This window comes from Alcanivorax sp. UBA3183 (genome assembly GCF_002364155.1).
GTDB lineage: Bacteria > Pseudomonadota > Gammaproteobacteria > Pseudomonadales > Alcanivoracaceae > Alcanivorax > Alcanivorax jadensis.
The window spans coordinates 38,579-96,249 of sequence record NZ_DEXN01000013.1; the positions used below are offsets into that span (position 1 = coordinate 38,579).

The following is a 57,671-nucleotide window of genomic DNA, read 5'->3' on the forward strand; positions in this document are numbered from 1 at the left end:
GTAGCTCGTAGCTCGTAGCTATTTAGATGGTCATGCCACCGTCTACCACAACGCATTCCCCGGTCACATAACTGGACGCATCGGAGACCAGATACAGCACGGTGCCCGCCATCTCTTTCGGATCGGCATGGCGGCGCATGGGGATCTGGCTGATGGCGGAATCATAGATGTCCTCGTTGGTAAACAGGGCACCGGCAAACTTGGTCTTGGTCAGGCCCGGCAGCAACGCATTCACCCGCACATTGAACTGAGCGCATTCCTGAGCGAAGGATTTGGTCATGCTGATCACCGCCGCCTTGGAGATGGAATAGATACCCTGCATGTCGCCCGGAGTGAGGCCATTCACGGATGCCGTATTCACGATGGCGCCTCCACCGTGCTCGCGCATCAGCTTGGCGCCCTCTACGGACATGTAGAAGTAACCACGCAGGTTCACATCCACAGTCTTGTCGAAAGCGTCCACCGGGGTATCCAGAATATGCCCGAAGAAGGGATTGGCCGCGGCGTTGTTGACCAGAATATCCAGCTTGCCGTGCACATCACGGATATGGGAAAAGATCGCCTGGATCTGCGCCATCTCTCCGATATGACAGGGAAAGGCTTCGGCACTACCACCGTCTGCCTTGATCGCATCCGCCACCGCCTGACAGCCATCGATCTTGCGGCTGGAGACAATCACGTGGGCGCCCTGCTCCGCCAGCAGTCTGGCAATCTCTTCACCAATTCCCCGGCTGGCGCCGGTGACCAGGGCAATCTTGCCCTCAAGGTTAAACAGCTTGGTACTCATTACTACTCTCCCGAAAAAAGCAAAAAACAATACGGTGGGAGCCATGCTTGCAGGGCGAACCGGAGCGACTGCCAATTCGCCATGCAAGCATGGCTCCTACAATGGGGCTTACGCCCCTTCTTTGATGATCTGTACGGCCATGGATGCCAACGGGTCGACCAGCGCACCGACTTGAAACGCCTCTTTGCTGGACGCGTTCCCATCCACAGCACGTTTCGCCACACCCTGACAGATGGCAGCAAGACGGAAGAAACTGAAGGCCAGATAGAATTCCCAGTTGTCGATGCGGTCGATGCCGCGACGCTGGCAGTACTGATCGACATATTCTTTTTCAGTGGGGATCCCCAGAGCCTTACGATCCACACCCTGCAGGCCCGCCATCTTGGCGCCCCGCTGTGGCATGCGCATGCCCATACACTGGTAGGCCAGGTCCGCCAGCGGGTGCCCCAGGGTGGACAGCTCCCAGTCCAGCACCGCGATGACCTTCGGCTCGCTGGGGTGCCACATCATGTTGTCCAGCCGGTAGTCGCCATGAACCAGCGATACCTGGCCGTCGTCTTCCGGCTGGTTGGCCTGCAACCAGGCGATCAACTCATCCATGGCAGGGATGTCCTGCAACTTGGAGGCTTCGTACTGCTGAGTCCAGCGGCCCAGTTGCCGCTCGAAGTAGTTGCCGGGCTTGCCGTAATCCGCCAGGCCCACCTCGTCCAGATCCACGCTGTGCAGGGCCGCCAGCACACGATTCATCTCTTCGTACATGGCGGCGCGGGTGGCGTTGCCTGCCTCGCCCTCGCCGGCTTCCGGCAAAGAGGCGCCCCACAGAATGCGTCCTTCACAGAACTCCATGACGTAGAACATGGAACCGATCACGTCCCTGTCTTCGCACAGATGCAGTACCCGTGGCACCGGTACATCCGTATCTTTCAGCGCCGCCATGACGCGGAACTCGCGATCCACCGCATGGGCAGACTTGAGCAGCTTGCCCGGCGGCTGCCGGCGCAACACATAGGCACCGGACGGTGTAGTGATCTTGAAGGTGGGGTTGGACTGACCGCCTTCGAACTTGTCAGCCTCGATGGGCCCCTTGAAGCCATCGATTTGCTGTTCAAGGTATTCGGCCAGTTTCTGTGTATCCAGCGTATCCACCTGGGACATGGAGCTCTCCTGTTATTCTGTTTGCTGCGCAATAGGCAAAGCCCGGAGTGCAATAAACACCCCGGGCAAACACCGCTTCTCAGGCGAAGTATTTGGCCAGGTTGCGGCCCAGCTGCATCATGTGCACCTGATCCGGTCCATCCGCCAGCCGCAAGGTGCGGGCATAGCTGAAGAAGTTGACCAGCGGAGTATCCTGGCTCAGCCCCGCCGCCCCGTGGACCTGAATCGCCCGATCAATCACATTTAACGCCATATTGGGTGCAACCACCTTGATCATAGCGATCAAATCCTTGGCGACTTTGTTACCTTCGCGGTCCATGGTGTCTGCCGCCTTCAAGGTCATCAGCCGTGCCTGCTCGATTTCACAGTAGGAACGAGCCAGATCTTCACGCACTGAGCCCTGCTTGCTCATGGGCTGGCCGAACACCACACGCTCATTGACACGCTTGGCCATCAGTTCGAAGGATTCCTGGGCGGCACCGATCAGGCGCATGCAGTGGTGGATGCGGCCCGGGCCCAAGCGGCCCTGAGCAATCTCGAAGCCACGCCCTTCACCCAGGATCATGTTTTCCTTGGGCACCCGTACGTTGTCAAAGACCACTTCCGCATGGCCTTCCGGCGCGTCGTTGTAACCAAACACCTGCATCGGGCGCACGATATTGACCCCGGGGGTGTTGGTGGGCACCAGAATCTGGGACTGCTGCGCATGGCGATTCGGATTGTCCGGATCGGTCTTGCCCATCACGATCATGATCTCGCAGGTCTTGCGCATGGCTCCGCTGATATAAAACTTGCGGCCATTGATCACGTAGTCGTCGCCGTCACGCTCAATGCGGGTTTCGATATTGGTGGCATCGGACGACGCCACTTCCGGCTCGGTCATGGCAAAGGCACTGCGGATACGGCCTTCCAGCAGCGGTTGCAGCCAGTCTTTCTTCTGCTGCTCATTGCCGTACTTGGCCAGCACTTCCATATTGCCGGTATCCGGCGCGGCGCAATTAAAGGCTTCCGAGGCAATACGGCTACGGCCCATTTCCTCGGCCAGCGGCGCGTATTCCAGATTGCTAAGACCGGCACTGTAATCCCCGTATTCCTTGGGCAGGAACAGATTCCACAGCCCCTTGGCCCGGGCTTTCTCTTTCAGCTCTTCCATTACCGGCGGGGTTTCCCAGGGGCTTTTTTCCAGCTGTTCGTGATAAAGCCCTTCCACCGGGCGAATCTCGGTATTGATGAAATGACGTACCTGGTTGATCAGGTCCTGCACTTTTTCTGTGTATTGAAAATCCATGTAGCTCTCCCTTGTTTGCTTATTCGTTACAGTCTTTGTGCTGCGTTAAAAGTAAGTAATGGCTTCAAAGCGATCCGGACGATCCAGGTGCGGCACATTGTTAAAACTGGCCATGCGCACCACCTTGTTATTAAAAAAGCCGTGGGTCACGCTGCTGTTGCGAATTTGCAGATTCAGTTCCACCACGGTGTCATCGGCGGCGTTGAGGGCATGCTTGAGAAACATGGCCATGGCGCCACCGGAGCTGACGATCAGAACGCGGTCCTTGTCGCTGTACTCTTTCTGGATATGGTTGCGGGCCGCCAGCACCCGGTCAGAAAAGGACTGCCAGGTTTCCGGTAGATCACCGGTGAGCTCGTCCAGACGCCAGTGCTTCATGGCCGTTTTCAGCGCCTTGTAGAATGCCGCCACTGGCGCCCCTTCACCGGGGGCCTGTTCCGGATACTGGCTCAGGTAGGCATCAACGATAGACTGGAAATCGAACTCATTAAGCCCGGCGTGAATATCTTCCGGCAACGCCACGCCCAGCCCTTCACAGATTCCGGCACCGGTTTCCCGATGGCGCACCAGATCCCCGGAGAGCAGCGCATCGAAGCCCATGTCCCGTTCGGCGAAATACTCCCCCAGCCAGCGAGCCTGCTGGTGGCCGAGTTCCGAAAGGCGGTCATAGTTGTCGGTGCCGAACGATGCCTGTCCGTGGCGGACGAGGTAGAACTGGGCCATGTGAAATCCTTACAGCTGGCAAGAGATCGGTTAGCAATGATCCCAGCCTAGTGCAGCACCTTGAGTTAGTGAAATTGATATTTTGAATCCGGCAGAATGAATATGCTGCATGGCGATTTGGCTGTTATTCGGAATAGTGTTCCGATACCTTCGATTCCTGCCCTCTAACAGCCGGAGCCCCCTCATGACAGATCTGACCCTCACCAATGGCTTTGTTCAGGCCAGTGAAAACGGTGCCGTCCTGCATCTGACGCTGGACCGGGCTGACAAGCTCAATGCCATGACCGCCAGCATGTACCAGGACCTGACCCGTGCCGTAAACCATCTGGCAGAAAGGGACGATCTGCATGTGTTACTGCTGACCGGCAACGGCCGTGCCTGGTGCGCCGGCAACGATATCGGCGATTTCCTCAACGCGGACCCGGCCAGCCGGGATAGCGGCAAGCTCAGCCCCGCCATGGTGCTGGTGCATGCCCTGATGGCCCTGGACAAGCCAGTGGTGATTGGCGTGCAGGGCAACGCCACCGGCATCGGCACTACCCTGCTGCTCCATGCGGACCTGGTGGTGGCCGCCGACGATGCCCGCTTCCAGACCGCGTTCATTAACCTGGGGCTAGTGCCGGAAGCGGGTTCCAGCCTGCTGCTCCCCGCTTTGATAGGTCGCCAGAATGCCAACCGCCTACTACTGGCCGGCGATACCCTGACAGCGGAGGAAGCGGAGCGCTGCGGCCTGGTCGCCTACCGGGTCACTCCTGACGAACTGGAGCCCACCGCCCAGGCTCTGGCCCAGCGACTGGCAGAAAAATCTCCAACAGCCATGGCCATGACCAAGCAACTGCTGCGCCAGAGCGACGCAGCCATTAAGAGCCAGATCGAAAAAGAAAGTGTGCTGTTTGCCGAGCGGATGTTCAGCGAGGACACAAGGGAGCGGTTTTCTAAATTCCTAAAAGGAAGTTGATAATTGACAGTTGAAAGTTGACAGCGAAACCCCAGGCAAGAATTTCTCTATATGAAAAACGCCGAAGGCAACGACATGGTTATAGGCGCGGCTCCGGCGTTAAAAACGCGATCAAATTTTCCCGTGTAGCTGTCAACTGACAACTATCAACTGTTAACTATTTTTCATCACTCCACGCAGTGCCACCAGCACCACCTCATCCACCACACCCTGCCGCTGTGCCGGCGTTTCCGAGTCGCGGGGCTGGTACCAGTTGATTACCGAGTTCATGGCGCCGAAGACGGGCTTGATGGACATCTTCGGTCGTGCTGCACGCATGGTTCCATTGGCGATGCCCTCTTCCAGCACGGTCAGGAACAGGCCCTCGCAGCGCTTGCGACGCTCCTGCAAGCGCTCGAGCTGGGCACGCTGGGCCTCGGTGGTGCTGCTGCGCAGCAACATCTGCACCGCTTCCGAAACGGTACGCTGGTAAGGCTGAGTACGGATCAGGGTGCGCACATAGCAGCGGGCCATTTCCGTAAAACGTTCCGGAGCAGGAAGATCGGAACCGACCACCGGTTCCAGCTCTTCAAAAAGCGCGTCCATGGCCCGGTGATGGATCTCGAAGAAAAGCTGCGCCTTGGAATCGAAGTAGTGATACACCATCCCCTTGGTCGCAGAAAGACGCCGGGCAATGTCATCAATACTGGTGGCATTGAAACCCCTCTCCATAAAACAGAGGGCCGCCGCATCGAGAATCGCATCACGGGGATCGGTAAGCAGGGCTTCACTTTGTTCTGGCATGGTGCTCCTCAATCACGGTGCAGACCAATTTTATCGGAAAATAGTGACATACCCGGGGCCCCTCACCATTGACCCTCCCGCACAGCAGTGACGGAATTCTCGCCCTTCATGGCGCTTTTCACCCTTTACGGCCAGTTACGCCACTCCCATACTGTTATTTTTGAAATAATATTCTGAAAATATGGCGCGTTCGCGCCACTATTAGGGAGAGCCCCATGAGCAGAGCGCAGATTACGATTGAGGAACTGCAGACAAAAACCGGTGAAGCTGTGGGCGTGTCCCAATGGCGCACCGTGGACCAGCAGCGCATCGACGGCTTTGCTGAGTTGACCGAAGATCCCCAATGGATCCACACGGACCCGGCACGGGCCGCAAAGGAAAGCCCTTTCGGCGCCACCATCGCCCACGGCTTCCTGTCCCTGTCGCTGCTGTCCGCCATGGCCATGGACGTGCTGCCTACTATCAAGGGCCAGGTAATGGGCATCAACTACGGCTTCGACAAGGTGCGCTTCATGAACCCGGTGCGCGAGGGTAGCAAGGTGCGCGGCAAATTCACCCTGCTGGAAGTGAAGCAGCGCTCCGATAAAGAATGGCAACTGCGCCATGGTGTGGAAGTGGAAATCGAAGGGCAGGATAAACCCGCTCTGATCGCCGAATGGCTGAGCCTGGCGATTGTACCAGCTTGATTTAACAGGCCGCTGTAGGAACGTAGCGCAGCGGAGTAACGACCGTAGGTCGGCCCGTAGGGTAAGCGAAGCGCATAACGTCGCTCGCGGCGCGATAACCGAACCCAGAATCAAAAGCCTTTTCACCACAGAGCACACCGAGCACACCGAGAAAACCTGTCTTTTCCTCAGTGATCTCTGTGCCCTCTGTGGTAAGTCCGCCTTTCAGGTTTTGGGTTTATGCACTTCGTTCCGGTTCGCGCCGAGAGCGACGCTCCTACAAAAGGGTATTTGATGAAGATTATTGGGAGAGAGAAGCATGACAATCCGTTTTGATAACCAGGTAGCCATCGTCACCGGCGCCGGTAACGGCCTGGGAAAATGCCATGCGCTAGAGCTGGCGCGTCTGGGCGCCAAGGTCGTGGTCAATGACTTCGGCGGTGCTCGCGATGGCAGTGGTGGTTCCAGCGAAGCTGCCGAGCAGGTAGTGGCTGAAATCCAGGCCGCCGGTGGTGAAGCGATTGCCAACGGCGCCGATGTGTCCAGCCCGGAACAGGTGGACGCCATGGTGAAACAGGCCTTGGACACCTGGGGCCGCATTGATGTGCTGATCAACAACGCCGGCATCCTGCGCGACAAGAGCTTTGTGAAAATGACCCAGGACGACTGGGACAAGGTGGTCGCCGTTCACCTGACCGGCTCCGAAATTTGCACCAGGGCGGTATGGCCAATCATGCGCGAACAGGGCTACGGCCGTATCGTCATGACCACGTCCACATCCGGCCTGTACGGCAACTTCGGCCAGGCCAACTACGGGGCCGCCAAGATGGCCGTGGCCGGGCTGATGAATACCCTTTGTATTGAAGGGGAAAAATACGACATCAAGGTCAACTGCATTGCCCCCACTGCCGCCACGCGCATGACTGAAGACCTGATGCCCCCGGAAGTGCTGGCCATGCTGGAGCCAAAGGAAATCACCCCGGCAGTCTTGTTCCTGTGCAGTAACAAGGCGCCGACCCACCGCATCGTATTGGCAGGCGCCGGCTGCTACGCCATGGTTCGCCTGATGGAAAGCGAAGGCGTCTACCTGAATGAAGACGAGCGAAATGTGGATGGCGTCGCCGCCCACTTCGCACAGATTGGCAACATGGACAACGCCCGGGAAATTCTCGCCGGCGGCGACCATGTCACCAAGATTCTCACCAAGGCTGCCCAGGCCAAAGGCATCAAGCTGGGTTAAACGCAGCAGCTGATCAACCGGCTGCAGGCAAACTCCTGCAGCGAGACATCGACCGAATATCAATCTGGAGAGGCATCATGAGAGAAGCCGTCATCGTTTCCACCGCCCGCACCCCTATTGGCAAAGCCTACCGGGGCGCCTTCAACGACACTCAGGCCCAGGCGCTGGGTGGCCATGCCATCAAACACGCCGTGGAGCGCGCCGGCATCGACCCGGAGACTATTCAGGACGTGATCATGGGCGCCGCTCTGCAGCAGGGTAGCACCAGCGGCAACGTGGCCCGCCAGTGCGCCCTGCGTGCCGGCCTGCCCACCAGCGTGTCCGGCATGTCCATGGACCGTCAGTGCGCCTCCGGCCTGATGGCCATTGCCACTGCCGCCAAGGAAATCATTGTCGATAACATGGACGTGGCCGTGGCCGGCGGCCTGGAGTCCATTTCCCTGGTCCAGAACGACAAGATGAACACTTTCCGCGCCGCCGATCCGTGGCTGAAACAGCATCGCCCGGACATCTACATGTCCATGCTGGAAACCGCCGAAATCGTCGCTGACCGCTACAACGTATCTCGCGATGCTCAGGACGAATACGCCTACCAGTCCCAGATGCGCACCGCCACTGCCCAGGAAGCCGGCAAATTCGATGACGAAATCGCCCCCATGACCACTGTCATGAAAGTGATGAACAAGGAAACCAAAGAGGTTTCCGATCAGGAAGTCACTCTGGGCAAAGACGAAGGTAATCGCCCGCAAACCACCCTGGAAGGCCTGCAATCCCTGCAGCCGGTCTTCAAGGGCGGACAGGAGGTTCAGGAAGGCCGCTTCATCACCGCCGGTAACGCGTCCCAGCTATCCGACGGCGCCAGCGCCTGCGTGCTGATGGAAGCTGCAGAGGCCGAACGACTGGGCCTGCAACCGCTGGGCGCCTACCGCGGCATGGCTGTGGCCGGCTGCGACCCGAACGAAATGGGCATCGGCCCGGTGTTCGCGGTACCCAAGTTGCTCAAGCGCTTTGGCCTGACCGTGGACGATATCGGCATCTGGGAGCTCAACGAAGCCTTTGCCAGCCAGTGCCTGTACAGTCGCGACCGCCTGGGCATCGACCCGGAGAAATACAACGTGAACGGCGGCGCCATTTCAATCGGGCACCCCTACGGCATGTCCGGTGCCCGCATGACTGGCCACGCCCTGATTGAAGGCAAGCGCCGTGGCGTTAAATATGTGGTTGTCACCATGTGCATTGGCGGCGGCATGGGTGCCGCTGGCCTGTTTGAAGTGTTCTGATTTCTGTCTCTGACTTCCCCTTCAGGGCGCCACGCGGCGCCCTTTTTTTATCTTCACGATCAGGGACCATTGCCAGGCAAAGTCTTGCTGTGGTTTTCTGCTATGGAATTCTTTAGAAAATGTGTCAAAGCTCACAAATGCCACTAAAATGAAACCACCTTTTATTTGTTACCCTGGGTAACGAATTCCCACGAACAGTAAACACCACCTTCAGTATCGTTTCTTTTACTCGGTTTTAAATCACGAAAACTCCATAAAAAATACCGCACTCATTCCAGTAACAGGCCTTTCTTTCCCCATTTTCCCTCAACTTCGACCTTGGTCCGTCTTGACCACATACCCATCGGTATGTATGAATTGAATCCGAATCATCGCTTTTCGAAATCATTGTCCAAAAAAATGAAAGGCGAGGATCAGGATTTTAACGCCCGATGGGACCGGGCGTGACAACAAGTGCGCTACAACAACGTTCACAACAACAAACGGAATTTCTACCCGGCTCATCACTGGGTAGTGGGAGAGCAAAATAATGCGAAGCAAAGCGATCGCTGTTGGCTGCAGCAGTGCCCTGGCTCTGGGCCTGCTGACAGCCGCAGCCCCGGCCATGGCTGGCGTAAAACAGTTCAATGAAGACGTCAGCGTCAAATGGAACCTGAAAGCCTCCGTGGGTGCTATTTCCCGTATGGAGTCTGCCCGCAAGGAAAACCTGTTTGCCGGTGACACCCCCGGCGGCACCTCTGGTTCCGCCGTCTCCGACGACGGCAACCTGAACTATGATGGTGGCGAAGTGGTGTCTGCCGTTGCCAAGGCAGTGGGCGACGTCAACCTGCAGTACAAGAACTATGGCCTGTTTGTGCGTGCCAAGGGCTGGTACGACTATGTGCAGAAAGAGAAGGATGTCCCTCACGGCAACTTCCCCAATGAATTTGTCGGCGGTGAAACGCTCAGCGATGACGGCTTTGATCGCAACTCCAAATTCCAGGGTGCCACCTTTCAGGATGTCTTTGTCCACGGCACCTTCCAGGTCAACGAACAGCCTCTGAAACTGAAAGCGGGTCGTCAGACTTTGCTGTGGGGGCGCAGCTTGTATTCCCGTGGCTCCCTCAGTGCGCTGAACGCCATCGACCTGGCCGCCCTGCACCGCCCCGGTGCCGAGTACACCGAGTTCCTCAAGCCCGCAGGCATGGTGACCGCCGACTACACGTTTACCGACCGGCTCTCCATGAAGTCCTTCTACCAGTATGAGTGGCGGGCCGCGAACCTGGATGGCTGTGGCACCTTCTTTTCCACCCTCGACAACACCGCCGTCGGCTGTAACGCCACCTTCTCCAGCTCAGTGATCATTCCCAACAAGACCGCCTTTGAAAATGGCGTCTACATTCCACGCCGGGACGAAAAAGAGCCGGATGATGGCGGCCAATACGGGCTGAAATTCGACTATGCCTTCCCGAAATCCAAGGCCAAGGTGGGCGCCTACTTCCTGAACTATCATATGCGTCTGCCGATCTACTCGGTGACCAAGGAAGACAGCCCGCTGGCGCAAGGGATTACTGCTGGCAACGACATCGCCTACTTCTATGAATACCCGGAAGATATTCAGGTGATAGGCCTGACCGCCGACAAAACCTTTGAGGGTGTCGGCAATCTGGCCATGAACCTGAGCTACCTCCCGGATATGCCAGTCCAGATCAACACTCCGGATCTGACAACCGCACGGGTGCTGGAAGCCAATGGCGTGCCGGCAGCGGCCGCACAAGGGTTTGCCACCGTTCCCCAGGACACCATCGACTACGTCTACGGCTCCGGCAACGAAGTCACCGGCTTCCAGGAGTTCGATATTCAGCGTGCCGAAGTGACCTTTACCACGGTCATCCCCAAATTGCTGGGGGCACAGAAAACCATCGTCTCAACTCAGATAGGCTCGGAATTCATCTCCGACCTGCCGGATCAGGAAGACATGCGCTTCCGACGCCACACCAACTTCGGGGTTGGCGAGCTGGGTGAGGACGGCTATGTAACTGACTTCAGCTGGGGTTACCAACTGACGCTCAAATCCACCTATGCCAACGTCATTGGCCCGGTAGCGCTGACCCCGTCGCTGACCATGAAACATGGCGTGGAAGGCTACTCCAGCGATGACGCCCTGCAGGAAGACGAACGCAGCCTGGGTCTGGGCGTGGGCATGAGCTACAAGAAACTCAGCGCCGACCTGTCCTACACCACTTATAACGATGCCAAGTACAGCGTGGTCAACGACCGGGATTATCTGTCCCTGAGCACCACCTACAACTTCTGAGAAGGCAAGGACAACGCAGGCTGCCCCCAGTGACCTGCCAAACAGAATGAGGATGGAACGATGAGAAAATTGCAATTTGCTATGGTGGCCCTGTTCGCTGCACTGCTCGCGGCCTGCGCCACCGGCTACCACGACACCCGTATGGTCAACACCCAGACCGGCGCAGAAAAAGAACCCCAAGGTCCCTACCAGTCACTGGTGGTGGGGGTTCTGGTAGAGCATGAACTGCGTGCCCACCTGGAAAACGCCATTGTCGCCAAGTTTGCCGAACAGGGTATCCAGGCCACCGCCGCCCACACGGTTTTTGGTGACAAAGGGATTGAAGGTAAAAGCCGTGACTATTTGGCGCAACGCATGAAGGAAAATGGCTTCGACAGCGCCCTGGCGATCCACCTGGAAGAGCAGCGCACCGAAACCCTTGAAGTCAAAGGTGACCCGGGGACGGCCGTACCGGTCGCCGGCACCATGACCATGCGCCCTCAGGTGTTCAGCGACGACTTTTTCGTGAATGAGGACATCTATGTGGTTCGACTGGACCTCTGGGATGTAGACCAGCAAGCGATCATCTGGCAAGGCAACACCGTCAGCTTCAACACCGGCGGCTTCAAGGGCCTGGAAAAGGGCGCAGGCCACTTCGCCCAGGTCATCACCAATGCCATCGGCAAGGCCGATATCTTCTGATCCTGTTTTCTCCTTGATTGTCTCCACCTTCATTGCCCACTTCGGTGGGCATTTTTTTGCCTTGTCCTGTCACGATCCTGTCATGCCGACCCGGCATATTGACCATCTATCAAGGAGAGAGGCTCGCCCTCTTGCTTCTGACGGGCGCCATCGCTAGGCTTGAGAACTGAACTCAAAGAGATTTCACCATGAACGCAGCCCTGCACAATCACAGCATCAATGCAGACCGCAACCCGGTCGGCACGGTTGTGCGCGCTGCCTTCTATTATGGGTATTGGTTTAGCCGCTCGCGCGCCTGACCGTTACCCAGGCGCGCCCCTACGGGACGCCTGCCGAATCATGAAAACCCCGGTCGGAATCCCGCCCGGGGTTTTTTATTGCCAGATAAATACCCAAACACCGCACCAAAGAGGACAAGCACCATGTATCGATATAGCCGGCACCACAAAGAATCGCGATTTAGCCAATGGCAAAGCCCGGTCCCGAGAACACTACGATCGAATCACGCGCGACGGTAATGCGCACAGAACAGTAAGGAACGACCATGCAACAGACACAGAGCACCACTACCCCCGCCGACACCAGTCCGCGCCGCAGCTTGCCGCTGCCCTCCCCCACCGTGCTGCGTGAGCGCCTGCCGGTGGACGCCCGGCTGGCAGCACAGATTCAGGCACATCGCCAAACCGTACGCGATATTCTCAATGGCACCGATGACCGCCTGCTTGTTATTACTGGCCCCTGCTCGCTTCACGACCCGAAAGTAGCGCTGGAATACGGCCATCGTCTGAGCGAACTGTCCCGTCAGCTGGACGACAAGGTCTTCCTGGTAATGCGCGCCTACGTGGAAAAGCCACGCACCACAGTGGGGTGGAAAGGCATGCTCTACGACCCACACCTGGACGGCAGCAACGATATCGGTACCGGCCTGAACGTATCCCGCCACCTGTTGCTGGACCTGGCACGGCTGGGACTCCCCCTGGCCACCGAACTGTTGCACCCCATGGCCGCCGACTACCTGGGCGACCTGCTCAGCTGGGCAGCCATCGGCGCCCGCACCACCGAATCCCAGATCCACCGGGAAATGGTCAGCGGCCTGCCCATGCCCGTGGGCTTCAAGAACGGCACCGATGGCAGCATTGATGTAGCGAGTGACGCCATGGGCGCCGCCGAGCATCCCCACACGCATCTTGGCATCGATGACACCGGCCACAGCGCCCTGCTACAGACAGCGGGCAACCCGGATACCCACCTGGTACTGCGCGGCGGGCATCAAGGCCCCAACTACGATGCCGACAGCATTCGCACTGCCATCGACGCCCTCCAGGCTAAAGGCCGCAACCCGCGACTGATCGTGGACTGCAGCCACGCCAACAGTGGCAAAGATCCGCTCAAGCAGCCGGAGGTACTGCACGATCTGCTTGAACAGCGGCGCAAGGGTGAAAAACATATCGCCGGTGTCATGCTGGAAAGCCATCTTCAGGACGGCAAACAGCCCCTGCAGAAACCCCTACAGTACGGCCTCTCCATCACCGATGGTTGCCTGGGCTGGGACAGCACGGAGCAGTTACTCTGTAGTATCGACTAGAGCGGTTCACGGAGAAGAACCTGGCAGGAAAAATTGATCCAAATCATGACACCCGCGCCTATTAAGTAAAGGCGCGGGTGTCATGATAATCTTCTACATAACTGACAGGAGGCCGCATCATGACTCTGGAGCAACTGATTACCGCTTTCGTGCTGTTCCTCTGCGGCATTGCCGTGGTGGCATTTATTGTTTATCTGAAAAATCAGTCAAACAAATGATAAGAGGCTTTTGAGACCAGCAGTCAAACCGCTGCTTGCCCCTATAAACCCCGATACCGTAAATGCGACGCTTTACGCTCTTGCACGACTTTTTGTGGACTCCACATACCGAATACTCATACCAGCCCCCGAGCTACCGAAATCAAATAAAACTTTACGTATACCCACCCACTGCCCTGTAATTAAAAGCGCTCACTTCCCCAGCACCATGAATCGATGACGTAATCGAAACCCCTGATCATCGACCAGCGTCAGCGTATGCCAGCCGGGCTCAGCGATGATGGCCTGTTCATGGAAGTGACGGGTCTTTCCGAGAAAACGATCGTCCAGATGCCAGAACAGTTCTGCCTGGCTACGCTGATGGACCGCGCGGAAAACGGCGCGGCCCAAGCGACCATTCAGCTCCACGGGAATGTAGATAGCGGTTCCGGCATGGGGGTAAACCAGCGCCATGGGCGGCTCGCTTTGCATGGCACGGGCGCCAGCCACACAGTCGGCCCGCCAGGCCGGTAAGGGCCGATAGCCGGGATGATGACGGCGATAGAACCAGGCCTGGGGCGGCGGCAGTACGAACCAGTCCCGATGCTGCATCTGACTCACTGATTCACACTGACTGTGCACCCGCTGGCCGTTGGCATCCAGGTGCACGCGGATATGGTGTGGCGTGACGCTCTGAAAATGGCTTTGTCTTGGAGCCAACTGCTCCACGGTCTCGCACCGCCCCCCAGCCAGGTAGCCATCATCGGCACAGACCTGCACGGTTTTCAGTTCGCCCAATGGCGGCTGCGGCCATGGCGCAGTGCCCAGCAGGCTGAACACATCCAGCATCAGTGGTGCAGCCGTCACTGCCCCGCCGAGGGACGGGGCCGGCTCGCCGTTGCCGTTGCCCGCCCAGACACCCACCGTATATTGCCCATTACTGCCGATGGCCCAGGCATCGCGCAGGCCGTAGCTGGTGCCGGTTTTCCAGGCTATCGGCTGACTGGAGGTGAACAGTCGCCACTGTTGTGCCGTGCCTGGTCTGGCGACCTCCCGTAAGGCCTGCAAGGTAAGCCAGGCGGCGCCCGGGCTGATTGCCACTCCCGGCACCGCCCCGGGTTGCGCCCCTGTTAGTGTCCGCACTGATTCAGGGGCCAGTCCATTGGCGCTGGCCATCATCTGCGCATAAATTGCGGTGAGTTCATCCAGCCGCCCTTCTGCCCCACCGAGGATCAGGGTGAGCCCGTAGTCTTCTGCGCTACGAAACAGGGTGGTCATGCCCACGCGCTGTAGTTCGCTATGAAATCGCCCCAGCCCGTAGTCCTTCAACATACGTACCGCGGGAATGTTCAGTGACTGGCTCAGGGCCTGGTGCGCAGGCACTGCCCCCCGATAGCCGTGATCAAAGTTTTCCGGGCTGAAACCGCCATAGTTGGTGGGCAGATCCGGCACCAGGGTGCCGGGCAGCAAACGCCCGTCATCCAGCATCAACCCGTACAGCAAGGGTTTGAGGACGCTGCCGGTGGAACGGGGGGCGCTGGCGATATCCACCGCTGCCCCGTATTCCACAGGGTCGCCATGGGAGACGTTGCCCACATAGGCGCGGGTTTGTCGTTGCTGATGATCAATGACCACCACCGCCACGTTATGGACCCCATCGCGGGCCAACCGCCGACCGTGCTGCCGGGCCAATTCCCTGACCTGCCGTTGAAGGTCCGCATCCAGCGTTGTGGTCAGTAGCCGTCCCGTGGAAGTCTTCGAGAGAGTGTTCAGCAAGTGAGGGGCCAGCCCCGGCAGAGGCCTGGGCGCGGCAGGTAAAGGCTCCATTAACGCCAGCCGCAGGTCTGCATCTGCCATGGAACCCTGGCGGTGGAGTTGTTGCAGCAGGGCATCACGTTTAGCCAGTAGCCGCTCCCGATTGCGCCCGGGATGAATCAGCGAAGGCGAATTGGGTAGCACTGCCAGCAGGGCCGCCTCCGCCCAGCTCAAGGCTCTGGGTTCGCGGCCAAAATAACGCCAGGATGCGGCACGCAAGCCGACTATGTTGCCACCGAAAGGAGCCCAGCTGGCGTAATGGACAAGGATCTCCGGCTTGCTGAAGTGCCACTCCAGCTGCAATGCCAGTAGCGCCTCACAGGCTTTTTCGGTGAGAGTCCGCGGCGGGTCGTCACGCAGCAGCCGAGCCAGCTGCATGGTCAGCGTAGAACCGCCACTGACCACCCTTCCCGCCTCCAGGTTCAGGCGCATGGCCCGGGCGATGGCCAGCGGATCAATGCCCGGGTGCCGGTAAAAGCGCTTGTCTTCGAACAACAGCACTGCCTGTTCGTATTTGTCCGGCAGCTGTGCCACCGGCACGAAACGCCACTGCTGATCCTCGGCAATCCGGGCATCCAGCAGGCGGCCGTGGCGATCCAGCATCAAGGTGGCGTAGGGCGTGTTATCCAGCCGCTCAGGCAGCGGCCACCATTGCAGGGCCGCCAGCATCAGTAGCAAAGCAAGCAACAGGCCTGTCAGAAGAAATCGTCTTTTTCGGTATTGTCGCTTCATGGGCTGGCAGGCAGAGGGAGATACCGAAAGCCTACTCAACAATAAGGAAAGGGTCGACCGAACAAAAAAACGGGCGCATTAAGCGCCCGTTTAGCGTGGTTCCGGAATAACTTAAAGGTGAAGGCCGCACTCGGTCTTCTGCTGGCCTTTCCAACGACCTTCGCGGCCTTCGCCCTTGAAGGTACAGTGGCTGCAGCCGATAGAGTTATAGCCTTCCGCCACCAGCGGATGGAACGGCAGATCGTGTTCTTCGATATAGCTATCGCGCTGTTCCTTGGTCACGTCGATCATGGGATTGAACTTGATCATCCCGCCACGCTCTTCGAATACCTGCAGCCCGGCGCGGTGCTCGGTCTGCCAGCCCATCAGGCTGGAAATCCACAGGTCGTAGTTTTCCTTGGCCTCATCCAGGGGATTCACCTTGTTCACCTGGCAGCACAGGTCCGGATCGGATTCCCACATGCGGTTTTCCAAAGACACCTGATGATGGTCCGGGTCCGGGGTCACATCAATGACAGTCAGGCCAAAGCGCTCCACCAGGTAGTCCTTGTACTTGAGTGTTTCCTCAAAGTGGTAACCGGTATCGATGAAATGCACCGGCTGCTCGGGACGGATGCTGGAGATAATATGCAGGAAATACGCAGAGGTAGCCGCAAAGGAAGAGGTAATCATAATGCGCTCGGGGTAAAAATCCTCAAATACGCGCGCGATACGCTCTTCAAAACTCAACGGACCATAGACACGATTCAGGTCTGACAAGGCTTCTTTGGACAAGCCGGCAGTGTTATCTCCGAAACGTGTAATAAGCTGTGCACTACCCATGATCTACAGCACCTCAAAACAGGAATTGCGAGTGCCATGATAGGGAGTTAGCGAAGAAGATAAAGGAATATATGGTGATACTTTTATAATCTTAAAGAATATAAAAGACAGCCTGTGATCGCACCGAGAGCCCGGACTACTCGCCGCCTCCCCGGTGCAACCCGGCATTTCCTCTCTCAGAACTTGTAGTTAAGTCCCAGCCCAATCAGTTCCTGAGTACCGAAGTCATTATCCACCAGACGCAAATACTCCAGACTCATGCTTATGTGCTCTTCCATCCCCAGGTCGAAGCCACCACCGTAGGAGGCACCGTCGTCACGCAGGGTGTCGCCATTGAAGTCATTCTCAACATAGCTGTAACCCCCGATCAGATACGGACGGACAGGGCCTGCCAGCGGTGGCGTCAGCCGGGCATACACGCCGTAGTGAAAGTCATTCTCCACCTCCACGCCGCGGTAGGAATCATCACCGAATGCCTTACCGGCATGAACCTCGGCGCTAATCAGCTCGTGCAGTACCATGCCACCACGCAGTGTCAGACCGGTGAGAGTCACATTGCTGACCGAGCCACGATCTATGTTCAGCATATTGACCTGGGCACCAGTGTAAAACTCAGCCTGTGCCGCCGTGCCGGCCAACAACATCCATGCTACGAGCGTTCCGCGAACAATTCCGGTTCTTTTCAACATTCAGCTCTCCTTGGTTTTTCTTATCAGTCCCATCGTGGACGAAATCCACCCACCTATTGAAACGGTCATAGCGTAAAAAGGAAAGTGCCGAGGACAGCAGGATCTTTGACTATCGATTACCGGTGATACGCGATGAATGACGATCGTCACACATATTTACACAACTTAACAAAATGCAAGGAACGGATACTCACAGGTTTGTCGGACCTGTCAGGTGCCATGCGCGATGACCCGATACGCCATGGCACAAAACTGCCCTCTGACATTCATGCAGGGGGGCATGAATACGCAAAGGAGACTGATCTATGAAAAAGCCAATAACCGCCATGGCCGCACTGCTGTTTACCAGCGCTCTGACCGCCACCGCCATCGCACAGCAGCCTGGCACCACCGGTGCCCCGCAACAAGGCGCTCCGCAGACCCAGAACATGCCTCAGCAGCAGAACCTGCCGGATGCTTCCGACTTTTCCGATTCGGATCTGGATGCATTTGTTGCCACCCAGAAAGACATGGCAGGGATTCAGAAAAAGTATTCCCAGAAGCTGCAAGCCAACCAGGACAAGCCCAAGAAAGCCATGGAGGTTCAGCAGGAAGCCCAGCAGAAAATGGTGGAAGCCGTGCAAGACAACGGCCTGGAACTGGAAAAATACAACCAGATCGTCCGTCTGGCGCAGTATGATGCGGACTTCCGCGCCAGCCTTCAGGCAAAATTGTAATCGTAGGCCTGAAGACAAAAAACGCCGGCTGATGCCGGCGTTTTTTTTGCACAAACCATCAGAAGTTCATGGTTACGCCCAGCCAGTAACGCCGGCCATCTTCCACATAGCCATTCTCATCCAGCAAAATTGTCTTGTCGGTGAGGTTATAAATGCCAGTGTTCAGTTTCGCCTGTGGTGACAACCGGAACCCCAGCCCCGCATCCACCAGCATATTGGACGGCGCGATGATGGCACTGCTGGAAGGCCCGGTAGTCGGCTGGCTTTCCTCTCCGCGATAGCGCACCGTTGCCCAGGGCGACACGATGTCCGTGGCCTGCCAGTTGGCCTGCAGACTGGCCAGATGTTCCGGCAACTGGTTCAGCGGTTCTCCCTTGTACTCCCCGGATTTCTGCTCGGAATCCGTATAGGTATAGCTGAGGTTCAGTGTCAGCACTCGATACAGCGTGGTCGACAGGGCTGCTTCTACCCCCCGGGTTACCGCTTCGTCCACGTTAACCCGATAGGTGGGATCGGAGCCGAACTGATTGGCACCGTCGGTGCAAATAGCAATCGGGCAGGCAATGCGGGTAATCTTGTCTTCAAAATCATTATGGAAAACGGTGACGTTCGCCATCAGGCTACGCCCGGCATTGAAGTACAGCCCCAGCTCCTTGTTTACTGACGTTTCCGGTTCCAGATCCGGATTACCGTAGATATTGCCACCACGACTCACCTGCCCCCAGTCCGGGGTGATTTCCCGCAATGACGGAGAACGAAAACCGGTGGACACACCCCCTTTCAGGGTCCAGCGAGGGCTGAAGCCCCACACACCATAAAGTCGCGGACTGAAGTGACTACCAAAGTTGTCATCGTCATCCAGCCGTGCCCCGGCTGTGAGAGAGAAAGTATCAGTTAGCATCCATTCGTCTTCTGCGAACAGCGAGTATTTTGCGGTATCGATACGGGTTCGTTCGGAAATCCGGTTGGAGGTCTTGTCGGAGAGCGCTTCCTCAATAAAGTCCGCGCCCATGGTGACCCTGTGATTACCCAGCGGCATGACCAATGACGATTTCGCCGTGGTGTTGGTGATCACCATCTCGCGGTTTTCGTTTTCTGCCCTTTCCCGTTGCACATAGGTATCAGAGGTTCCTATCGCCCAGTGCCCGGTATGGCTCAGCGAGAAGGCTTCGCGGCTGCTGCGATTATCGGAATCTGTACAGCCACCACGACAATCGGTGGCCGGGGCGCTGTAACCGACCAGCGAACGACGACGCTGGTCCACCTGGCTGGCCTCCAGCACAAGGTCATGATCCTTGCTGGGCGTCACCGACACCTTGGCAGTCAGGTTCTTCAGGGATTTTTCTTCAAAGCCGTTTTCAAACAGATCCTCTTCCCGGTCCTGGAAGCGACCGTAAAGCTGTAACCCCACCAGCCCTTCCTTGAGGGGGCCGTTGAGACTGAAATTACCCTGCTTGATATCCCCGGATCGGGAATCATCCTGAATGATGGTGTCCAGCTGCACTGAACCACCCCATTCATCGGCCACCTTGCGGGTGATGATGTTAACGACCCCACCAAGAGCATCGGAACCGTACAGGGTGGACATGGGCCCGCGCACCACTTCGATCCGCTCAATGCTTTGCAAGGGCGGCAACCAGTCCTGCTCGAAACCGGCGCTGCCGTTGGGGCGGGTTTCGCGGGTGGAGACGCGTTTGCCGTCGACGAGGATAAGGGTGTACGACGAAGGCATACCACGCATGACAATATCCGTGCCGCGATCACCGGAACCGCCACCGGTCACAACGACACCGGGAATATCCCGCAAGGCATCGGTAGCATCCTTGTAATAGCGCTGCTCGATCTGCTCCCGGTTGATTACGCTAATGGAAGCCGGAGCATCTTCCACCTGCTGGGCGTAGCCCCCCGCAGTCACCGAAATCTGGCCAAGCTCGTGGCTGTCCTGCTCTGCCCAGGCGATACCGCTGGTCACCAGCAAAACCAGCCCCAGGTTCCCCAAACGCATTCCCATCTTCCTTATCTCCTCAATAACATCGACAACATGACCAGAGCCCCGGCGCCATTTCTGGCAACCAGGCGCTGATCCCCCCGCAAACGCGGCATAAAGCCGCCTAAGGAATTAATGAACATTATTCACGGGTGATGATATTGATTCTTGTTTGCATATAAAGGAGATTTACAAACTATACAGCCGCCGGCAATCGCAGATGGACCCGCAGCCCAGGGTCGGCGTTTTCTGCCCACAGTTGGCCACCAAGCCACTGCACGGAGCGAAAGGCAATGCTCAACCCCAGCCCGAAACCACTGTTGCCGGCACGGGCACTGTCTAGACGGACGAAAGGTGCAAAGATGTCTTCCAGACGATTCGCAGGCACACCTGGCCCCTGATCAGTGACCCACAGGTGCCACCAGTCCCCCTCCCGGGTTCCTGACAGGGAAATCCGCCCCTCCGCCGGAGAATAACGCACCGCATTGCGCACCAGATTTTCCAGTACCTGGGCCAGCGCATTGAGATTACCGCGGACCTGCGCATCGGCAGGAAGATCACAGGGAAAGCGTGACTGGAGCCAGCCACTTTCGAAGGCGGCGTTGTCGCTCACCACATCCCAGAGGGCCAGTAACGAGATCGGCTCCTGCCCACCGTCACCGGATTCCGTATCCTGCCAACCCAGGGTAAGCGTATCGTTGACCAGGGTACGCATCTGCACCAGCTCACGCGCCACCCGCTGCCGTAGCCCCGCCTCATCCAGATTACTCTCCAGCGCCACCGCCAGACGACTGAGTGGCGTGCGTAGCTCATGGGACATATCGTTGAGAAGCTGCCGCTGGGTGGCCAGCATAGCCGACACCTGCTCGGCCATGTGATTGACACTGCGAGCCACATCGCCGAATTCGTCACGACGGTGGCTCAGCGAGGGCTGAACCCGGGCCTGCGGATCATCCTTGAACTGCAGCACCTGATGCTGCAATTCCCGCAGCGGCACACGCACACGCCAGAACAGCAGCAGCCCCAGTATCAGTGCCACCAACGCTGGTAGCCCCACCATCAACAAAGACTTCCAGAGTGGCCAGTCCTGGCCGGGCATGTAACGGGGCGGGAGTTGCATCACCAGACTGCCCTGCTCCGGGCTTTTGGGGAAAGGGACACCGATATAGGGCATGGAGCGATAGCGAAAACTCATCCGCCATTCCAGACCCCGTTGAAACCGCAGGCCGGCCCGTTCTGATTCCGTCAGGGGAATACCACTGAGTGACTGATCATCCTGGCTGACTACCATGATGTTACCGGGTTCGCGATCACCCATGGCAGCAATCCAGTGCTCCACCCCCGCTGCACCGTTCTCCAACCAGGCCTGCTCTGCATCGGCGGCATAACCGCGCAGGGCGCTTTTTGCCTCGTCGCTGAGCAACAGGGCACGGCTGCTGAGAGTACGGTTGAGCCAGTCGCTGAGCGTCACGGTGCACACCGCCGTCACCATCAGCAGCAACGCCAGCCGCCACAACAGGGAATGTCGCCCCAGCATCACAGGTGCTCGGTGATCAGGGTATATCCCTGGCCCCAAACGGTGCGAACAGAGGATTCCGGCGCGCCGGCATCCCGCAACTTGCGACGCAGATGGCTCACATGCAGGTCCAGGCTGCGATCGTGGCGACCACAGCCCCGGTACAACACCGTCTGGTAAAGGAAGGGTTTGCTCAATACCTGGTCATGGTGCTCCAGCAGCACCTGCAGCAAACGAAATTCCGTGGTGGTCAGCCCCAGGTCACGCTGGCGATAACAGGCAGTCTCGGACGGCTCTTCCAGAACCAATCCACCTACCGAATTCGACGACACCGTCCGGTGTCGCTCCATGCTGACCCGGCGCAGCACCGCCTCTACCCGCACCGCCAATTCCGCCATGCTGAACGGCTTGGGCAGATAGTCATCCGCCCCGCCGATCAGCCCCTGAATCCTTGCCTGCTCATCGCCAAGAGCAGACACCACGATCACCGGCACCGGGCTCCTGTGGCGAAGCTGGCCCAGCAACTCCAGGCCATTCAGCCCGGGTAACAGAATATCCAGCAATACCAGATCAAAGTCGCCGGAGGACGCCGCCGCCAGCCCCAGGGTGCCATCCGCACAGAGGGTGACCTGGTATCGGCGCTCGGACAGGAAATCATGGAGATGCGCACTGAGCACAGCATCATCTTCGATGACCAGCAAACGGGAGGGAATTTGGGCAACAGCATTCATTCGCGAATGATAAAAATTATCATTTAACAAATCCAGAATTATTTGAACTTAATTCACTTGCACCAGCACCCCTTACATTCTTTACACCCTTACGGCTGTTTAAAAATAACCATTCTCATTACCATCCCTGCCACCGAAATATGCCGAGCCCTTTCCGTGGTGAACAAGAAACGCAAAGCCTTCTGGTTGAAACAGCTCCACCAGTGGCACTGGATTACCTCGGCCCTTTGCCTGATCAGTCTGCTGCTGTTCAGCATCACCGGGATCACGCTTAACCACGCCAGTGCCATCAGCGCCGACCCGACTATCCGGGAAGAGGAAGCCTCCCTGCCCGCCCCTCTACTGGAAGCACTGAGTCTTCACCAGGAGGGCCCCCTACCCGTTCCGGTGCGCGACTGGCTGGACCAGGAGATGCAGATCCGCACCGGTGACAAGACCGCCGAATGGTCGGCCGGGGAAGTCTATCTGGCCTTGCCACGGCCCGGCGGAGACGCCTGGCTGGCCATTGATCTTGATGATGGCTCGGTGCTGGCCGAGCAGACCGACCGGGGCTGGATCGCGTTTTTCAACGACCTGCACAAAGGGCGCCATACCGGCATCGCCTGGTCCTGGTTTATCGACATCTTTGCCGTGGCCAGCCTGCTGTTCTCGCTCACTGGTCTGGGGCTGATGATGCTTCATGCCAAACGACGCCCGGCCACCTGGCCGGTCACCCTGGCCGGGCTGGTGCTGCCCTGGCTGCTGATCGTGGTTTTCATGCATTAACAAGGACAGCCCTATGCGTTTACTTCCTCTCGCACTGTTTTCCCTGCTGGCCAGTTACGCCAGCGCCGACACCTTCCAGGTAGAGGTAGAAGTCCCCCGGCTGCGGGTGGCGGAATACCACGCCCCCTACGTGGCCTTCTGGGTGGAAAACGCCGACCGCAGCACCATCGTGCCTCTGGGTCTGTGGTACGACGATCAGGAAAAGTGGCTCAAGGATATCCGCCAGTGGTGGCGTCGCACCGGCCGGGGCCAGCAAAAGCCCTATGACGGCCTCACCGGCGCCACCCGCAGCCCCGGCAAGCACCAAATGGATTTCAGCGAGTTGCAAAGCCTGCAGAAACTGCCCGCGGGTGAGTACCAATTGGTAGTCGAGGCCTCCCGTGAAGTGGGCGGCAGGGAAGTAGTACGCCTGCCTTTCCAGTGGCCGGCCAGCAACCACCAGCAACAACAGGTTAACGGTACCAGTGAGCTGGGCACCGTCACGCTCAGCGTAAGACCCTGAAGCCCAATAAACTGAAAAGGATAAGCGCCATGAACATCACGCTAAAACGCATCGGCATGCTATCGCTACTGGCAATGGCTCTGCCGGCCCAGGCTCACAAACTCTGGCTGCTACCCAGCCACACCAGTGTCTCCGAACCGCAATGGGTCACCGTGGATGCCAGCATTTCCAACGAAATCTTCGGCGTGGAACGCGCCTACCCGCTGGACAACCTGGAAGTAACCGGACCCGATGGCAAGGCCGCCACCGTGGAGAACCGGCTCGAAGGACATCGTCGCAGTGTCTTCGATGTGAAACTGAACAAACCCGGTAGCTACCGTATCGCGGTGGCCAGGCCCGGTTATTTGCTGATGTACCAGGTGGACGGTGAACGTAAACGCGCCCGCGGCATGGATGCGGACAAGCTGCTTGCCCAACTGCCGGACAATGCCAGCGACGTAACACTGAGCGAAGTCCATAACCGCCTGGAAACCGTAGTTACCCTGGGCGCCCCGACGGCCATCCGGCCCACCGGCAAGGGCATGGAACTGGAAATGCTCACTCACCCTAACGACCTGTACGCCGGTGAAACCGCACAGTGGCGCCTGCTGGTGGACGGCGAACCAGCCTCTGATGTGGAAATGGAACTGGTCCCCGGTGGTACCCGCTACCGCGACAGCCAGGACAACTGGATCGTAACCAGCGACGACAAGGGCATGCTGTCCATCACCTGGCCCCAGGCCGGCCGCTACTACCTGGAAGCCGCCAGCTCTGATGACAAGGTCAGCAACAAGAAAGCCGATCAGCGACGGCTGCAGTATCTGGGGACGGTGGAAGTGTTGCCGATGTGAAGAGATGCGCTGCAAGCTACAACGCGGTAGGGGCCGAGCCTGACGGCCCGTACCCTGTCCGCGATATTATCCCTAATGCTTCTACGAAGCCGCTGCAGGAACGTAGCGTAGCGGAGTAACGACCGTAGGTCGCCACGAAGGGTGAGCGTAGCGAATACGGAGCTTGGGCCGCGAACCTTGCGCAACAAGGAAATCGTCCGCAGGACGATCAGGGATCCCAGAGCTCGAGAGATTCCGTTAATTAGCCACCGTAGAGCGCTAATCGCGCCGCCAGCGACGCTCCTACAGCAGCTTTGTACAGATGACGAAGTCCTGCAGCTTTCCGACGTTTTCCGATCCAACGCTCCTAGCTAGCGGTTAACCCCGTCAAGCAGATCCCGCATTGTGCGCACCGCGTCATCCAGCCCGGACATCACGGCCCGGGCGATGATGCTGTGGCCAATGTTCAGTTCGTTGATGCCGGGAATAGCGGCGATGGGCAGAGTGTTGTGGTAATGCAGACCATGGCCGGCGTTCACCACCAGGCCTTGCTCCAGCGCATAGGCAACACCATCTCGGATTTTCGCCAGTTCCTGCTGCTCGCTGGCCGGGTCCGTCGCATCGGCGTAATGGCCGGTATGAATTTCGATGGTGGGCGCACCACATTCCCGGGCGGCACGGATTTGCGCCGGGTCCGCATCGATAAACAGGGACACATCAATGCCCGCCTGCCCCAGGCGCTGGCAGCACTGGGCAATCCACGCCTGGTTACCCACCACGTCCAACCCACCTTCTGTGGTCAGCTCTTCGCGCTTTTCCGGCACCAGGCAGCAATGGGGCGGCTTGATGCGACAGGCAATGGCGACCATTTCCTCGGTGGCAGCCATTTCCAGGTTCATGCGAGTCTGCAGGGTCTGCGCCAGCAGCTCCACGTCGCGGTCATTGATGTGGCGGCGGTCTTCGCGCAGATGCACAGTAATTCCATCCGCCCCCGCCTGCTCCGCTACCAGCGCAGCCTGCACCGGCTCCGGATAACGGGTGCCACGGGCCTGGCGCAGGGTGGCGATGTGATCGATGTTAACGCCGAGCAATACTCTGGACATGGAATTCCTCAAAAAATCAGCTGCAAGTTACAAGCTTCAAGCTACAACGCGAGTCAGTTTTGTGCCAATCGAAACTGTCTGTGCTCCGCGCTACCAAAATCTGTTCGCCGTGCAAGCATGGGCTCCTACAAAACCATACACCTTAGAAAAAACGGCTGGAAAAATGCATCATAAACCGTGACAAAGGGGCCACAGAATAGCTTCAGCCTGGTTTGCGTTGTGGCTTGTAGCTCATTATTCATTTCTCACGAAACAGCTCACGGCTTTTCAGAGGTTTGTCCCCCAGGTGCGGGGCCAATAACGCCCGGCACAGGTGGAGGGCGGTTTTACGGGCTGACGGTTGCCAGTCGCCGTTGACGATGGCCAGTAAGTCGTTGCCGTGATAACCCTCCTGGGCGGGCAACAGGCCCTGCTGAGGATCCAGCAGGTAGTATCCGTCTGGGCGCAATGCCTCGCCGTGAATATCGTACCCCAGTGCGATGCCGTAGCCCATTTCCTCCACCAGTCCCAACTCGAACTGCCGCAGGGCCACATCCAGCCATTGCCCTTCCGCCAGCGCATTGAGCGCCTGTTCGTAAAGCGGCCAAAGCTCCGGGTGTGGGTCGTCCCGATGCAACAGACGGGTCAGGAGTTCGTTCAGATAAAAGCCGCAGTACAGAGGCTTGCCTTGCAGGGCCAGGCGCGGGCCACGAGGTTCGCAGCCACGAAAGCTGTAAAGTTCGCCGGCGCTTTTCAGTTCGATCCACAGGGGAGTAAAGGGTGCCAACAACGGATCCTTGCGACCGCCTCGCACCACCGCCCCCACACGGCCCAGCGCGGGCACAAACAGCTCCACGATCAGGCTGGTGTTGCGGAAGGGCCGGCGGTGTAACAGCCAGGCCGGTTGCAGGGTGGGGTTCACGGGAAAAGCTCCTAGCTTCTAGCTTCTAGCTTCTAGCTTCTAGCTTCTAGCTTCTAGCTTCTAGCTTCTAGCTTTCAGGATGGTGCTTCGCATAAAGCCAAACACAATGTTTTTCTAGCAGCTCGTAGCTAGAAGCTCGTCGCTCAATTCCGTTCGTCATAGCCAAGCGAGCGCAACGCCCGCGCGTCGTCGGACCAGCCCGCCTTGATCTTCACCCACAGATTCAGCATCACCTTGCGATCAATCAGGCGTTCAATGTCTTCCCGTGCCTGAGTGCCGATCTGTTTGATGCGGTCACCACCGTCACCGATGAGAATCTTTTTCTGGCCACGACGCTCCACCAGGATCGCCGCAGAAACTTCGGTGACACGGGGACCATCTTCCCACATCTCCACTTCCACGCTCACCTGATGGGGCAGTTCCTGGCCCAGCTGGCGCACCACTTTTTCACGAATAATTTCTGCCGCCATGAAGCGCAGGCTGCGGTCGGTGAGCTGATCTTCGTCGTACCAGAACTCCCCTTCCGGCAAGCGCTCGACCAGCGCCTTTTCCAGCTCCATCAGGTTCTGTTCCTTGAGCGCCGACACCGGTATCACCGCATCAAAGGGATAACGCTCGGTAAGCGCTTCAATGTGTGGTAGCAACTGGGCCTTGTCATCCAGGCTGTCCACCTTGTTGATGATCAGCAGCACCGGCATTTCCGGATGTGCGGGCAACAGCGACAGCACGTACTCATCGCCCGGCGTCCACTTGAGACCATCCACCATCATGCACACCACATCCACACCGCTGAGAGTAGAGACTGCAGCTTCGTTCATGGCTCGATTAAGCGCCCGATCCTGACCGGTATGAATGCCAGGGGTATCGGCAAAGATAATCTGATAGTTGTCACGGGTATGGATACCGTGAATACGGTGACGGGTGGTTTGCGGCTTGCGCGAGGTAATGCTGACCTTCTGCCCGATCAGGTGATTCATCAGGGTAGATTTACCCACGTTGGGCCGCCCAACGATGGAGATCATCCCGCAACGGGTCGGTGTTACGTCAGTCATACTGCTGCTCCAGCCAGCTCAGGACAGTGGCCGCGACCTGCTGTTCGGCCTTGCGGCGACTGGCTCCCTGGGCCTTGAAGGTTTGTTGCATCTGCTCCAGTTCACAGGTCACTTCAAAGGTCTGCGCGGGAGCGAGACCCTCCACCTGGGTGACCTGGTAGGTAGGCAATTCGAATTTGCGGGCCTGCAGCCATTCCTGCAGGCGGGTTTTAGCGTCTTTCTGGGCACTCTGCGGGGTGATGATCTGCAGCCGTTCATCAAACCAGTCCAGCACCACTTCCCGGCAGGGTGCCTCGCCGCCATCCAGCAGGATGGCGCCGATTATCGCTTCCAGAGAATCCGCAAGAATGGAATCGCGGCGAAAACCACCACTTTTCAGTTCGCCACCGCCCAGTACCAGATAATCTCCCAGGCCCAGCTCCCGCGCCACCAAGGCCAGGGTCTGGCCCCGCACCAGGGACGCCCGCATCCGGGTGAGTTGCCCTTCTGCTGCATCCGGAAAGCGCTCAAACAAGGCAATGGAAATGATCTGCCCGAGCTGGGCGTCACCGAGAAATTCCAGGCGTTCGTAGTTACGGTGGCGGCTGACACTGCGATGGGTCAGTGCCAGTGCCAGCAATTCAATATCATTGAAACGATAGCCCAGCCGGGCCATCAACCTGTCGAGATCATTATTCACTGGCGAACGTCTTTGCTGAACTCGTCCTGAAAGGTCATCACGATACTGACGTTGTAGAACATAGGTTCGCGAACCTCGTAATCAGTACTGATTTTAAGGATCCCGCTATCCTTGCTGATTGCAAGATCGTTGGCGCTGATCACATTAACCTGGTTGATTTTAAACCGTTTTCTCAGAGCTTCGCGCACTTCATTGGGTGACATTAACGCGGTCTTGCTATCCTGCATCAGGGACTTGATTGATGAAGATATTGTGTTGTGTTCCATGTAGGCGGGCACCATCCGCAGAGCTGCCGTACCCAATACAACGGCAACAAGCAGAATCACTGCCCAGCCAATCATTGAAATCCCGCGTTGTTGTGATGGCATTGTCATCATTTTTAGTTCGCCTCCACCTTGTCTATGGCGCCATTACGAGAAAAACTGGGTATCGAGAAGATCGGCTTCCAGTGCATCCAGATCAGGAAAGCCTCACCCACTACCAGCTCTTCCGGGACTATACCCCAGAATCGGCTGTCGTTACTGTTATCCCGGTTGTCGCCCATCACAAAGTAGGCACCTTCTGGGACTTGCCATTCACCTTGGGTCCGGCTCTGTGGCACTTTGCGGCCGGTGAAGGGGTTAATCTTGCCTTCCTGCCATATCAGATGACGACTATCACCGAGCTGCTCTACATACTCGCGCCGCCAGGCACCGGAGCCTTCCCACTCCCGTGCCAACTCACGCGTCACCGGTTCGCCATTGACCGTGACCACGTTATCTTTGACCTGCACGCTATCACCAGGCAGCCCGACCACTCGTTTGATGAAGTTCTGGCTGCGATTTTCCGGAAATTTGAATACCAGAACATCGCCACGCTGGGGCTCGCCGGTCTCGACAATCTTGGTGTTGGTCACCGGCAGGCGCAGGCCGTAAGCGAATTTGTTCACCAGAATGAAGTCGTTCACCTGTAGGGTCGGCAGCATGGAGCCGGACGGGATGGTAAATGGCTCAATGATGAAGGAGCGAATTACCAGCACAACGAAGAAAACGGAAATCAGGGAATTAGAGGTTTCTACCGCCCCTTCCACACGCCCGCCTTTCTGCTTGAGCTTAAAGATCTTGTCGATCACCCAGACCGAAACAGTGAACAGCAGCGCCAGGGAAAGCCAGAAACCAATATCGATATCCATCAATCATCCACCTTGAGTACTGCAAGGAACGCTTCCTGGGGGATTTCCACATTCCCCACCTGCTTCATGCGCTTCTTACCTTCTTTCTGTTTCTGCAGCAGCTTTTTCTTACGCGATACGTCACCGCCGTAGCACTTCGCGGTCACGTTCTTGCGCAACGCCTTGACTGTCTGGCGGGCGATGACCTTGTTGCCGATGGCCGCCTGAATAGCCACATCGAACATCTGCCTCGGCACCAGTTCCTTCATCTTTTCGCACAGAGCCCGGCCACGATAGGCGGACTGGTCCAGGTGACAGATCATTGCCAGAGCATCCACCTTGTCACCGTTGATCAGTACATCCACCCGCACCAGCTTGGTGGCTTCAAAGCGCTCGAAGGCATAATCCATAGAGGCAAAACCCCGACTCACGGACTTGATGCGGTCGAAGAAATCCAGCACCACTTCGGCCATGGGAATGTCGTAGGTCAGCGCCACCTGTTTGCCCAGATACTGCATGTTGATCTGTGAGCCCCGGCGCTCCACGCACAAGGTAATCACATTGCCCACAAACTCCTGGGGAACCAGGATGTTGACGCGGGCGATGGGCTCACGGAATTCCTCAATTTTGTTGGCGTCCGGCAGCTTTGAGGGGTTATCCACGTAAAGCACGCTTTCATCGACCTGCATGATTTCATAGACCACCGTGGGGGCGGTGGTGATCAGGTCCAGGTCGTATTCGCGCTCCAGGCGCTCCTGGATGATCTCCATGTGCAGCATGCCCAGAAAGCCGACCCGGAAACCGAAGCCCAGGGCATCGGAGGTTTCCGGTTCATAGAACAGCGAGGCATCGTTGAGGGTCAGCTTTGCCAGCGCATCACGGAAGTCTTCGTAATCATCGGCACTGACCGGGAACATACCCGCATACACCTGCGGTTTCACTTTCTTGAAGCCCGGTAGCGCCGGTACATCCGGGGTCTTGGCCAGGGTCAGGGTATCGCCCACCGGTGCGCCATGAATATCCTTGATGCTGCCGCTCACCCAGCCCACTTCCCCGGCTTCCAGGTGTTTGGTCTCGGTCCGTTTTGGCGTAAAGATGCCGAGCTGATCCACCACATGGGTCTGGCCGGTGGATTTCACCAGAATCTTGTCACCCTTCTTCAGGCGGCCATGCTTCATACGCACCAGGGAAATCACACCCAGATAGTTGTCGAACCAGGAATCAATGATCAGCGCCTGCATATTCCCTTCCCGCTCGCCTTCCGGGGCGGGAATGCGCTCCACCAGCTGCTCCAGCAGGTCATCCACGCCAACCCCGGTCTTGGCGGACACCCGGCAAGCATCGTGGGCATCCAGGCCGATGATCTCTTCGATCTCGTTGATCACCATATCCGGCTCTGCCTGAGGCAGGTCAATCTTGTTGAGCACCGGCAGCACTTCCAGGTCCTGCTCGATGGCGGTGTAGCAGTTGGCCACCGACTGGGCTTCTACGCCCTGGGCCGCATCCACCACCAGCAAGGCCCCTTCACAGGCAGACAGGGAACGGGATACCTCATAGGAGAAATCCACGTGGCCCGGGGTATCAATGAAATTCAGCTGGTAGGTTTCCCCATCCCGGGCCTTGTAATAGAGCGTCACGCTCTGGGCCTTGATAGTGATGCCCCGCTCACGCTCCAGCTCCATGGAATCGAGCACCTGCTCTTTCAGCTCGCGCTGGGTCAGCCCCCCGCAGACCTGGATGAAGCGGTCCGCCAGGGTGGATTTGCCATGGTCGATGTGGGCGATGATGGAGAAGTTGCGAATATTCTTGATGTCAGTCATAGGGCCTGTTGCACAAAAGAGGGTTGCCGGGAAAACGGCACGCAGTGGGGCGCGATTCTAGCCTGAACGGGAGGGGGTTGCACGGGGGTTGGTGATCCTGGGCCCACCAGGGCATCAGGAGCACTTGCATGGGAAGGGGCCGAGGCCCGATTCGCCATGCAAGCATAGCTCCAACAACAGTCAGCCTCAGGGCAGCTTGATGGGCAGGAAACGGGGGTTGCCGTCCCGGTTGATCAGAGCGGCAACGGTGCCGCTCTCGGGCAGGCCCGCCACCACCTCACTGAAGGATTCCGGGTCATTCACCGCTTTATTGTTCAGCGTCACCAGAATATCCCCACTGGCAATGCCTGCCTTCGCGGCTGGGCCGTCCCCCACCTCGGCGACGATCACCCCGGCTTTCAGATCCAGGCGGCTCAGTTCGGCGGCGCTGGCAGCGCGCACTTTCAGCCCCAGGGCATTGGCGCCATCCGGCGCAGCCTGGCCGGCAGCACCACGCAGGGCCATCTCCGGGTCGTCCGGCAGCAGGCCGATAGTCACTTCCAGTTTCTTTTCCTTACCGTCACGAATGACCACCATGTCGGCATCCGTTTCCGGTTTCACCCGACCAACCCAGCGAGGCAGCTCGGAGGAGCGATAGATGGTTTCGCCGTTGAACGAGACAATAATGTCACCGGCCTGGATACCGGCCGCCTCAGCGGGGGAGTCTTCCAGCACCTGGGAGACCAGCGCCCCTTTCGGCTGATCCAGCCCGAAAGATTCCGCCAGATCACGATCCACTTCCTGAATCAGCACCCCGAGCCAGCCACGGCTAACCTTGCCGTACTCCTTGATCTGGCTGACCACATCCATGGCCATATCAATGGGAATGGCAAAACTGACCCCCATGTAGCCACCGGAGCGACTGAAGATCTGGGAATTGATGCCCACCACTTCACCACTCAGGTTAAATAGCGGGCCGCCACTGTTGCCCGGGTTGATGGCCACATCGGTCTGAATAAAGGGCACATAGCTGTCATTGGGCAGGCTGCGGCCCTTGGCGCTGACAATCCCGGCGGTGACACTGCTGTCAAAGCCGAAAGGCGCACCGATGGCCAGCACCCACTCGCCGACCTTGAGATCGTCGGAGGAGCCGATATTCACCACCGGCAGATCTTCACCGTCCAGCTTCAGCAGAGCCAGATCGCTCTGTTCGTCGGCGCCGATCAGCTCGGCCTTCAGCTCACGGCGATCCTGCAGACGTACAATGATTTCATCCGCCTCGGCCACCACATGGTTATTGGTCAGTACATAGCCATCCGCGGAAATGATGAAGCCGGACCCCAGTGAACGGGCCTCTCGCTCCTGCGGCATGGAGGGCACGCCCTCTTCACCGCCGAACTGTTCAAAAAAGCGACGAAATAATTCCGGCAATTGATCAAGCTGATCGCGAACAGATTCTTCACTCTGACGAGTAATGGTGCTGATATTCACCACCGCCGGGCCTTCTTTCTCCACCAGGCGGGTGAAATCCGGCAGACCGGTTACCAGCGGTTCCGCCCGCTCCCGGGAGGCCTTGCTATCCGGCTCGGTACAGGCCACCAACAGGCCCGTGAAAATCACCAGACACAGTATCGCCACTCGCTGAAATCCGCTCATTGGGCTCTCCTTTTATTTTGCAGGCTGCACCACAACCGCCTGGCAACCGTCGTCCCCGGATGTCACCAGATACGGCTGATAAGCCCGATTATGGCTCGCGCTTCGGCTCAGTACACGGTTGATGACAAACCCCAACACCAGACCGCCCATGCCAAACAGGGCCGATGCATCAAATGCCGTCACCGGCAGCAACGTCCCCAGCACAGCCCCGCCGACCAGAAGAGCCAGCGGTAGGCCATAGACCCACAGGGCGCCTCGCATGAGCGCGCCTTCCGGCAGTGCCAGTTGCACCGTATCGCCGACCTGATGAATCTCACGGGAAGAAACAGGAACACGCAGGTGGGCACGCTGCCCGCTCTGCTGTTGATTGACAAGATGGTGGCCGCATCCGGCCTTGGCCTTACAGGCGCCGCAGGTTGAGGCACGCACAGTCTCAACCCAAATGGCCTCGGCTTCCACCGCTACCACTGTGCCCTGCTCCAGCAGCATTACGGTTGACTATCCCTGACGCTGATGCCATCGATCACGCGCAGCGCCGTACTCTGCGGCACTTCACCGACCAGGGTCACCAGATAAACACCGCTGGGGGCGGCCAGGCGGCGGCTTACCGCTACCGTAGGTCCAACCCGGCTGACACCCTCTTCCACGCTGTTCTCGCCAATGGCTTCCACGAACACCGTAAAGGCCGCCAGGCCATCACTGAAACCACGGGCCGCCACCGGCGCGCGATCCGTTGCCGCCTGCCGCCAATCCTGCTTCATGGCCCGGAAACCGGCCGGTAACCACTCAGGGGTAACCGCCAGTTTCATGGAAGGGTGAGACTCGGCCACCGGGGCCAGTGCCTTTTCATGGCGAGCTTCCGGCACAGCGAAATGGTCGAGGCCCAGCTGCGGCGACAAGGTGAGAGTGACAAATTCCACCCGCTCCAGGGCGACACCACTCCCATCCACGATTTCGGATTTGAGCAGCAGGCGGGATTCCTGATCCAGCCACAGACGATAACCGTAACGATGGGTATCCAGCGGCGCCACCCGCATGCGCGTGGCATGGCGGCCCGCTACCCGGCCATCGCCATCCACCAGGATGTTGTACTGTTCCGGCAGATCACTGGCCAGGCGATCACCCAATGCCAGGGGGCCGGCTTGCTGACTATTAAGACGGGTGAGACTGCGATCCGGGTGCAGACAGAGCACCTCATCGCCACGGCGAATCACTTCCACCAGGCGCCCATCAAGATGGGTCAGGCGCTGGTACTGTCGACCATCGATAACCGCATGGCTGACTTCCATGGTGCTGATTTCAGCACCGAACTGGTAAAGAAAGCGACCGGTGTAATTCAGGGAACGGTTGGCCTCGGCCATGGCCTGGAGCTGGTTGTGCGCCGACGAATCATCCGCCAGCGCCACCAGGGGCGTACAAAGAGACAGGGAAAGAGCGAGTGCGCGCAGCATCATCCGTTAGCGGGCTCCACTGCGTGCGTCCATGCTGACCAGGCGAGCAAAAGGCATCATCCCCTGGCCACTGTTGCGGGCCGCAAACTCGCTATGCCGCAGCAGCATGTCATTGCCACGGGGCTGGACCTGAGCTGCCGGTGTCGCCACTGGAGTGGTGCCATTAAAAGACCGGGATACCAGCGACGCCTCCGCAAACGGACGGCTCATGCGACTATCCTGGGCCGACGCCATCACCGGCGCAGCACCGGTAGACTGGGTTGCCTCCCAGCTCTGCCAGCCCACCACCGTAGCCGCAGCCACGGACGCGGCCACCGCCAGGCGGCTCACGCTACCCAGCCAGGCCGGACGTCGCGACGGCGCCTGTTCCGCAGCCAATGCCGCAGACAGGCTGGCGTTGAAGCCCGCCGGCACACTCGTGGATGGCTGCTTATGCATCACATCCCGGGCAAGCTGCCAACGAGACAGTGCATCCAGATCGGCATTGTCGATATCACGCATTACCCGACGGGTTTCCAGCTCGCTGGTTTCCCCATCAAGGAAAGCAGACAGTGTTTCCAGGTCCCTGCTCATACACTCACCCTTTGTCGCCACGCTGGGAGCCCAAAAGCGGGCGCACAGCTGTATCAATTGCTTCCCGGGCCCGGAAGATGCGGGAACGAACAGTTCCCACCGGGCATTCCATTACCGCCGCGATGTCCTCATAGCTGAGACCCTCGAATTCACGCAGGGTCACGGCAGTTTTCAGTTCATGGGGCAGCTCTTCGATGGCTCGATGGATGACTGCCTCCAGTTCCTGTGACAACACGAGGGACTCCGGGGTTCCAATCTCGTGCAGCATTTCTGCACCGGCGTACTGCTCTGCCTCGGCGGCATCCAGGTCAGAGCCGGGCGGCCGCCGACCGGCGGCCACCAAATGGTTCTTGGCGGTATTCACGGCAATACGATAAAGCCAGGTGTAAAAGGCACTATCACCCCGGAAACGGGGCAAGGCACGCCAGGCTTTAAGAAAGGCTTCCTGGGCCACGTCCTGCACTTCATCCGAGTCACGCACATAGCGGCTGATCAGGGCGAAAATACGCTGCTGATATTTACGCACCAGCACTTCAAAGGCACGCTGATCGCCGGTTTTGGCTTTTTTGACCAACTCTTCGTCTGACACCGATCCCCCGGATCTTTCGCGAAACGCGGATATAAGGCAATGACTGAAATTTCAGTCAATTAAAGCAGGCCATTGTAGCAGGTGTGAGGGTCGCGGCTATACTATAGGGCCGCTTTACCGCCCTTTTCACATTGCTTGAACATTTGTTCAGGCGCTCTAAGGATTGTTCATGGCCACCTTCCGACACGATGTACTCATCATTGGTTCCGGAGCCGCAGGATTAACTACCGCCCTGCGCCTCCCTGATGATTGCCGGATCGCCCTGTTATCCAAAGGCGAGCTGACCAGCGCCAGCACCTACTACGCTCAGGGCGGTGTCGCCGCGGTGCTCGATCAGGAGGATTCCCTGGAAAGCCATGTGGCCGATACGCACGTGGCCGGGGGCGGCCTGTGCCATGACGATGCGGTGCGCTACACCGTGGAAAACGGCCCCGATGCGATCCGCTGGCTGATTGATCTGGGAGTCGACTTCACCCGCCTGGCCGGCAACAACGAGGGATCCCTGCCTTATCACCTGACCCGCGAAGGCGGCCACAGCCATCGGCGCATCATTCACGCCGCCGATGCCACCGGCAAGGCCATCTCCGGCACCCTGATCGACCAGGTGCGCAACCGCCCCAATGTCACCCGCTTCGAATACCGGGTGGCGGTAGATCTGATCCTGCAGGAGCACAACGGCGAAAAACGTTGTTGTGGCGCCTATGTGCACAATATCGATACCGGCGAAACCGATGTCATCCTGGCCCGCGCCGTGGTGCTGGCCACCGGCGGCGCCTCCAAGGTGTACCTTTATACCTCCAACCCGGACGTGGCCACCGGCGACGGCATCGCCATGGCCTGGCGTGCCGGCTGCCGGGTGGCCAACATGGAATTCATGCAGTTCCACCCCACCTGCCTGTACCACCCCAAGGCCAAGAGCTTCCTGGTCACCGAGGCCATTCGCGGCGAAGGTGGCCACCTGCTGCTGCCCAGCGGCGAGCGCTTCATGCATCGCTTTGACGAGCGCGGCGAACTGGCCCCCCGGGACGTGGTGGCCCGCGCCATCGACCATGAGATGAAACGCCTGGGCGCCGACTGCCTGTACCTGGACATCAGCCACAAGCCAGCGGATTTCATCATCGAGCATTTCCCCACCGTCTACGCCAAGTGCCTGCAACTGGGCCTGGATATCACCCGCGACCCCATGCCGGTGGTACCCGCCGCCCACTACACCTGCGGCGGCGTGATGATCAACGAAACCGGCCAGACCGACCTGCCCGGCCTCTACGCCATCGGCGAAACCAGTTTCACAGGCCTGCACGGCGCCAACCGCATGGCCAGCAACTCCCTGCTGGAATGCATGGTCTACGGCAAGGCCTCCGCCGAACACATCGGCGCCACCCTGGCCGGCGTACCGGAACCCCGCGAGCACAAGGAATGGGACGAATCCCAGGTCACCGACTCCGATGAGGACGTGGTAATCAGCCACAACTGGGACGAGCTACGCCGCTTCATGTGGGATTACGTGGGCATCGTGCGCACCGAAAAGCGCCTGCAGCGTGCCCAGCACCGGGTGGACATGCTGAAAAGTGAAATTGCCGAGTACTACAGCAACTACCACATCAGCAACGACCTGCTGGAACTGCGCAACCTGGTCGTCATCGCCGAACTCATCATCCTCTCCGCCATGCAACGCAAGGAAAGCCGGGGCCTGCATTTCATGCGTGACTTTCCGGGAGTGAATGATGAGGCGGTGGATACGGTGCTGACACCTGACTTGAATTGATAATGGATAATTGATAACTGCGCGTTCACGCGTAGTTATTATCAGAAAGCAAAGAGGCCGCGCCCAACCTTTGGACGCGGCCTCTTGCGTTTCAATCACTACGAGTCAGGCTCGCGCAGTTATCAATTCTCAATTATCCACTATCAATTGCTTTTCCTGTTGGTCCACAGCCACTGATAAAACGGCTGCAATTGCTCCCGAGGGGCCTGATCGTCGAACAGGTGCAGCCAGCCTTTGGGGGTCTGGATGGCCATCCATGGGCCTGCGCGCAATACCCGGCGGGGGCTTTCCAGTTCCTGCCAGTGGCGGCCGATGAGGGTAAGGCGTTGTTCGTGGAGTTCCATCTGGGCGAGCTGGGCCGGGCGCCACCCCCATACCAACAGCGGCAACGCCACCAGCATCAGCGCCGACGCCCACCATGGCACCTGCGCCAGCAAGACCGCTGGTGCCACCACCGCCATCGCCAGCCAGCGAATCCTGGCGGGATAGCGAGAGGGATTCAGCTCAACCTTTTTTCGCGGAGACCAGAGCAAGGACATGCCGTACATACTCGCGCAAGGCCGGGTCTTGTGGCTCACTGCGGCGAGTAAACCACTCGAACATGTCCGCATCTTCACAGGCGAGCAGCTTCGGGAACCAGGCCTGATGCTCCGGCGATTCATTATCGAAGTGATCGTCCAGGTAGGCGAACAGCACCACCTCCGCTTCCGAGGCCCCGCGGCGGCACTGCCAACGATATTGACGTTTCAGGTCATCATGACTCATTACTGCATTATCCTGATCAGAAATTGCGGCACCGCGTTCCGCGCCGTGCGTGCATTATCCAACACCTGCCCCACTGACTCCAGCATCAAGCCTCGACGCCAATCTCTACCATCAAAAAATTGCCAGTGACAGCAAATTCCTGCTTCATAGAGCCACGCTGCGGGCACGGATTCAGGTACCATGTCCGGTGATCTTCCGTCTCTATCACAAGCAAAACGAGCAATAACAGGAGCCCCATGAGCTGGTCCGATTTCATTGCCGCCCAGGCCTTGGCCAACAGTGCCGAGACTCCCTACCTCAGTCATTGCGACCACCTGGCCGTGATCCGCGCCCATGGCGAAGAGGCCGGCCATTATCTGCAGGGCCAGGTGTCCTGTGATCTGCGCGAAGTCGATCAACAGGGCCACCGCAACGGCATGCACCTGACTCTCAAAGGCCGCGGCCTGGTCAGTGCACGTATCGTCCGCGATGGTGACGATTACCTGCTGCTGTGCCCTGCGGATCTGAGCGAAGCGGTGATCAAGGCATTGATGAAATACCGGCTGCGCGCCAAGGTGGAATTCAGCGTGGACCAGGAACTCGTGGTGCTGGGTCTGGCCGGCAATCTACCCGCCGGTGCCCCCGATCACGGCAACAGCGCCGAGACCGATCAAGGCCTGTGGCTGCGCTACCCCTTTACCGATCATGCCTTGCTGCTCGTCAAGCAGGACGCCGCCGAGCACGCCTGGCAGACCCTGGCCGCTGATCGGGCCACCACGGGCGCCAACGGCTGGCAGCTCGCCGACATCGACGCTGGCGAAGGCATGGTCTACCCCGGTGCGCAAGACCTGTTCCTGCCCCAGGTGCTCAACTACGACGTCACCGCCGGGGTGAACTTCAAGAAAGGCTGCTACACCGGCCAGGAAGTCGTCGCCCGCATGCACTTCAAGGGCAAGCTCAAGCAGCGCATGCAGCGAATCAACTACAGTGCCGATGTGGACCTGACACCGGGCGAAACCCTGCGCGACAGCAACGGCAAAGCCGCCGGCGAAGTAGTCAGCGCCGCCCGCACCTCACAGGGCGGCGCCGCTCTGGTGGTGCTGCGAAAAGATACCGATGGCGTGCTGTTCCGGGAAGAGCTGGCGCTGGACAGTCAGCTTGGGGCGCTGCCTTATTCGTTGCCCTGGAAAGAGTGAGACTTCAATTAATAGTTAATAATGGATAGCTGGCGCGAGCCGGCTTTTCTATGGCTGTAAACGCAAGAGGCCGCGCCCAGGCATTGGGCGCGGCCTCTTGCGTTGTAAAGCAGGGAAAACCGGTCAAGTAGGATGCACTGAGCCTAAGGCGAACTGCACCCTACGGAAACCTGGATCAGCGCAGCCCTTCCCTTTCCGTAGGAGCGTCGCTGGCGGCGCGATTGCAGCATTGACCACAACACATTGCGCCGCAAGCGACACTCTGCCTTGTTAAAGAGTGGACTGAGCCTGCAGCCGCAATCCATCCGGGTCGGAGATGGTGTTGTCCGGAATCCATTTGGCCATGCAATCCCGATCTTTCACACACGGATCGGTGAGTGTCTCCAGGAACGCCAGCAACTGATCCACCTGCTCATCACTCAACACCGCTTCCGGCAGCTGTGACTTGCCCGCCAGTCGCAGGCTGGCCAACTGGTCCAGTGCCTTCTGGGTATTGGCTGTCATGTTGCTCACCTGCACGGCAGGGTCCAGCTGGCTGAAATCAAAGTTGTCGATGGCCTGCTGCGGATTCAGGTGATGGCGCACCACGGCTTCCAGCGAGGTATAACCACCAGCATGCCCCCAGGGACCGGTTTCGGTCACGTTGAGGAGGTGTGGCGTGCGGAAAGCGTATTTGTCGTCGGCATCACCGGTTTCCCGGAAACGACCAAAGTCTTCACTGCCATCCGGACCATCACCCTTGCCGCGGCCCACCTGCGGCATTCCCACCACATGGAACTGTTCGTCGGTCAGGAAATCACCACTGTGGCAACCCGCACAGCCCGCGCCGCCTTGCTCCTTGCTGTTATAAAACAACAAGGCGCCACGCTTGGCCTGATCGCTGATCGCCTGTAGATCCCCTTCCCGGTAAGCTTTCCAGGGTGAGTCGATCAGCACCTGAGAGTTCTGGTAGCTGGCGAGCGCCTCGGCGACATTGTCATAGGTGATCAGGGTATTTGCATCCGCTGCCGGTTGCTCAAACCCCTGACGGAACGCATCCAGCCATTGATTGGTTACTAGCGCGAGCTCAACATCGCTGCCACGCAACCGCTGCTCAAGGTGGGTACGCAACGCGGCATTATTATTGCCAGCCTCAAAGCTGAAACCGCGCATTTCCTCCGGGGATGTTACCGGGAAACGAGCCTGAGCTATGGAGAGGTTGGCTCCTGCATCCGGGTCCGCCACTCCAAAGGCGCTGTCTGGCGTGCGGATGCCTCCACCGGCGCCATTCAGGCCGGCAGTCTTGTCCAGGCTCTCTACCCGGCCGTCGTGAAACAGCACTTCATCGTAGAAAACGATATTGAACGTGGAAGGCGCATTACGTGGCACAGTGGGCCCGCCATCAAAATGGGTTCCGGTGCTTAAATGCAGGCGCCCTGGCCCCAATAAGTCCGGCTGAACTGCTTCCACGCCAATTGACAGGGAAAGATCATCACCGCCACCCAGCATGGGGTGGTGACAGGAAACACAAGCGGAATCCAGATCTCCCCCCAGGCCCTTGCTAAAGAAAAGCTGCATGCCCAGCTGCGCCTTGGGCGACGCAATATCCGGTAGGCTCCGGCCCACACTCGGGTCGCCACTGATTCCCTGCTGCTGTGCTACTGCGGCCACTCGCTCATCCAGCGTTGGCTGGAAACGCGCTTTGTCATTACTGTCACCACCACAACCACCAAGCAGCAACAGACACGCCAGTACCCCACTGACCGTCCATGGATTCTGTATCATCCCTTTCCCCAAAAATTTGATTTATTGCATATTGTTTGCGGGCTGATTTTTTACCAAACCCACACAATAAACAAGGCATTTATAAAAATTCACAGCAATGAGGTCGAAGGGGTCTAGTTATTAGTGAGCAGTGAATAGCCCGCAGCTTGGTCGTAGCAGTAGCCACAAACGCAAGAAGCCGCGCCCAAACACCGGACGCGGCCTCTTTGCTGTACGAACCATGAAAACCCGGATCGCGTCGTTATCAATTACCCATTATCAACTATCAATTGCCTCCAACGGGTGCTTCGGTGCCGGGCACTCGAAAAAACCATCAATGTATTCTCTCGGCACATCGTTGACGCTGCGATGGCGGAAGCCGGGGCTGCCATCCTTGTCGATCAGCAGGGCGCGCACCCCTTCACGGAAGTCACCGTGCAGGGAGCACTGCACTGCCAGGCACCATTCCATGCGGAAAATATCGGCCAGGGACAAATAGGTGGAACGGGCCAGCTGCTCCCAGACCAGGTGTGCGGTTTGCGGGCAGCCGCGTTCCAGGTTACCCAGCGCCTTGTCCAGCCAGGCATCACGATCCTTGGCGCTGAGCAGCTGCTCCACCACCACTGGCAGACTCTCGCCATCGCACAGGCGATTGATCTGCGGCAGGTGGTCGATCAACGGTTGATTCAGCTCGCTCATGTCCGCGGCCTGTTGTTTGAACAGGCGATAGAGCACGGCCCGGTTGTCGGTGGCGTCATCGGCAAAGTCCTGCTCCGCCAGTGCCGCCAGCAGGTTATCCGCATCGCCATCCACCATCCGGTCGGCCATGCCGATTTCCACAGCCTCACGGCCATTGATGTGCACACCGGTCAGGCCCAGAAACAGCCCCACGCGACCCGGCAAACGATTCAGGAACCAGCTGCCGCCCACATCCGGAAACAGGCCGATGGTGATTTCCGGCATGGCCATGCGTGAACGCGGAGTTACCAGACGGAAATCCGCGCCCTGCAGCAGCCCCATGCCGCCGCCCATGACAATGCCATCACCAAACACCACCACCGGAATCCGGCTGGTGTGGATACGATAATCCAGGGCATATTCCTCGGCGAAATACTGCTCGGTGAATGGGTTTCTGCCCTGCCCCGCATGTTTCACCATGGACTTGTGCATCTGTACGATATCGCCCCCGGCACAGAACGCCTTGCCACCAGCCCCTTCCAGCCAGATCGCCACCACATCGTCACGCTGCTCCCATTCGTCCATCTGCTTGCTCAGGACCTGAATCATGTCCAGGCTCAGGGCATTGAGGGCTTTGGGGGCATTCAGGGTGGCCCGGGCGATCACACGGCCGCAGCGGGTCTCGATTTCGGAAAACAACACGCAGTCAGACACAACAACTCCATAAAGCAGTGAATAGTTAAGGAGCCTCTGAATAACTCCTTGCGTGCTCAGCGTGACCTGAAGGGTGCAGCTGTTGTGTTTTGTCGCGACGGACAGGGTGGTTCCCTTTCCTAGCGACAAAACGCAGCAGATGTGCCCTTCAGGTCACGCCCTCCGGGGCTTCCAGGCTGGCCCACACTCGTTGTTGCACTTTCTCAACAGGCAACCAGCATGCCTTCAAAAGTGCGCCTAGATTGTGAGCCAGCCTGAAAGCCTGAGCATGCAAGGAGTTATTCAGAGGCTCCTTAATAGTGAACAGTTAACAGCGCGCGGGCTAGCGTCGCTGATGTTCATAGCCAAGAGGCCGCGCCAACATTCTGGGCGCGGCCTCTTGGGCCGAGAAACAACAGAACCTCCCGCGAGCTATTCACTGTTAACTGTTCACTATTAACTGATTGTCCAGTCGATGGCCGTCTTGCCCTGTTGCAACAGGTACTGATTCGCGCGGGAGAAGTGCCCGCAACCAAGGAAGCCCCGGTGGGCGGATAACGGCGACGGGTGTGGGGCGGTGAGCACGCAGTGCTTGTCGCGGTCGATCAGCTTGCCTTTCTTCTGGGCATGACTACCCCAGAGCAGAAACACCAGCCCTTCCCTTTCCCGGTTCAGGTGCTCGATGGCCTGGTCGGTGAACTGCTCCCAGCCCTGCTTCTGGTGAGAGGCGGCCTGGCCGGCTTCCACCGTAAGCACCGCATTGAGCAGTAGCACGCCCTGCTCCGCCCAGTGAGTCAGATTGCCATGGGTCGGTATCTCGATACCCAGGTCCCGATGAATTTCCTTGTAGATATTGACCAGCGACGGCGGGGTTTTCACACCACGCTGCACGGAAAAGCACAGGCCGTGAGCCTGATCCGGGCCGTGGTAAGGGTCCTGGCCCAGGATCACCACCTTTACCTTGTCGAAGGGCGTCAGGTTGAAGGCGTTGAAGATATCCGGGCCGGGCGGAAACACGGTTTTCCCGGCCTGCTTTTCAGCGGCCAGGAAAGCCCGCAACCGGGCCATATAGTCCTGCTCGAACTCCCCGGCCAGGTGCTGCTTCCAGCCCGGCTCCAGCTGTACGTTCTGGGCGCTGCTGTCAGCCACGGGGCAACAACTTGTCCAGCAGGTTACACATACGAGCCTCCACGAACTCCTCGGAGATTTTTTCCGGGTGCACCAGCAAACGCTGCTCGATGGACATCATCGCCATCAGAATCAGCTCTGCATCCAGGCGGGGATTGCTGCTGCCAAACAGTTCCGTGGCGATCATCAGGCTTTCCAGCTGCTGATGCAGGTACAGATCCGCCAACTCACGCAGGCGGCTGTCCATGATCGCTTCCTGCATGAACGCCTGCTCCGCCACCAGATGGCCACGGCGGGTGTTCAGCTCTTCAACGATAAAGGCCGCCATCATCTTGCCCATCATATCGATCAGGCGCTGACGTTCTTCGGCATCGGCGAGACTGTCACGGGAAAATTGCGACAACAGGGCAAAGGCCCGCTCCTTGAACGGCTCGATCACATCCTTGAGCGCTCGTTCGGCGAACAGGGTGAAGGTATCGGCGATCAGGTCGGAGATATCTTTGAAGTAGTAGGTGGTTGCCGACAAAGGCACATCCGCCTCACGGGCCACGGCCCGGTGACGCACTGCACGAATACCCTCTTTGACAATAATATTCAGCGCGGCTTCGAGAATGGCCTGACGACGCTGTTCACTGCCGGCGCGGCGCGCTTTTCTTCCCTGGTATTGAATTGCACTACTCATGGACACAGTCAGCCTTTGTTGATTCAGCCCGGTACTCCCCCTCGGGGGATGTGTTGTGTCGCTCTCCCACCTTGCTACCCGCAAGCCGGGGCACAAACCGTGCCCCAAATCAGCCTTAACGCCCCTGGGGACGCATATGCGGGAACAAGATCACGTCCCGAATGGACGGTGAATCCGTAAACAACATTACCAGCCGGTCGATGCCAATGCCCTCACCGGCTGTCGGCGGCAGGCCATGTTCCAACGCGGTCACGTAATCCTCGTCGTAGAACATGGCTTCATCATCGCCGGCATCCTTTTCCGCTACCTGCTGACGGAAACGCTCAGCCTGGTCTTCCGCATCGTTCAGTTCCGAGAAGCCGTTGGCGATCTCGCGGCCACCCACGAAGAACTCAAAACGCTCGGTGACGAACGGATTATCGTCCATACGACGGGCCAGCGGCGACACTTCCGTGGGGTACTCGGTGATGAAGGTCGGATCTTTCAGACGGTGCTCCACCGTCTTCTCGAAGATCTCGATTTGCACCTTACCCAGGCCGTAACCATCCTTCAGCGGAATCCCCAGTCCCTCGGCGATAGCGCGGGCCCCGTCCAGGTCCGCCAGCTTCGCCGGGTCGATATCCGGATTAAAATGCAAAATCGAATCGAAAACCGTTATCCGGGTAAAGGGTTTACCAAAATCGTACACATCACCCTGATAACTTACCTGGGTGGTACCCAGCACGTCCTGGGCCAGCTTGCGCAGCATTTCCTCGGTCAGGTTCATCAGGTCGTGGTAATCACCATAGGCCTGGTAGAACTCAAGCATGGTGAATTCCGGATTATGACGGGTGGATAGCCCTTCATTACGGAAGTTGCGGTTGATTTCGAACACCTTCTCGAAACCGCCTACCACCAGGCGCTTGAGGTACAGTTCCGGCGCGATGCGCAGGTACATGTCCATATCCAGGCTGTTGTGGTGAGTAATGAAGGGGCGCGCGGTGGCGCCGCCGGGAATCACCTGCAACATGGGGGTTTCCGCTTCCACGAAATCCTTTTCCACCAGGAAGTTGCGGATACCCGCCACCATCTTCGAACGGATCTGGAAGGCCTTGCGAGTCTCTTCGTTAACGATCAGATCCACGTAGCGCTGACGGTAGCGGGCTTCGGTGTCGGTGAGGCCATGGTGTTTTTCCGGCAGCGGACGCAGCGCCTTGGTGAGCAGCAGGTACTCATCCATCATCACATACAGGTCGCCCTTGCCCGATTTGCACAGGATGCCTTTCACACCAACGATATCGCCCAGATCCCAGTGTTTTGTGTCTTTTTGCACGTCCTTGGAGGCATAAATCTGAATGCGCCCGGACATGTCCTGCAGCACCTTGAAAGCCTTGCGATCAAGCATCATGCGGCCGGCAACGGCGACCTGAATGTTCTTCTCAGCCAGCTCTTCCTTGCTGAACTCGCCATATTGGGCCTGCAGGTCAGCGGCCAGGAAATCGCGACGGAAGTGATTGGGGAAGGCATTGCCCGCCTCACGCAGGTCGGCCAGTTTGGCGCGGCGCTCGGCGATCAGGCGATTTTCGTCCTGAGACGCTTCCTGGGGATCAGTCTGTGTCTGTTGCTCGTCGGCCATCGGGTTACCTTAATTCGGTCTCTCGCCTGCCTGCTGGCAAGGCTGATGCTGCTTGTGTTAATACAGCGGGGACCCTCTGGGGCCCCGCTTCCCGGAATTACAATCCTGCTTTCAGGGACGCTTCGATAAACTGATCCAGCGCGCCGTCCAGTACCTGCTGGGTATTGTGGCTCTCTACGCCGGTGCGCAGATCCTTGATGCGGCCATCATCCAGTACATAGGAGCGGATCTGGCTGCCCCAGCCAATATCCGACTTGTTGCTTTCCTGGACCTGCTTTTCCGCGTTGCGGCGCTGCATTTCCACTTCATAGACCTTGGCCTGCATCATCTTCAGGGCCTGGTCCTTGTTCTGGTGCTGGCTTCGCCCGCTCTGGCACTGGGTCACCAGGGTGTGCTTCTCGCCGCCCTCGTCGGTGTAATCATAAGTCAGGCGCACCGCGGAATCGGTCCTGTTAACGTGCTGGCCACCGGCACCGGAGGCCCGGTAGGTATCCACCCGCATGCTGCCCACGTCGATATTCACATCGATATCGTCGTCCACTTCCGGGGACACGAACACCGAGCTGAACGAGGTATGGCGGCGGCCGCCGGAATCGAACGGGCTCTTGCGCACCAGCCGGTGCACGCCGGTTTCGGTACGTAGCCAGCCGTAGGCGTACTCACCTTCGAAACGGATGGTGGCAGACTTGATGCCGGCCACATCGCCGGCGGAGGCTTCCACCAGCTCGGTCTTGAAACCGTGGGCCTCGCCCCAGCGAAGGTACATACGCAGCAGCATCTCGCCCCAATCCTGGGCCTCGGTGCCACCGGACCCGGCCTGGATATCCAGGTAGGCGTTGCAGGCGTCCATCTGCCCGGAGAACATGCGACGGAATTCCAGATCCGCCACCATCTTCTCCAGCCGCTCCAGCTCGCTTTCCACTTCCGGCAGGCTGTCTTCGTCGCCCTCTTCCACCACCAGCTCCAGCAGGCCGGAGGTGTCTTCTACCCCCTGGGAAGCGTCGTCGATGGTCTTGACGACCAGCTCCAGCTGGGCGCGTTCCTTGCCCAGGCCCCGGGCATAGTCCGGGTCGCTCCAGACATCCGGGTTTTCAAGCTCGCGCTCGACTTCGGTCAGACGTTCACTCTTCTGATCGTAGTCAAAGATACCCCCTAAGCGCTTCGACACGCTCAGACAGGTCGGAAAGATGGGTTCGCAGCGGATTGACTTCCATTACGTCTCTCTAGAATCAGTACTTGGCAGAATTGATACGCGGAAAACAGCGCAGTCTAACGGTTTGCGGGTTGGCTGACGAGGGGCGGCACCTCCGCCTTCGCCGCAGGAGCGCGGCCCGCACGTTTATAACGAAGCCGCTGTAGGAGTTCCTCTCGAGGGACGAACCACGCGTCAGCGTGGAAATCATCCGCAGCGCCTACCCCAGATTCGGTTCGGAGTAGCAGAGCAACCCGGGCCTCCAGGATGATCAGGTGACGCCCGCATCGGCTGTCTTCTCGCCAGGGCTCGGATTCGTCCCTCAAGAGGAGTTATTCGCTTCGCTCACCCTCAGGGCCGCACGGAAATACGTGCGTTACTCCGCTACGCTCCGTTCCTACAGCGGCTTTGTAGATGTCACGGATCGCGCCGCCTGCGACGCTCCTACAAGGAAGCTGGCCCGATCAGTCTCTCAACTCGTAGACGTGGTGAGCCTCGCCCTTCATGTTATCGATGGTGGTACCGATATAGCGGGCATTGTTGGGAATGCCGGAACCGGTGGTGAACACCTTGAAGGTGCGCACTTCTTTCGGGGTGTCGATCACGGTGTCCGCGTCCACTTCCACCCACATGAAAATCACCGCTTCCTGGGGGATATAATCCACCCGCAGTACCTTGCCTTCTTCGGGCAGGCGCAGCTCCTGCACCTCGTTGACCACCTTCAGGCGGTGCTTGTGTATGGTCTTCATTCGAGTCCCCTCCGTTAAGGACACAACACGACGGTGGACGATAGCCACCCCGCGCAGTCAATGCCGGCACGGCCTTTTGGGCCGCACCCTAGTAAAACAGGCGCCCGATGGTGAGCGCGAGGCGCAATGCTAGCAAAAACCGGGGCCGCCGACAGCATTGTCGACAATTTCCCGGGGCGGCGGGCTGTGCCAGATCAAACCCCACCCGTTGGAGCCTTGCTCGCAAGGCGAAAAGCGAGCCCAGGCGAGCCTCCGACGCGCTAGCCTTGCGAGCAAGGCTCCAACGATGACTGGGGTAATCAGGGTAGCCCGGATAGCTACGGTGGCGGTTGGCAGCGTTACAGCGTAATCAAATGCTCGAACAACAGCTGCGGGTTACGCTGGCCGCGGAATTCGTTCACTTCCAGGCGGTAAACGCCACGCACCCGGCTGATGCGCTTGGGCAGGGCCTCCACCGGCACATTGAAATGGATGGCATCGATGATGCCGCTGACGCCGGGCAGGCCCAGGGTCAGCTTCAGGTGGCGCTCGCCGACGATGCGGTGTTTCAGCACCTCGAACTCACCATCGAAGCTCGGCGCCGGGAAGCCCTGCCCCCAGGGGAACCGATGGCTGAGCAGTTCCGCGTTGGCCAGGGACAGCTCGTGGTCATCCAGCTCGCCATCGGTCTCCACCACTTTTTCCAGTGCCTTGGGCGAGAGCCGCTCGCTGACCGCCTTCTCGAAGGCCACCTTGAACTGGTCCAGCTTGTCGCGCTCCAGGGACAGCCCCGCCGCCATGGCGTGACCGCCGAACTTGCTCAGCAACCCCGGGTTGGCGGTGGCCACGGCATCCAGGGCATCGCGCAGGTGCAGACCGGGGATCGAGCGGCCGGAGCCTTTCAGGGTGCCGGGCTGTTGGGCCGGGGCGAAGGCGATCACCGGGCGGTGGATGGCTTCCTTTACCCGTGAGGCGAGAATGCCCACCACCCCTTCGTGCCATTCCTTGCCATACAGGCACAGCCCCGCCGGCAGATTCTCCGGGTTCAGCCGCGACACCTCGATCATGGCCGCATCGCGCATGCCGTGTTCGATGGAGCGGCGCTCGCGGTTGATGGTGTCCAGCTCCTGGGCCATCTCCAGGGCTTCGGCATCGGTCTCCGCCAGCAGGCAGGCAATGCCGTGGGTCATGTCCGACAGGCGCCCCGCCGCGTTCAGGCGCGGGCCCACCGCAAAGCCCATGTCCGCCGCCAGTGCCCGATTGGGGTCGCGACCAGCCACCTGCAACAGCGCACGGATGCCCGGGCAGCCCTTGCCGGCGCGGATGCGACGCAGGCCCTGCTCCACCAGCACCCGGTTGGCATCGTCCAGGGACACCACGTCCGCCACCGTGCCGAGGGCCACCAGGTCCAGCAGGTCGGTGATCGGCGCTGTAGGCGTGAAGCCCTGCTCGCGCAGGGCGCGCTGCAGGTCCATCAATAAATAGAAAGCGACACCGACACCGGCCAGATTGGCGGCAGGGAAATCCTCGCAGCCAGGCAGGCGCGGGTTCACCAGGGCATCGGCCTCGGGCAGGGTGTCACCGGGCAGGTGGTGATCGGTGATCAGCACCTTGATGCCCCGGGCCCGGGCGGCGGCCACACCATCCACACTGGCGATGCCGTTATCCACGGTAATGATCAGGTCCGGCTGGTACTGCTGCTGGGCAAGCTCGACGATGGCCGGCGACAGGCCATAGCCATACTCGAAGCGATCCGGCACCAGGAAATCCGGGCGCGGAAAGCCCAGCAGCTCCAAGCCACGCACCATCAGGGTGGTGGCCGTGGCCCCGTCCGCGTCGTAGTCGCCGACAATACAGAGACGCCAGTGATCGGATCGCCCTTGTAACAGCAGCTCCACGGCCCCACGCAATCCTGTGAAGGACGATGGATGGGGTAAGCGCTTGAGCGCCAGATTCAGCTGCGCCGGGTCGTCCACGCCCCGCCCGGCCAGAATTCGCGCCAGCAATGGCGGCACATCCGGCCAATCCGGTGTATGCCGCGGGCGACGGGTAATGGCGGGCAGGCTGAGTTTGTCTACGGGCATGAATGACCAATGGATAGTGGAGAATTGATAATTGAGAAGGAAAGACAGCCCTCTCCCACACGGGGAGAATAGGGCCGGATTCCAGCACCATTCTCATCCCGCCGTAGGAGCGGCGCTCGAGCCGCGAACCTGCTCGCGATGGCCCAGCCAGAGAGCTTCGCGCCTCAAGCGGCGCTCCTACAGAAAACAGACCGGCAAGTCTGCCACGCCGCACCCGGAACAGCACCATCATAAGGAGTAAGTGTTGAAATTTTCACCAACCGCCACCCATCCACCGGGCCCACGACCAATTAGTCACAAATTGGGGCTAAAAAAGTCATTCACCTTCCCTATACTTGCGGGCCTACAAGTTTCGTTGTTTATGTAAGCAAACACTCACATGAAAATGCTAGTGGCTTATATAAGTAGCGCCGCCTCCCCCATTTTCGGGGACCGGGGCAATACCAAAGCGGCCTAGTTAGCCGCGTACTTTGGGACTGGAGAGCAGAAGCTATGATCTATCAAGGCAACGCCGTAAGCGTACAACTGCTTGACGACGGCATCGCCGAACTGAAGTTTGACCTTCAGGGCGAGTCCGTTAACAAGTTCAATCAGGAAACCGTGGAAGATCTCGGTAAGGCCGTCGATGCCATTAAAGGCAACAGCGACATCAAGGGCCTGGTCGTGACCTCCGGCAAGTCGGTTTTCATCGTTGGCGCCGACATCACCGAATTCACAGACATGTTCAAACTGCCGGAAGACGAAATCGCCGGCTGGTGTCTGAAATCCAACCAGGTCTTCAATGCCTTTGAAGATCTGGACATCCCCAAAGTGGTTGCCGTTAACGGCATCGCCCTGGGTGGCGGCCTGGAAATGTGCCTGGCTGCAGACTTCCGTGTACTGAGCGAAAAAGCCCAGGTGGGACTGCCGGAAGTGAAGCTGGGCCTGTACCCGGGCTTCGGCGGCACCGTGCGTCTGCCCCGTGTCATCGGTGTGGACAACGCCGTTGAGTGGATCGCCGCTGGCGGTCAGCACAAAGCTGCCAAGGCTCTGAAAGTGGGTGTTGCCGATGCCGTGGTTGCCCACGACAAGGTTAACGATGCTGCCATCGATCTGGTCAAGCAGTGCCTGGCCGGCAAGATCGACTTCCGCGCCAAGCGTCAGGAAAAGCTCGAGCCCCTGAAGCTGCCGCCCATGGAAAACATGATGGCCTTCCAGACCTGCATGGCCATGGTCCAGGGTCAGGCTGGCAAGAACTACCCCGCTCCCGTCGCTGCGGTTAAAACCATGCAGGCCCACGCCGGCATGAACCGCGACCAGGCTCTGGAAGTGGAAGCCAAAGGCTTCGCCAAAGTCGCCAAGACCCCGCAAGCCACCGCCATGGTCGGCCTGTTCCTGGCAGACCAGCAGGTGAAGAAGGTCAACGGCAAAACCGCCAAGGCCTCCAAAGGCTTTGAGCAGGCCGCCGTACTGGGCGCCGGCATCATGGGTGGCGGTATCGCCTTCCAGTCCGCCCTGAAAGGCACCCCCATCATCATGAAGGACATCGCCGACAAGGCGCTGGACCTGGGCATGAACGAAGCCTCCAAACTGCTCGCCAAGCGCGTCAGCAAAGGCAAACTGGATGCGGCCGGCATGGGCAAAGTACTGTCCAACATCCGCCCCACCCTGAACTACGGCGACTTCGGTAACGTTGGCGTGATCGTGGAAGCGGTGGTCGAGAACCAGAAGATCAAGCAGTCCGTTCTGGCCGAGACCGAAGAGAAAGTGGAAGACGGCACTATCCTGGCGTCCAACACCTCCACCATCTCCATCACCAAGCTGGCCGAAGCCCTGAAGAAGCCGGAAAACTTTGCCGGCATGCACTTCTTCAACCCGGTACACATGATGCCGCTGGTAGAAGTGATCCGTGGCGAGAAGACCTCCGACGAAACCGTCGGCACCCTGGTGGCCTACGCCCAGAAAATGGGCAAAACCCCCATCGTGGTCAACGACTGCCCCGGCTTCCTGGTTAACCGCGTACTGTTCCCCTACTTCGGCGGCTTCGGCATGCTGATGCGCGACGGTGCCGATTTCCAGGCCGTGGATAAAGTGATGCAGAAGTTCGGCTGGCCCATGGGCCCCGCCTACCTGATGGACGTGGTCGGCATCGACACCGGTGTTCACGCCGCCCAGGTCATGGCAGACGGCTTCCCCGAGCGTATGCAGTACGACTTCAAAGACGTCTCCACCGTGATGTTCGAAAACGAGCGTTATGGCCAGAAGAACGGCGTTGGTTTCTACAAGTACGAGCAAGACAAGAAAGGCAAGACTCAGAAAGTGGTCGACGAAAAGACCTACGAACTGATCAAGCCCCACGTCGCCGACACCCAGGAATTTGATGCAGAGGAAATCATCGCCCGCATGATGATCCCCATGTGCACCGAAACCGTTCGCTGCCTGGAAGACAACATCGTAGGTTCCGCTGCCGAGGCCGACATGGCCATGATCTACGGCATCGGCTTCCCTCCCTTCCGTGGTGGTCCGCTGCGCTACATCGACAGCCTCGGCGTGAAAGAATTCGTCGCGCTGTGTGACAAGTACGCGCACCTGGGTGGCATCTACGAAGCACCGCAGATGCTCAAAGACATGGCCGCCAAAGGCGAGTCTTTCTTCGCCTAAGCCACGGACTGAAAGGAGTTAGAGAAATGAGTTTGAATCCTAATGACGTAGTCATCGTCGATGCGGTCCGTACCCCCATGGGCAAGAGCCGTAATGGCCAGTTCCGTAATGTGCGTGCCGAAAAACTGTCTGCCCTGCTGGTGGAAGCGCTCATGGAGCGTAACCCCAACTGGGACATCCAGCAGACCGAAGATGTGATCTGGGGCTGCGTAAACCAGACCAAAGAACAGGGCATGAACATCGCCCGTAACATCTCCATGCTGGCCGGCCTGCCGCGCACCAGCGCTGCCCAGACCGTGAACCGTCTGTGCGGCTCTTCCATGCAGGCGCTGCACTCCGCCGCCCAGTCCATCCAGACCGGCAACGGCGACGTGTTCGTTATCGGTGGTGTGGAGCACATGGGTCACGTGGCCATGGATCACGGTGTGGACATCAACCCGGAGATCTCCAAGGTTACCGCCAAGGCCTCCAACATGATGGGCCTTACCGCGGAAATGCTGGGCAAGATGCACGGCATCACCCGTGAGCAGCAGGACGAGTTCGGTGTGCGTTCCCACCGCCTGGCCTGGGAAGCCACCCAGGAAGGTCGCTGGAAGAACGAGATTGTTCCCATCGAAGGTCACGATCAGGAAGGTAACAAGGTCCTGTGCGAGATCGACGAAGTGATCCGTCCCGGTGCCACCCTGGAAGACATGCAGAAACTGCGTCCGGTATTCGATCCGGCCAACGGTACTGTCACTGCCGGTACCTCCTCTGCCCTGTCTGACGGTGCCTCCGCCATGCTGGTCATGAGCGCCGCCAAGGCCGAAGAAATGGGCCTCAAGCCCCGCGCCAAGATCGTCTCCATGGCCGTGGCGGGCTGCGACGCCGCCATCATGGGTTACGGTCCCGTACCGGCCACCCAGAAGGCCCTGGCTCGTGCAGGCCTGACCATCGACGACATCGACTACGTGGAGCTGAACGAAGCGTTCGCCGCCCAGTCCCTGCCCGTCATGAAGGACCTGAAGCTGCTGGACGTAGCCGACCAGAAAGTGAACCTGAACGGCGGCGCCATCGCCCTGGGTCACCCGCTGGGCTGCTCCGGTGCGCGTATCACCGGCACCCTGCTGAACGTACTGGAATGGAAAGGCGGCAAACTCGGCCTGGCCACCATGTGCATCGGCCTGGGTCAGGGTATTGCGACCGTGATCGAGCGAGTATAACGCTTGATACCCGAAGCCTGACGCCGGACGCGCTCCGGTGTTCAGGCCCGGAGCCAATTTCCGGGCTCGCCTCACAAGGGCGGGATTGGAAACAAAAAACCCCGGCTTATCCGCCGGGGTTTTTCTTTTTCGGCCTGCGGCCAGAGCACGTCAAACTGCACGGTGCAAGGCCTGGTCAAGGGGCCATTGTCAGATAACGCACTGGCACCGTTTGTTGCACCGCCCGCTTAGCCCGGCGCTCTGGAAGCACCCGATGATTTTGGCTGTCCAGCGTCTGCTGGGTTGTCAGCCAGGCAATGACACTGTGGGCTCAACGACGCTAATCTCACCCTCTTCGGGGCGTGCTGGCGTTCACATGTCTGGCTCTTCACCCCAAACCACCCAAGCATCATTGATGTCAGGCATCACTGGGCAATGCCTTCTTAGAGAGCCTTTTATGCAATTTACCGAATCAAACCGTTACCCCTTCCCCGCTCACGCCGTGGTGCAAGTCTTCGGCAATAAAGACTATTTCATCAAGAAATACACAGGGGCCGGTGCCACCAATATTCAGGTGCTTGAAGAACAACACAACGGCAGTAAAACCCGCATTGCCGTAAGCCGTCATGTCGATATTGATATCGACGTTCCAGCCTTCGCACGCAAGTTTGTGCCCGACACCATCACTGTTGTGCAAGTCGATAGCTGGGACCAAACCACTCTGCGTGGTCACCTGGATATTCAATTCAAAGGCATGCCCGCCGTAGTGAAATGCGACATGACACTGACTGACGAAGACGGCAGATGCGTGTTGAACCTCAATTTCTCGGTGAACATCAACGTCCCGCTGATTGGCGACAAGCTGGCCAAGGTGCTTGGCGCGGACTTGAAAAAGAAATTCGAACGCGACTCACATCAAGCGCAGGAAGTGATGGCCGAATTTGTGCAGCGGTATCTTTGACGTGAGCCCAGCGTTACGTGGCTGATTGAAAGGTGTCCCGTTGCCGGTGCTTTATTTTTCCGGCAACTCTCGATACTGGCTGGGCGCCATGCCGGTGCGCTGGCGGAACCACCGCGTGAAGGAATGGGCTTCATCAAAGCCGATTTCACTGGCCACAGACTGCACTGTGCGCTGTGTGTGGGTGAGCAGATCACAGGCCTTTTCCTGCCTGACCCCGTCCAACAGAGCGCGGTAGCTGGTGCTCTCTTCCCGGAGTTTGCGGTGCAGGGTGCGGCTGGTGATTGACAGGGATTCCGCCACGTTTTCCCGTGAGGCCATGCCGTGCAGCATCAGCCGCTTGATTTGCAGTGTCACCGTATCCTTGAATGAAACCACACTTTTCCGCTCCTCCATCACCGTCTGGGCATGACGAGACAGCACCGCGTTGAGCTGCGGATCGGCGCTGTTGATGGGGTGATCCAGAAGACGGGCAGGCAGGATGATGCGGTTTTGCGGCTGGTCGAAGAGCACCTCGCAGCAGAACACTGCCTTGTAACGGGCGGTCTGCACCGGGTCCGTTGGTGCCGGATGGCCCAGTTGCACCTCGTAGTCCAGGGTGCCGGGTGAAACGGTGGCGCTCAGGAAACTGGCCAGAGTGGCCATAATAAAGTCGATGGCATGCCAGCGGGCCAGCGGATCCACTAGCTGACAATGCCAGATCAGGTGAACCTCACCTGGTTCCCGGTGCAACTCCGAGCGGCCCACGGTGCCCAGTAACGGCTCCGCCTGGATGATCGCACTGAGAAAACTGTCCACGGTACTGGCCGTTTGCGCCAGATAGGCGGTAACCCCGAACACCTGTGCCAGCGCCCGCGAGCCCAGCTCCAGGCCGGTCAGAGGCTGCGCCAGCGCCTTAATGGCGGCGATCATCAGCCGCTCGAACTCCTCCCCCGCCATATAAGCGGGATCGTTTTCCATGGGCTCCAGACGGAACTGGTGGTTTGCCAGCAAGGCATCCACATCCAGGCCCTGCTTGCTGCCGATAACCAGCAGCTGGCGCATGACATCCAGCGAAATTTTACAGGCAGACAGGGTGTCCGGCATGGGTGCGACCTATTGATTTTATTATGGCTAGTGTCTTCAAGGCCCCGAAACGCCTTGCAGATTAATTTACGAACAATCACCACGCAATGCCAGTGACCCTGGGGCCTACGACTGTCCCAAACGGGTCAATAGCCCGTCCTTTTCGGGTATGGCCTCCCCTCTCTTCCCCCCGCAGGATACTGGCGCAGGGTATACACCCGGCTTTCTCACCCCCAATAACGCAATAACAATGCAGTGAGGACACACCATGGCATTCCGTTTCAAGACGCTGGCACTGGCCAGCCTGTTAATGGCCACCGCCAGCCCCGCCTTCGCCGGTTGGTTCAGCTGGTTTTCCGTGGATTCCAGCTATGCAAAAACCCGTTATCCGATTGTGCTTGCCCATGGCATGGCCGGGTTTGATCGCGCCGGACCGCTGGATTACTGGTATGGCATCCCCGCTGACCTTCAGGACCGGGGAGCCCGGGTTTACCTGACCCAGGTATCATCCTTCGAATCGTCCGAAGCCCGTGGCGAGCAGCTGCTGCAGCAAGTAGAAGAGATTCTCGCCATCAGTGGTGCCAGCAAGGTCAACCTGATTGGCCACAGCCACGGCGCCCAGTCGGTGCGTTATGTTGCGGCGGCTATCCCCGGGCGCATTGCCTCGGTCACATCAGTGGGCGGCCCCAACAAGGGCTCCGCGGTCGCGGATCTGGTGGCATCGGTTTCCGATGTGGCCGGTGATGACCTGAGCAATCTGGTGGGCTCTGTGGTGAACGGTTTCGGCGCCCTGATCGGGCTGGCTGCCGGCGAACGGCTGTCGCAGGATTCCCTGGCAGGCCTGGACGCACTGACCACGGTTGGCGCCGCCGACTTCAATAATCGCTACCCGGCAGGGGTGCCGACCTCCGCCTGTGGCGAGGGCAGCTATGCGGACAACGGCGTACGCTATTACTCCTGGAGCGGCACCGGGCACATCACCAACCTGTTGGACCCACTCGACCTGCCAATGACCCTGACCTCGGCCGCCTTTGTTGGCACCGATGACCCGAAAAATGATGGTCTGGTCGGCCGTTGCAGCAGCCACCTGGGCAAGGTGATTCGCGACAACTACCACATGAATCATCTGGATGAGGTCAACCAGACCATCGGCCTTACCGACCTGTTCGAAACCGATCCGGTGGTGGTATTCCGCAACCATGCCAACCGGTTGAAGCAGGCAGGCCTCTAAGCCATGGGGCAACGTGAACGCCGGTGGTGGCACTATGCCCTGCCGGCTTTTCTGTTGACGGTTCTGGCCGCACTCGCCCTGACCTGGACCGGGGCCACCCCGGTCACCACTGAATCGGCCACTCAGGAAACGGACACCCTGGCACACGGCAGCAAGGGGATGGCGGGATCGTTGCCACACCACCCTGTCTCCAGTGTCAGTTTCCGGACCGGACTGGAAAAATTACCCGCGTCACTGGAAGGCACTGTCGTGCCGGATGGCCTGCAGGTGGATGCCCAGGGCAACCTGGTGATCACTCCCCTGTTGCGCGATGTGATGGAGTACTTCCTTTCCACATTGGGCGAGGAAGACCTGGCCACCATTGTGCAGCGGCTGCAGGCCTATTTCGCCAACAACCTGCCGGCAACGGCCGCCGAACAGGCCCAGCAGATCCTGAACGGCTATCTGGCCTGGCGGGATAATCTGGGACAGATTCCCCAGGCCGGCGGTGTGGACGCCGCCAGACTGGATGTGGACGCCGTGCGAGCCCAGCAGCAGGCCGTGCGCGAATCCTGTCTGCAGTTTCTCGGGCAACCGGTGTGCACCGCCTTCTTTGCACGGCAACAGGCCCGCGACGATTACGCACTGGAGAGACTGGCGGTGACACGGGATGAGTCGCTGAGTGCAGAGCAGA

52 protein-coding genes (1 of these 52 cut by a window edge) are annotated in these 57,671 nt (G+C 58.8%); 18 read left to right on the top strand and 34 right to left on the bottom strand.

Annotated elements, in window-relative coordinates; all coding sequences use genetic code 11:
• Nucleotides 1-22 precede the first annotated feature (22 nt).
• From B3Q33_RS05370 to B3Q33_RS05385, 4 genes are all read right to left on the bottom strand, one after another.
• Nucleotides 23-787, bottom strand: a complete 765-nt coding sequence (locus tag B3Q33_RS05370; RefSeq protein ID WP_035250278.1) for an SDR family oxidoreductase — start codon at nucleotides 785-787, stop codon at nucleotides 23-25.
• Nucleotides 788-895: 108 nt separating this feature from the next.
• Nucleotides 896-1,942 carry a phosphotransferase family protein gene (locus B3Q33_RS05375; RefSeq protein ID WP_272975420.1) on the bottom strand — a complete coding sequence of 349 codons (1,047 nt, stop codon included), beginning with the start codon at nucleotides 1,940-1,942 and terminating at the stop codon, nucleotides 896-898.
• 79 nt (nucleotides 1,943-2,021) lie between these two features.
• Nucleotides 2,022-3,230, bottom strand: coding sequence for an acyl-CoA dehydrogenase family protein (locus tag B3Q33_RS05380; RefSeq protein ID WP_272980329.1), 1,209 nt, complete (start codon nucleotides 3,228-3,230; stop codon nucleotides 2,022-2,024).
• A 45-nt stretch (nucleotides 3,231-3,275) separates the two neighbouring features.
• Nucleotides 3,276-3,953, bottom strand: a complete 678-nt coding sequence (locus B3Q33_RS05385; protein WP_035250272.1) for a histidine phosphatase family protein — start codon at nucleotides 3,951-3,953, stop codon at nucleotides 3,276-3,278.
• A 184-nt stretch (nucleotides 3,954-4,137) separates the two neighbouring features.
• On the opposite strand from B3Q33_RS05385, the gene B3Q33_RS05390 reads away from it, so the two are divergent.
• Entirely contained in the window at nucleotides 4,138-4,911 is a 774-nt protein-coding gene (locus tag B3Q33_RS05390) for an enoyl-CoA hydratase/isomerase family protein (RefSeq protein ID WP_272975423.1), read from the top strand.
• A 153-nt stretch (nucleotides 4,912-5,064) separates the two neighbouring features.
• On the opposite strand, the gene B3Q33_RS05395 is transcribed toward B3Q33_RS05390, so the two are convergent.
• Entirely contained in the window at nucleotides 5,065-5,694 is a 630-nt protein-coding gene (locus B3Q33_RS05395; protein ID WP_035247503.1) for a TetR/AcrR family transcriptional regulator, read from the bottom strand.
• A gap of 215 nt (nucleotides 5,695-5,909) precedes the next feature.
• Between B3Q33_RS05395 and B3Q33_RS05400 the strand changes: the two genes are divergently transcribed.
• From B3Q33_RS05400 to B3Q33_RS05425, 6 genes are all read left to right on the top strand, one after another.
• A complete protein-coding gene (locus B3Q33_RS05400) occupies nucleotides 5,910-6,380 on the top strand; it encodes a MaoC family dehydratase (RefSeq protein WP_272963478.1) in 471 nt (156 codons plus the stop codon).
• Between the two features lie 298 nt (nucleotides 6,381-6,678).
• The gene (locus B3Q33_RS05405) at nucleotides 6,679-7,599 is read left to right on the top strand and encodes an SDR family oxidoreductase (RefSeq protein ID WP_035247506.1); all 921 of its coding nucleotides are present in this window, start codon (nucleotides 6,679-6,681) and stop codon (nucleotides 7,597-7,599) included.
• Nucleotides 7,600-7,676: 77 nt separating this feature from the next.
• Nucleotides 7,677-8,879, top strand: coding sequence for an acetyl-CoA C-acyltransferase (locus tag B3Q33_RS05410; RefSeq protein WP_272963477.1), 1,203 nt, complete (start codon nucleotides 7,677-7,679; stop codon nucleotides 8,877-8,879).
• A 529-nt stretch (nucleotides 8,880-9,408) separates the two neighbouring features.
• A complete protein-coding gene (locus tag B3Q33_RS05415) occupies nucleotides 9,409-11,175 on the top strand; it encodes a DUF1302 domain-containing protein (RefSeq protein WP_272963476.1) in 1,767 nt (588 codons plus the stop codon).
• Between the two features lie 60 nt (nucleotides 11,176-11,235).
• Entirely contained in the window at nucleotides 11,236-11,856 is a 621-nt protein-coding gene (locus B3Q33_RS05420; protein WP_272963475.1) for a hypothetical protein, read from the top strand.
• Between the two features lie 544 nt (nucleotides 11,857-12,400).
• The gene (locus B3Q33_RS05425; protein WP_272975424.1) at nucleotides 12,401-13,441 is read left to right on the top strand and encodes a 3-deoxy-7-phosphoheptulonate synthase; all 1,041 of its coding nucleotides are present in this window, start codon (nucleotides 12,401-12,403) and stop codon (nucleotides 13,439-13,441) included.
• A gap of 410 nt (nucleotides 13,442-13,851) precedes the next feature.
• Here the strand turns inward: B3Q33_RS05425 and pbpC are convergent, their stop codons facing one another.
• The 3 genes from pbpC to B3Q33_RS05440 all read right to left on the bottom strand — a co-directional run bounded on the left by pbpC (nucleotide 13,852) and on the right by B3Q33_RS05440 (nucleotide 17,696).
• The gene (pbpC, locus tag B3Q33_RS05430; RefSeq protein WP_414630988.1) at nucleotides 13,852-16,122 is read right to left on the bottom strand and encodes a penicillin-binding protein 1C; all 2,271 of its coding nucleotides are present in this window, start codon (nucleotides 16,120-16,122) and stop codon (nucleotides 13,852-13,854) included.
• A 174-nt stretch (nucleotides 16,123-16,296) separates the two neighbouring features.
• A complete protein-coding gene (locus B3Q33_RS05435; RefSeq protein ID WP_272963122.1) occupies nucleotides 16,297-17,007 on the bottom strand; it encodes a phosphoadenylyl-sulfate reductase in 711 nt (236 codons plus the stop codon).
• A 176-nt stretch (nucleotides 17,008-17,183) separates the two neighbouring features.
• A complete protein-coding gene (locus tag B3Q33_RS05440) occupies nucleotides 17,184-17,696 on the bottom strand; it encodes an outer membrane beta-barrel protein (protein ID WP_272963123.1) in 513 nt (170 codons plus the stop codon).
• A 305-nt stretch (nucleotides 17,697-18,001) separates the two neighbouring features.
• Between B3Q33_RS05440 and B3Q33_RS05445 the strand changes: the two genes are divergently transcribed.
• On the top strand, nucleotides 18,002-18,412 hold the full coding sequence (locus B3Q33_RS05445; RefSeq protein ID WP_035247522.1) for a DUF4168 domain-containing protein: 411 nt from the start codon (nucleotides 18,002-18,004) through the stop codon (nucleotides 18,410-18,412).
• A gap of 58 nt (nucleotides 18,413-18,470) precedes the next feature.
• On the opposite strand, the gene B3Q33_RS05450 is transcribed toward B3Q33_RS05445, so the two are convergent.
• The 3 genes from B3Q33_RS05450 to B3Q33_RS05460 all read right to left on the bottom strand — a co-directional run bounded on the left by B3Q33_RS05450 (nucleotide 18,471) and on the right by B3Q33_RS05460 (nucleotide 22,646).
• Nucleotides 18,471-20,417, bottom strand: coding sequence for a ligand-gated channel protein (locus tag B3Q33_RS05450; RefSeq protein WP_273009031.1), 1,947 nt, complete (start codon nucleotides 20,415-20,417; stop codon nucleotides 18,471-18,473).
• Between the two features lie 178 nt (nucleotides 20,418-20,595).
• Nucleotides 20,596-21,936, bottom strand: a complete 1,341-nt coding sequence (locus B3Q33_RS05455; protein ID WP_272963125.1) for a sensor histidine kinase — start codon at nucleotides 21,934-21,936, stop codon at nucleotides 20,596-20,598.
• Complete coding sequence (locus tag B3Q33_RS05460) at nucleotides 21,936-22,646, bottom strand: response regulator transcription factor (protein ID WP_272975428.1); 711 nt, start codon at nucleotides 22,644-22,646, stop codon at nucleotides 21,936-21,938. The genes B3Q33_RS05455 and B3Q33_RS05460 overlap by 1 nt, the downstream gene beginning before the upstream one ends.
• 156 nt (nucleotides 22,647-22,802) lie before the next feature.
• On the opposite strand from B3Q33_RS05460, the gene B3Q33_RS05465 reads away from it, so the two are divergent.
• From B3Q33_RS05465 to B3Q33_RS05475, 3 genes are read left to right on the top strand one after another with little or no spacing between them, the layout of a single operon-like run.
• Entirely contained in the window at nucleotides 22,803-23,411 is a 609-nt protein-coding gene (locus B3Q33_RS05465; protein WP_272963127.1) for a PepSY-associated TM helix domain-containing protein, read from the top strand.
• A 13-nt stretch (nucleotides 23,412-23,424) separates the two neighbouring features.
• A complete protein-coding gene (locus B3Q33_RS05470; protein WP_272963128.1) occupies nucleotides 23,425-23,913 on the top strand; it encodes a DUF2271 domain-containing protein in 489 nt (162 codons plus the stop codon).
• A 29-nt stretch (nucleotides 23,914-23,942) separates the two neighbouring features.
• Complete coding sequence (locus B3Q33_RS05475) at nucleotides 23,943-24,743, top strand: DUF4198 domain-containing protein (protein WP_272975429.1); 801 nt, start codon at nucleotides 23,943-23,945, stop codon at nucleotides 24,741-24,743.
• Between the two features lie 350 nt (nucleotides 24,744-25,093).
• On the opposite strand, the gene pdxJ is transcribed toward B3Q33_RS05475, so the two are convergent.
• The 12 genes from pdxJ to rpoE all read right to left on the bottom strand — a co-directional run bounded on the left by pdxJ (nucleotide 25,094) and on the right by rpoE (nucleotide 35,675).
• Nucleotides 25,094-25,825, bottom strand: a complete 732-nt coding sequence (gene pdxJ, locus B3Q33_RS05480; RefSeq protein WP_035247537.1) for a pyridoxine 5'-phosphate synthase — start codon at nucleotides 25,823-25,825, stop codon at nucleotides 25,094-25,096.
• Nucleotides 25,826-26,063: 238 nt separating this feature from the next.
• Nucleotides 26,064-26,726, bottom strand: a complete 663-nt coding sequence (gene recO / locus B3Q33_RS05485) for a DNA repair protein RecO (RefSeq protein WP_272963130.1) — start codon at nucleotides 26,724-26,726, stop codon at nucleotides 26,064-26,066.
• Nucleotides 26,727-26,869: 143 nt separating this feature from the next.
• Nucleotides 26,870-27,778: a GTPase Era gene (gene era / locus B3Q33_RS05490; RefSeq protein WP_272975430.1), complete on the bottom strand. Its 909-nt coding sequence runs from the start codon at nucleotides 27,776-27,778 to the stop codon at nucleotides 26,870-26,872.
• Complete coding sequence (rnc, locus tag B3Q33_RS05495) at nucleotides 27,771-28,457, bottom strand: ribonuclease III (RefSeq protein WP_272963131.1); 687 nt, start codon at nucleotides 28,455-28,457, stop codon at nucleotides 27,771-27,773. Before rnc ends, era begins: the two co-directional genes overlap by 8 nt.
• Nucleotides 28,454-28,834, bottom strand: a complete 381-nt coding sequence (locus tag B3Q33_RS05500) for a DUF4845 domain-containing protein (RefSeq protein ID WP_272963132.1) — start codon at nucleotides 28,832-28,834, stop codon at nucleotides 28,454-28,456. The genes rnc and B3Q33_RS05500 overlap by 4 nt, the downstream gene beginning before the upstream one ends.
• A gap of 2 nt (nucleotides 28,835-28,836) precedes the next feature.
• Nucleotides 28,837-29,628: a signal peptidase I gene (gene lepB / locus B3Q33_RS05505; RefSeq protein ID WP_035247549.1), complete on the bottom strand. Its 792-nt coding sequence runs from the start codon at nucleotides 29,626-29,628 to the stop codon at nucleotides 28,837-28,839.
• Nucleotides 29,628-31,427, bottom strand: a complete 1,800-nt coding sequence (gene lepA, locus B3Q33_RS05510; protein WP_035247552.1) for a translation elongation factor 4 — start codon at nucleotides 31,425-31,427, stop codon at nucleotides 29,628-29,630. Before lepA ends, lepB begins: the two co-directional genes overlap by 1 nt.
• A gap of 186 nt (nucleotides 31,428-31,613) precedes the next feature.
• Nucleotides 31,614-33,062, bottom strand: coding sequence for a DegQ family serine endoprotease (locus B3Q33_RS05515; protein WP_272963133.1), 1,449 nt, complete (start codon nucleotides 33,060-33,062; stop codon nucleotides 31,614-31,616).
• Between the two features lie 12 nt (nucleotides 33,063-33,074).
• On the bottom strand, nucleotides 33,075-33,551 hold the full coding sequence (locus tag B3Q33_RS05520; RefSeq protein ID WP_035247553.1) for a SoxR reducing system RseC family protein: 477 nt from the start codon (nucleotides 33,549-33,551) through the stop codon (nucleotides 33,075-33,077).
• Nucleotides 33,551-34,516 carry a MucB/RseB C-terminal domain-containing protein gene (locus B3Q33_RS05525; RefSeq protein ID WP_272975431.1) on the bottom strand — a complete coding sequence of 322 codons (966 nt, stop codon included), beginning with the start codon at nucleotides 34,514-34,516 and terminating at the stop codon, nucleotides 33,551-33,553. Before B3Q33_RS05525 ends, B3Q33_RS05520 begins: the two co-directional genes overlap by 1 nt.
• A 3-nt stretch (nucleotides 34,517-34,519) precedes the next feature.
• The gene (locus B3Q33_RS05530) at nucleotides 34,520-35,086 is read right to left on the bottom strand and encodes a sigma-E factor negative regulatory protein (RefSeq protein WP_035247556.1); all 567 of its coding nucleotides are present in this window, start codon (nucleotides 35,084-35,086) and stop codon (nucleotides 34,520-34,522) included.
• 4 nt (nucleotides 35,087-35,090) lie between these two features.
• A complete protein-coding gene (rpoE, locus tag B3Q33_RS05535) occupies nucleotides 35,091-35,675 on the bottom strand; it encodes an RNA polymerase sigma factor RpoE (protein WP_035247559.1) in 585 nt (194 codons plus the stop codon).
• 169 nt (nucleotides 35,676-35,844) lie between these two features.
• Between rpoE and nadB the strand changes: the two genes are divergently transcribed.
• Nucleotides 35,845-37,440, top strand: a complete 1,596-nt coding sequence (nadB, locus tag B3Q33_RS05540; protein WP_272975432.1) for an L-aspartate oxidase — start codon at nucleotides 35,845-35,847, stop codon at nucleotides 37,438-37,440.
• A 143-nt stretch (nucleotides 37,441-37,583) separates the two neighbouring features.
• Here the strand turns inward: nadB and B3Q33_RS05545 are convergent, their stop codons facing one another.
• Both B3Q33_RS05545 and B3Q33_RS05550 read right to left on the bottom strand, forming a co-directional pair.
• A complete protein-coding gene (locus B3Q33_RS05545) occupies nucleotides 37,584-37,979 on the bottom strand; it encodes a hypothetical protein (protein WP_272975433.1) in 396 nt (131 codons plus the stop codon).
• Nucleotides 37,945-38,205, bottom strand: coding sequence for a succinate dehydrogenase assembly factor 2 (locus B3Q33_RS05550; RefSeq protein ID WP_035247568.1), 261 nt, complete (start codon nucleotides 38,203-38,205; stop codon nucleotides 37,945-37,947). The genes B3Q33_RS05545 and B3Q33_RS05550 overlap by 35 nt, the downstream gene beginning before the upstream one ends.
• Nucleotides 38,206-38,441: 236 nt before the next feature.
• Between B3Q33_RS05550 and B3Q33_RS05555 the strand changes: the two genes are divergently transcribed.
• Nucleotides 38,442-39,380, top strand: coding sequence for a YgfZ/GcvT domain-containing protein (locus B3Q33_RS05555; protein ID WP_272975434.1), 939 nt, complete (start codon nucleotides 38,442-38,444; stop codon nucleotides 39,378-39,380).
• A gap of 270 nt (nucleotides 39,381-39,650) precedes the next feature.
• On the opposite strand, the gene B3Q33_RS05560 is transcribed toward B3Q33_RS05555, so the two are convergent.
• The 8 genes from B3Q33_RS05560 to recJ form a co-directional block, all read right to left on the bottom strand.
• On the bottom strand, nucleotides 39,651-41,144 hold the full coding sequence (locus B3Q33_RS05560; protein ID WP_272975435.1) for a cytochrome-c peroxidase: 1,494 nt from the start codon (nucleotides 41,142-41,144) through the stop codon (nucleotides 39,651-39,653).
• A gap of 258 nt (nucleotides 41,145-41,402) precedes the next feature.
• A complete protein-coding gene (locus B3Q33_RS05565) occupies nucleotides 41,403-42,515 on the bottom strand; it encodes an enoyl-CoA hydratase/isomerase family protein (protein WP_232222060.1) in 1,113 nt (370 codons plus the stop codon).
• Between the two features lie 435 nt (nucleotides 42,516-42,950).
• The gene (gene ung / locus B3Q33_RS05570) at nucleotides 42,951-43,643 is read right to left on the bottom strand and encodes a uracil-DNA glycosylase (protein ID WP_035247573.1); all 693 of its coding nucleotides are present in this window, start codon (nucleotides 43,641-43,643) and stop codon (nucleotides 42,951-42,953) included.
• On the bottom strand, nucleotides 43,636-44,304 hold the full coding sequence (locus B3Q33_RS05575; RefSeq protein WP_052042732.1) for a TetR/AcrR family transcriptional regulator: 669 nt from the start codon (nucleotides 44,302-44,304) through the stop codon (nucleotides 43,636-43,638). Before B3Q33_RS05575 ends, ung begins: the two co-directional genes overlap by 8 nt.
• Before the next feature lie 115 nt (nucleotides 44,305-44,419).
• The gene (gene lysS, locus B3Q33_RS05580) at nucleotides 44,420-45,919 is read right to left on the bottom strand and encodes a lysine--tRNA ligase (protein WP_272975391.1); all 1,500 of its coding nucleotides are present in this window, start codon (nucleotides 45,917-45,919) and stop codon (nucleotides 44,420-44,422) included.
• 97 nt (nucleotides 45,920-46,016) lie between these two features.
• Nucleotides 46,017-47,133, bottom strand: a protein-coding gene (prfB, locus tag B3Q33_RS05585) for a peptide chain release factor 2 (protein ID WP_156964877.1) whose coding sequence is annotated in 2 segments (ribosomal slippage) — nucleotides 46,017-47,060 and nucleotides 47,062-47,133 — 1,116 coding nt in all. Because the reading frame shifts where the segments join, the coding sequence is not laid out codon by codon here.
• A 442-nt stretch (nucleotides 47,134-47,575) separates the two neighbouring features.
• Nucleotides 47,576-47,860 (bottom strand): DUF7352 domain-containing protein, encoded by a 285-nt coding sequence (locus B3Q33_RS05590; RefSeq protein WP_035247581.1) that lies wholly within the window; start codon nucleotides 47,858-47,860, stop codon nucleotides 47,576-47,578.
• A 338-nt stretch (nucleotides 47,861-48,198) separates the two neighbouring features.
• The gene (gene recJ, locus B3Q33_RS05595; protein WP_272975392.1) at nucleotides 48,199-49,923 is read right to left on the bottom strand and encodes a single-stranded-DNA-specific exonuclease RecJ; all 1,725 of its coding nucleotides are present in this window, start codon (nucleotides 49,921-49,923) and stop codon (nucleotides 48,199-48,201) included.
• Between the two features lie 492 nt (nucleotides 49,924-50,415).
• On the opposite strand from recJ, the gene fadB reads away from it, so the two are divergent.
• From fadB to B3Q33_RS05610, 3 genes are all read left to right on the top strand, one after another.
• Nucleotides 50,416-52,563, top strand: coding sequence for a fatty acid oxidation complex subunit alpha FadB (gene fadB / locus B3Q33_RS05600; RefSeq protein WP_272963139.1), 2,148 nt, complete (start codon nucleotides 50,416-50,418; stop codon nucleotides 52,561-52,563).
• Nucleotides 52,564-52,589: 26 nt separating this feature from the next.
• Nucleotides 52,590-53,765 (top strand): acetyl-CoA C-acyltransferase FadA, encoded by a 1,176-nt coding sequence (gene fadA / locus B3Q33_RS05605; RefSeq protein ID WP_272975393.1) that lies wholly within the window; start codon nucleotides 52,590-52,592, stop codon nucleotides 53,763-53,765.
• A 436-nt stretch (nucleotides 53,766-54,201) separates the two neighbouring features.
• Nucleotides 54,202-54,705 carry a DUF2505 domain-containing protein gene (locus B3Q33_RS05610; RefSeq protein ID WP_272975394.1) on the top strand — a complete coding sequence of 168 codons (504 nt, stop codon included), beginning with the start codon at nucleotides 54,202-54,204 and terminating at the stop codon, nucleotides 54,703-54,705.
• A gap of 51 nt (nucleotides 54,706-54,756) precedes the next feature.
• Here the strand turns inward: B3Q33_RS05610 and B3Q33_RS05615 are convergent, their stop codons facing one another.
• On the bottom strand, nucleotides 54,757-55,788 hold the full coding sequence (locus tag B3Q33_RS05615; RefSeq protein ID WP_272975395.1) for an AraC family transcriptional regulator: 1,032 nt from the start codon (nucleotides 55,786-55,788) through the stop codon (nucleotides 54,757-54,759).
• Between the two features lie 247 nt (nucleotides 55,789-56,035).
• On the opposite strand from B3Q33_RS05615, the gene B3Q33_RS05620 reads away from it, so the two are divergent.
• Together B3Q33_RS05620 and B3Q33_RS05625 are read left to right on the top strand one after the other, a co-directional pair.
• Complete coding sequence (locus B3Q33_RS05620) at nucleotides 56,036-56,998, top strand: lipase family alpha/beta hydrolase (RefSeq protein WP_272975396.1); 963 nt, start codon at nucleotides 56,036-56,038, stop codon at nucleotides 56,996-56,998.
• A gap of 3 nt (nucleotides 56,999-57,001) precedes the next feature.
• Nucleotides 57,002-57,671 carry the 5' portion of a lipase secretion chaperone gene (locus B3Q33_RS05625; RefSeq protein ID WP_272975397.1) on the top strand. 380 nt of this gene lie beyond the right edge of the window, so 670 of the gene's 1,050 nt are visible here — the first part of the coding sequence; it begins with the start codon at nucleotides 57,002-57,004; the stop codon falls past the right edge of the window.

Coding starts and splice junctions, on each gene's coding strand:
- B3Q33_RS05370 (WP_035250278.1), bottom strand. CDS start 787: ATGAGTACCAAGCTGTTTAACCTTGAGGGCAAGATTGCCCTGGTCACC.
- B3Q33_RS05375 (WP_272975420.1), bottom strand. CDS start 1,942: ATGTCCCAGGTGGATACGCTGGATACACAGAAACTGGCCGAATACCTT.
- B3Q33_RS05380 (WP_272980329.1), bottom strand. CDS start 3,230: ATGGATTTTCAATACACAGAAAAAGTGCAGGACCTGATCAACCAGGTA.
- B3Q33_RS05385 (WP_035250272.1), bottom strand. CDS start 3,953: ATGGCCCAGTTCTACCTCGTCCGCCACGGACAGGCATCGTTCGGCACC.
- B3Q33_RS05390 (WP_272975423.1), top strand. CDS start 4,138: ATGACAGATCTGACCCTCACCAATGGCTTTGTTCAGGCCAGTGAAAAC.
- B3Q33_RS05395 (WP_035247503.1), bottom strand. CDS start 5,694: ATGCCAGAACAAAGTGAAGCCCTGCTTACCGATCCCCGTGATGCGATT.
- B3Q33_RS05400 (WP_272963478.1), top strand. CDS start 5,910: ATGAGCAGAGCGCAGATTACGATTGAGGAACTGCAGACAAAAACCGGT.
- B3Q33_RS05405 (WP_035247506.1), top strand. CDS start 6,679: ATGACAATCCGTTTTGATAACCAGGTAGCCATCGTCACCGGCGCCGGT.
- B3Q33_RS05410 (WP_272963477.1), top strand. CDS start 7,677: ATGAGAGAAGCCGTCATCGTTTCCACCGCCCGCACCCCTATTGGCAAA.
- B3Q33_RS05415 (WP_272963476.1), top strand. CDS start 9,409: ATGCGAAGCAAAGCGATCGCTGTTGGCTGCAGCAGTGCCCTGGCTCTG.
- B3Q33_RS05420 (WP_272963475.1), top strand. CDS start 11,236: ATGAGAAAATTGCAATTTGCTATGGTGGCCCTGTTCGCTGCACTGCTC.
- B3Q33_RS05425 (WP_272975424.1), top strand. CDS start 12,401: ATGCAACAGACACAGAGCACCACTACCCCCGCCGACACCAGTCCGCGC.
- pbpC (WP_414630988.1), bottom strand. CDS start 16,122: ATGCTGGCGGCCCTGCAATGGTGGCCGCTGCCTGAGCGGCTGGATAAC.
- B3Q33_RS05435 (WP_272963122.1), bottom strand. CDS start 17,007: ATGGGTAGTGCACAGCTTATTACACGTTTCGGAGATAACACTGCCGGC.
- B3Q33_RS05440 (WP_272963123.1), bottom strand. CDS start 17,696: ATGTTGAAAAGAACCGGAATTGTTCGCGGAACGCTCGTAGCATGGATG.
- B3Q33_RS05445 (WP_035247522.1), top strand. CDS start 18,002: ATGAAAAAGCCAATAACCGCCATGGCCGCACTGCTGTTTACCAGCGCT.
- B3Q33_RS05450 (WP_273009031.1), bottom strand. CDS start 20,417: ATGCGTTTGGGGAACCTGGGGCTGGTTTTGCTGGTGACCAGCGGTATC.
- B3Q33_RS05455 (WP_272963125.1), bottom strand. CDS start 21,936: ATGCTGGGGCGACATTCCCTGTTGTGGCGGCTGGCGTTGCTGCTGATG.
- B3Q33_RS05460 (WP_272975428.1), bottom strand. CDS start 22,646: ATGAATGCTGTTGCCCAAATTCCCTCCCGTTTGCTGGTCATCGAAGAT.
- B3Q33_RS05470 (WP_272963128.1), top strand. CDS start 23,425: ATGCGTTTACTTCCTCTCGCACTGTTTTCCCTGCTGGCCAGTTACGCC.
- B3Q33_RS05475 (WP_272975429.1), top strand. CDS start 23,943: ATGAACATCACGCTAAAACGCATCGGCATGCTATCGCTACTGGCAATG.
- pdxJ (WP_035247537.1), bottom strand. CDS start 25,825: ATGTCCAGAGTATTGCTCGGCGTTAACATCGATCACATCGCCACCCTG.
- era (WP_272975430.1), bottom strand. CDS start 27,778: ATGACTGACGTAACACCGACCCGTTGCGGGATGATCTCCATCGTTGGG.
- B3Q33_RS05500 (WP_272963132.1), bottom strand. CDS start 28,834: ATGATGACAATGCCATCACAACAACGCGGGATTTCAATGATTGGCTGG.
- lepB (WP_035247549.1), bottom strand. CDS start 29,628: ATGGATATCGATATTGGTTTCTGGCTTTCCCTGGCGCTGCTGTTCACT.
- lepA (WP_035247552.1), bottom strand. CDS start 31,427: ATGACTGACATCAAGAATATTCGCAACTTCTCCATCATCGCCCACATC.
- B3Q33_RS05515 (WP_272963133.1), bottom strand. CDS start 33,062: ATGAGCGGATTTCAGCGAGTGGCGATACTGTGTCTGGTGATTTTCACG.
- B3Q33_RS05520 (WP_035247553.1), bottom strand. CDS start 33,551: ATGCTGCTGGAGCAGGGCACAGTGGTAGCGGTGGAAGCCGAGGCCATT.
- B3Q33_RS05525 (WP_272975431.1), bottom strand. CDS start 34,516: ATGATGCTGCGCGCACTCGCTCTTTCCCTGTCTCTTTGTACGCCCCTG.
- B3Q33_RS05530 (WP_035247556.1), bottom strand. CDS start 35,086: ATGAGCAGGGACCTGGAAACACTGTCTGCTTTCCTTGATGGGGAAACC.
- nadB (WP_272975432.1), top strand. CDS start 35,845: ATGGCCACCTTCCGACACGATGTACTCATCATTGGTTCCGGAGCCGCA.
- B3Q33_RS05545 (WP_272975433.1), bottom strand. CDS start 37,979: ATGTCCTTGCTCTGGTCTCCGCGAAAAAAGGTTGAGCTGAATCCCTCT.
- B3Q33_RS05550 (WP_035247568.1), bottom strand. CDS start 38,205: ATGAGTCATGATGACCTGAAACGTCAATATCGTTGGCAGTGCCGCCGC.
- B3Q33_RS05555 (WP_272975434.1), top strand. CDS start 38,442: ATGAGCTGGTCCGATTTCATTGCCGCCCAGGCCTTGGCCAACAGTGCC.
- B3Q33_RS05560 (WP_272975435.1), bottom strand. CDS start 41,144: ATGATACAGAATCCATGGACGGTCAGTGGGGTACTGGCGTGTCTGTTG.
- B3Q33_RS05575 (WP_052042732.1), bottom strand. CDS start 44,304: ATGAGTAGTGCAATTCAATACCAGGGAAGAAAAGCGCGCCGCGCCGGC.
- lysS (WP_272975391.1), bottom strand. CDS start 45,919: ATGGCCGACGAGCAACAGACACAGACTGATCCCCAGGAAGCGTCTCAG.
- B3Q33_RS05590 (WP_035247581.1), bottom strand. CDS start 47,860: ATGAAGACCATACACAAGCACCGCCTGAAGGTGGTCAACGAGGTGCAG.
- recJ (WP_272975392.1), bottom strand. CDS start 49,923: ATGCCCGTAGACAAACTCAGCCTGCCCGCCATTACCCGTCGCCCGCGG.
- fadB (WP_272963139.1), top strand. CDS start 50,416: ATGATCTATCAAGGCAACGCCGTAAGCGTACAACTGCTTGACGACGGC.
- fadA (WP_272975393.1), top strand. CDS start 52,590: ATGAGTTTGAATCCTAATGACGTAGTCATCGTCGATGCGGTCCGTACC.
- B3Q33_RS05610 (WP_272975394.1), top strand. CDS start 54,202: ATGCAATTTACCGAATCAAACCGTTACCCCTTCCCCGCTCACGCCGTG.
- B3Q33_RS05615 (WP_272975395.1), bottom strand. CDS start 55,788: ATGCCGGACACCCTGTCTGCCTGTAAAATTTCGCTGGATGTCATGCGC.
- B3Q33_RS05620 (WP_272975396.1), top strand. CDS start 56,036: ATGGCATTCCGTTTCAAGACGCTGGCACTGGCCAGCCTGTTAATGGCC.